At 55.0% G+C, this 57,671-nt stretch carries 52 protein-coding genes and 1 pseudogene (2 of these 53 cut by a window edge); 29 read left to right on the forward strand and 24 right to left on the reverse strand.

The annotated features are described in order from the left end of the window. The 6 genes from IDM49_RS00310 to IDM49_RS00335 all read left to right on the forward strand — a co-directional run. On the forward strand, positions 1 to 557 hold the 3' portion of the coding sequence (locus IDM49_RS00310) for a biotin synthase BioB (protein WP_190724610.1). It extends 118 nt beyond the left edge of the window; only the last 557 of its 675 coding nucleotides appear in the window; the start codon falls outside the window, past its left edge; the stop codon is at positions 555 to 557. A 62-nt stretch (positions 558 to 619) separates the two neighbouring features. Then, positions 620 to 1,090, forward strand: a complete 471-nt coding sequence (locus IDM49_RS00315) for a hypothetical protein (RefSeq protein ID WP_190724611.1) — start codon at positions 620 to 622, stop codon at positions 1,088 to 1,090. A 109-nt stretch (positions 1,091 to 1,199) separates the two neighbouring features. Further along, complete coding sequence (locus tag IDM49_RS00320; protein WP_190724612.1) at positions 1,200 to 2,087, forward strand: serine hydrolase; 888 nt, start codon at positions 1,200 to 1,202, stop codon at positions 2,085 to 2,087. Between the two features lie 52 nt (positions 2,088 to 2,139). Next, entirely contained in the window at positions 2,140 to 3,858 is a 1,719-nt protein-coding gene (locus tag IDM49_RS00325; RefSeq protein WP_190724613.1) for a cation:proton antiporter, read from the forward strand. 244 nt (positions 3,859 to 4,102) lie between these two features. Then, complete coding sequence (locus IDM49_RS00330) at positions 4,103 to 4,471, forward strand: hypothetical protein (RefSeq protein WP_190724614.1); 369 nt, start codon at positions 4,103 to 4,105, stop codon at positions 4,469 to 4,471. A 12-nt stretch (positions 4,472 to 4,483) separates the two neighbouring features. Continuing rightward, positions 4,484 to 4,804, forward strand: coding sequence for an ATPase (locus tag IDM49_RS00335; protein WP_190724615.1), 321 nt, complete (start codon positions 4,484 to 4,486; stop codon positions 4,802 to 4,804). 60 nt (positions 4,805 to 4,864) lie between these two features. Here IDM49_RS00335 and IDM49_RS00340 read toward each other — a convergent pair whose 3' ends face one another. From IDM49_RS00340 to IDM49_RS00350, 3 genes are all read right to left on the reverse strand, one after another. Then, positions 4,865 to 5,356: a MarR family winged helix-turn-helix transcriptional regulator gene (locus IDM49_RS00340; RefSeq protein ID WP_190724616.1), complete on the reverse strand. Its 492-nt coding sequence runs from the start codon at positions 5,354 to 5,356 to the stop codon at positions 4,865 to 4,867. A 136-nt stretch (positions 5,357 to 5,492) separates the two neighbouring features. After that, complete coding sequence (locus IDM49_RS00345) at positions 5,493 to 6,287, reverse strand: FMN reductase (RefSeq protein ID WP_190724617.1); 795 nt, start codon at positions 6,285 to 6,287, stop codon at positions 5,493 to 5,495. Between the two features lie 111 nt (positions 6,288 to 6,398). Continuing rightward, a complete protein-coding gene (locus tag IDM49_RS00350; RefSeq protein ID WP_190725362.1) occupies positions 6,399 to 7,550 on the reverse strand; it encodes an LLM class flavin-dependent oxidoreductase in 1,152 nt (383 codons plus the stop codon). 183 nt (positions 7,551 to 7,733) lie between these two features. On the opposite strand from IDM49_RS00350, the gene IDM49_RS00355 reads away from it, so the two are divergent. Beyond that, a complete protein-coding gene (locus IDM49_RS00355) occupies positions 7,734 to 8,159 on the forward strand; it encodes an organic hydroperoxide resistance protein (protein WP_190724618.1) in 426 nt (141 codons plus the stop codon). Positions 8,160 to 8,243: 84 nt separating this feature from the next. Here the strand turns inward: IDM49_RS00355 and IDM49_RS00360 are convergent, their stop codons facing one another. From IDM49_RS00360 to IDM49_RS00390, 7 genes are all read right to left on the reverse strand, one after another. Then, entirely contained in the window at positions 8,244 to 8,660 is a 417-nt protein-coding gene (locus IDM49_RS00360; RefSeq protein ID WP_210729647.1) for a hypothetical protein, read from the reverse strand. 3 nt (positions 8,661 to 8,663) lie between these two features. Next, positions 8,664 to 9,515, reverse strand: coding sequence for an HAD family hydrolase (locus IDM49_RS00365; RefSeq protein WP_190724619.1), 852 nt, complete (start codon positions 9,513 to 9,515; stop codon positions 8,664 to 8,666). Between the two features lie 228 nt (positions 9,516 to 9,743). After that, on the reverse strand, positions 9,744 to 10,655 hold the full coding sequence (gene manZ, locus IDM49_RS00370; RefSeq protein ID WP_190724620.1) for a PTS mannose transporter subunit IID: 912 nt from the start codon (positions 10,653 to 10,655) through the stop codon (positions 9,744 to 9,746). Between the two features lie 9 nt (positions 10,656 to 10,664). Continuing rightward, positions 10,665 to 11,468: a PTS mannose/fructose/sorbose transporter subunit IIC gene (locus IDM49_RS00375; RefSeq protein WP_190724621.1), complete on the reverse strand. Its 804-nt coding sequence runs from the start codon at positions 11,466 to 11,468 to the stop codon at positions 10,665 to 10,667. Further along, positions 11,469 to 12,488 (reverse strand): mannose/fructose/sorbose PTS transporter subunit IIA, encoded by a 1,020-nt coding sequence (locus tag IDM49_RS00380; RefSeq protein WP_190724622.1) that lies wholly within the window; start codon positions 12,486 to 12,488, stop codon positions 11,469 to 11,471. 197 nt (positions 12,489 to 12,685) lie between these two features. After that, positions 12,686 to 13,576, reverse strand: a complete 891-nt coding sequence (locus tag IDM49_RS00385; protein ID WP_190724623.1) for a PRD domain-containing protein — start codon at positions 13,574 to 13,576, stop codon at positions 12,686 to 12,688. A gap of 164 nt (positions 13,577 to 13,740) precedes the next feature. Next, positions 13,741 to 13,953 (reverse strand): metal ABC transporter permease, encoded by a 213-nt coding sequence (locus IDM49_RS00390; protein ID WP_228008116.1) that lies wholly within the window; start codon positions 13,951 to 13,953, stop codon positions 13,741 to 13,743. 886 nt (positions 13,954 to 14,839) lie between these two features. Between IDM49_RS00390 and IDM49_RS00395 the strand changes: the two genes are divergently transcribed. The 7 genes from IDM49_RS00395 (at position 14,840) to IDM49_RS00425 (ending at position 21,237) form a co-directional block, all read left to right on the forward strand. Continuing rightward, complete coding sequence (locus IDM49_RS00395; protein ID WP_168615209.1) at positions 14,840 to 15,583, forward strand: response regulator transcription factor; 744 nt, start codon at positions 14,840 to 14,842, stop codon at positions 15,581 to 15,583. Positions 15,584 to 15,589: 6 nt separating this feature from the next. Then, positions 15,590 to 17,080 (forward strand): sensor histidine kinase, encoded by a 1,491-nt coding sequence (locus IDM49_RS00400; protein WP_190724625.1) that lies wholly within the window; start codon positions 15,590 to 15,592, stop codon positions 17,078 to 17,080. A gap of 23 nt (positions 17,081 to 17,103) precedes the next feature. Next, a complete protein-coding gene (locus IDM49_RS00405; RefSeq protein ID WP_228008117.1) occupies positions 17,104 to 17,550 on the forward strand; it encodes a fluoride efflux transporter FluC in 447 nt (148 codons plus the stop codon). Then, positions 17,550 to 17,921 carry a fluoride efflux transporter FluC gene (locus IDM49_RS00410; RefSeq protein WP_168615212.1) on the forward strand — a complete coding sequence of 124 codons (372 nt, stop codon included), beginning with the start codon at positions 17,550 to 17,552 and terminating at the stop codon, positions 17,919 to 17,921. Before IDM49_RS00405 ends, IDM49_RS00410 begins: the two co-directional genes overlap by 1 nt. Positions 17,922 to 18,022: 101 nt before the next feature. Next, positions 18,023 to 19,702 (forward strand): acetolactate synthase AlsS, encoded by a 1,680-nt coding sequence (gene alsS / locus IDM49_RS00415; RefSeq protein ID WP_190724626.1) that lies wholly within the window; start codon positions 18,023 to 18,025, stop codon positions 19,700 to 19,702. Positions 19,703 to 19,856: 154 nt separating this feature from the next. Next, positions 19,857 to 20,588, forward strand: a complete 732-nt coding sequence (locus IDM49_RS00420) for a VanZ family protein (RefSeq protein ID WP_190724627.1) — start codon at positions 19,857 to 19,859, stop codon at positions 20,586 to 20,588. Positions 20,589 to 20,643: 55 nt separating this feature from the next. Further along, positions 20,644 to 21,237, forward strand: coding sequence for a VanZ family protein (locus IDM49_RS00425; RefSeq protein ID WP_190724628.1), 594 nt, complete (start codon positions 20,644 to 20,646; stop codon positions 21,235 to 21,237). A gap of 32 nt (positions 21,238 to 21,269) precedes the next feature. On the opposite strand, the gene IDM49_RS00430 is transcribed toward IDM49_RS00425, so the two are convergent. Beyond that, the gene (locus IDM49_RS00430; protein WP_190724629.1) at positions 21,270 to 21,869 is read right to left on the reverse strand and encodes a hypothetical protein; all 600 of its coding nucleotides are present in this window, start codon (positions 21,867 to 21,869) and stop codon (positions 21,270 to 21,272) included. Positions 21,870 to 22,141: 272 nt separating this feature from the next. Continuing rightward, complete coding sequence (locus IDM49_RS00435) at positions 22,142 to 23,101, reverse strand: MIP/aquaporin family protein (RefSeq protein ID WP_190724630.1); 960 nt, start codon at positions 23,099 to 23,101, stop codon at positions 22,142 to 22,144. A 360-nt stretch (positions 23,102 to 23,461) separates the two neighbouring features. Here IDM49_RS00435 and IDM49_RS00440 point away from each other — a divergent pair, with 360 nt between their 5' ends. Next, positions 23,462 to 24,943: an amino acid permease gene (locus IDM49_RS00440; RefSeq protein WP_190724631.1), complete on the forward strand. Its 1,482-nt coding sequence runs from the start codon at positions 23,462 to 23,464 to the stop codon at positions 24,941 to 24,943. 276 nt (positions 24,944 to 25,219) lie between these two features. Here the strand turns inward: IDM49_RS00440 and IDM49_RS00445 are convergent, their stop codons facing one another. The 3 genes from IDM49_RS00445 to IDM49_RS00455 all read right to left on the reverse strand — a co-directional run bounded on the left by IDM49_RS00445 (position 25,220) and on the right by IDM49_RS00455 (position 29,179). Beyond that, the gene (locus tag IDM49_RS00445) at positions 25,220 to 26,728 is read right to left on the reverse strand and encodes a glycoside hydrolase family 16 protein (protein ID WP_190724632.1); all 1,509 of its coding nucleotides are present in this window, start codon (positions 26,726 to 26,728) and stop codon (positions 25,220 to 25,222) included. A 598-nt stretch (positions 26,729 to 27,326) separates the two neighbouring features. Next, positions 27,327 to 28,538, reverse strand: a complete 1,212-nt coding sequence (gene argE, locus IDM49_RS00450) for an acetylornithine deacetylase (RefSeq protein ID WP_190724633.1) — start codon at positions 28,536 to 28,538, stop codon at positions 27,327 to 27,329. 107 nt (positions 28,539 to 28,645) lie between these two features. Then, positions 28,646 to 29,179 carry a flavin reductase family protein gene (locus IDM49_RS00455; protein WP_190724634.1) on the reverse strand — a complete coding sequence of 178 codons (534 nt, stop codon included), beginning with the start codon at positions 29,177 to 29,179 and terminating at the stop codon, positions 28,646 to 28,648. Positions 29,180 to 29,590: 411 nt separating this feature from the next. Between IDM49_RS00455 and IDM49_RS00460 the strand changes: the two genes are divergently transcribed. The 7 genes from IDM49_RS00460 to IDM49_RS00490 all read left to right on the forward strand — a co-directional run bounded on the left by IDM49_RS00460 (position 29,591) and on the right by IDM49_RS00490 (position 37,664). Then, complete coding sequence (locus IDM49_RS00460; RefSeq protein WP_190724635.1) at positions 29,591 to 30,136, forward strand: gluconokinase; 546 nt, start codon at positions 29,591 to 29,593, stop codon at positions 30,134 to 30,136. A 217-nt stretch (positions 30,137 to 30,353) separates the two neighbouring features. After that, the gene (locus IDM49_RS00465; RefSeq protein ID WP_190724636.1) at positions 30,354 to 31,757 is read left to right on the forward strand and encodes a GntP family permease; all 1,404 of its coding nucleotides are present in this window, start codon (positions 30,354 to 30,356) and stop codon (positions 31,755 to 31,757) included. Between the two features lie 220 nt (positions 31,758 to 31,977). Further along, entirely contained in the window at positions 31,978 to 34,005 is a 2,028-nt protein-coding gene (locus IDM49_RS00470; protein WP_190724637.1) for a DUF6541 family protein, read from the forward strand. Between the two features lie 149 nt (positions 34,006 to 34,154). Next, entirely contained in the window at positions 34,155 to 34,892 is a 738-nt protein-coding gene (locus IDM49_RS00475) for a glycosyltransferase family 2 protein (RefSeq protein ID WP_168615262.1), read from the forward strand. Next, the gene (locus IDM49_RS00480; RefSeq protein WP_190724638.1) at positions 34,892 to 35,296 is read left to right on the forward strand and encodes a DUF2304 domain-containing protein; all 405 of its coding nucleotides are present in this window, start codon (positions 34,892 to 34,894) and stop codon (positions 35,294 to 35,296) included. The genes IDM49_RS00475 and IDM49_RS00480 overlap by 1 nt, the downstream gene beginning before the upstream one ends. 33 nt (positions 35,297 to 35,329) lie before the next feature. Then, positions 35,330 to 36,205, forward strand: coding sequence for a glycosyltransferase family 2 protein (locus tag IDM49_RS00485; protein ID WP_168615226.1), 876 nt, complete (start codon positions 35,330 to 35,332; stop codon positions 36,203 to 36,205). 130 nt (positions 36,206 to 36,335) lie between these two features. Then, positions 36,336 to 37,664 carry a polysaccharide biosynthesis protein gene (locus tag IDM49_RS00490; RefSeq protein WP_190724639.1) on the forward strand — a complete coding sequence of 443 codons (1,329 nt, stop codon included), beginning with the start codon at positions 36,336 to 36,338 and terminating at the stop codon, positions 37,662 to 37,664. Positions 37,665 to 37,792: 128 nt separating this feature from the next. Here the strand turns inward: IDM49_RS00490 and IDM49_RS00495 are convergent, their stop codons facing one another. Further along, positions 37,793 to 38,782 (reverse strand): glycosyltransferase family 2 protein, encoded by a 990-nt coding sequence (locus IDM49_RS00495; protein WP_190724640.1) that lies wholly within the window; start codon positions 38,780 to 38,782, stop codon positions 37,793 to 37,795. 61 nt (positions 38,783 to 38,843) lie between these two features. Here IDM49_RS00495 and IDM49_RS00500 point away from each other — a divergent pair, with 61 nt between their 5' ends. Continuing rightward, the gene (locus tag IDM49_RS00500) at positions 38,844 to 39,845 is read left to right on the forward strand and encodes a glycosyltransferase family 2 protein (RefSeq protein WP_190724641.1); all 1,002 of its coding nucleotides are present in this window, start codon (positions 38,844 to 38,846) and stop codon (positions 39,843 to 39,845) included. Between the two features lie 176 nt (positions 39,846 to 40,021). After that, complete coding sequence (locus IDM49_RS00505; RefSeq protein ID WP_190724642.1) at positions 40,022 to 41,326, forward strand: MFS transporter; 1,305 nt, start codon at positions 40,022 to 40,024, stop codon at positions 41,324 to 41,326. 69 nt (positions 41,327 to 41,395) lie between these two features. Here the strand turns inward: IDM49_RS00505 and IDM49_RS00510 are convergent, their stop codons facing one another. Both IDM49_RS00510 and IDM49_RS00515 read right to left on the reverse strand, forming a co-directional pair. Further along, positions 41,396 to 41,779 (reverse strand): hypothetical protein, encoded by a 384-nt coding sequence (locus IDM49_RS00510; RefSeq protein WP_168615231.1) that lies wholly within the window; start codon positions 41,777 to 41,779, stop codon positions 41,396 to 41,398. A gap of 109 nt (positions 41,780 to 41,888) precedes the next feature. Then, on the reverse strand, positions 41,889 to 42,791 hold the full coding sequence (locus tag IDM49_RS00515; RefSeq protein WP_190724643.1) for a shikimate dehydrogenase: 903 nt from the start codon (positions 42,789 to 42,791) through the stop codon (positions 41,889 to 41,891). A gap of 223 nt (positions 42,792 to 43,014) precedes the next feature. On the opposite strand from IDM49_RS00515, the gene IDM49_RS00520 reads away from it, so the two are divergent. From IDM49_RS00520 to IDM49_RS00535, 4 genes are all read left to right on the forward strand, one after another. Continuing rightward, a complete protein-coding gene (locus IDM49_RS00520; RefSeq protein WP_228008118.1) occupies positions 43,015 to 47,913 on the forward strand; it encodes an NAD-glutamate dehydrogenase in 4,899 nt (1,632 codons plus the stop codon). Between the two features lie 225 nt (positions 47,914 to 48,138). Next, positions 48,139 to 49,365 (forward strand): Fic family protein, encoded by a 1,227-nt coding sequence (locus tag IDM49_RS00525; RefSeq protein ID WP_190724645.1) that lies wholly within the window; start codon positions 48,139 to 48,141, stop codon positions 49,363 to 49,365. A gap of 178 nt (positions 49,366 to 49,543) precedes the next feature. Further along, complete coding sequence (locus tag IDM49_RS00530; RefSeq protein WP_190724646.1) at positions 49,544 to 51,463, forward strand: penicillin-binding transpeptidase domain-containing protein; 1,920 nt, start codon at positions 49,544 to 49,546, stop codon at positions 51,461 to 51,463. A gap of 152 nt (positions 51,464 to 51,615) precedes the next feature. Continuing rightward, the gene (locus tag IDM49_RS00535; RefSeq protein ID WP_168615236.1) at positions 51,616 to 52,083 is read left to right on the forward strand and encodes a GyrI-like domain-containing protein; all 468 of its coding nucleotides are present in this window, start codon (positions 51,616 to 51,618) and stop codon (positions 52,081 to 52,083) included. Positions 52,084 to 52,266: 183 nt separating this feature from the next. On the opposite strand, the gene IDM49_RS12155 is transcribed toward IDM49_RS00535, so the two are convergent. The 6 genes and pseudogenes from IDM49_RS12155 to IDM49_RS00560 all read right to left on the reverse strand — a co-directional run bounded on the left by IDM49_RS12155 (position 52,267) and on the right by IDM49_RS00560 (position 56,506). Then, entirely contained in the window at positions 52,267 to 52,815 is a 549-nt protein-coding gene (locus IDM49_RS12155; protein WP_228008119.1) for an AMP-binding protein, read from the reverse strand. A gap of 47 nt (positions 52,816 to 52,862) precedes the next feature. Continuing rightward, a complete protein-coding gene (locus IDM49_RS12160; RefSeq protein ID WP_322745993.1) occupies positions 52,863 to 54,083 on the reverse strand; it encodes an AMP-binding protein in 1,221 nt (406 codons plus the stop codon). Next, positions 54,078 to 54,878 (reverse strand): annotated as a pseudogene (locus IDM49_RS00545) (DUF1295 domain-containing protein); the annotation flags it as partial. The gene IDM49_RS12160 and the pseudogene IDM49_RS00545, both read right to left, overlap by 6 nt. A gap of 115 nt (positions 54,879 to 54,993) precedes the next feature. Further along, entirely contained in the window at positions 54,994 to 55,341 is a 348-nt protein-coding gene (locus tag IDM49_RS00550; protein WP_228008121.1) for a MarR family winged helix-turn-helix transcriptional regulator, read from the reverse strand. Between the two features lie 312 nt (positions 55,342 to 55,653). Further along, positions 55,654 to 56,283 carry an arsenic metallochaperone ArsD family protein gene (locus IDM49_RS00555; protein ID WP_190724647.1) on the reverse strand — a complete coding sequence of 210 codons (630 nt, stop codon included), beginning with the start codon at positions 56,281 to 56,283 and terminating at the stop codon, positions 55,654 to 55,656. Positions 56,284 to 56,362: 79 nt separating this feature from the next. Beyond that, positions 56,363 to 56,506: a hypothetical protein gene (locus IDM49_RS00560; protein ID WP_168615238.1), complete on the reverse strand. Its 144-nt coding sequence runs from the start codon at positions 56,504 to 56,506 to the stop codon at positions 56,363 to 56,365. Positions 56,507 to 57,254: 748 nt separating this feature from the next. Between IDM49_RS00560 and IDM49_RS00565 the strand changes: the two genes are divergently transcribed. Further along, positions 57,255 to 57,671: the 5' portion of a DJ-1/PfpI family protein gene (locus tag IDM49_RS00565; protein ID WP_190724648.1), read on the forward strand. It continues 204 nt past the right edge of the window; the window shows 417 of its 621 coding nt (coding positions 1-417); its start codon is at positions 57,255 to 57,257; its stop codon lies beyond the right edge, outside the window.

Consider the following 57,671-nt stretch of genomic DNA (forward strand, 5'->3'; position numbering starts at 1 on the left):
CCTCACTGCGCTACCGCTTCTTTCAGAACACGGTGAAGCTGGGCAACCTCGACAGCAACGGTTCAGGCTTTGAGGGCAAGGTGCTAGAAATCGCGCCGGATCTCACCAACGAAGACATTGCTGCTGATATCGCGCAGATTGCCGGTACTAAAGACACCATTACCGTTGATTTCCTACAGCTTGAAGGGCACAATTCTTTGCCCGCCATGCGTGCCTTGCGCATCCTGGCGGCAACTCGCGTAGCGGCACCCCGGGCCACCCTCGTCGTGGGTGAGGGACGCGCCGACACCCTGCAATCCTTGCAACCGCTAGCTCTTCACATCGCTAACGCACTGGTTCTTGCCGACCGCGAGGCCGAAAACGGAACTCTCGTGCTGGCTGATCTGACCATGATCACCGACGGACGTTTTAAAGTTCTCGGCGCTGAAAACCGCGACCTTTTAGCAGAGCACAAGGAGTTCATGGACGCTCACGGCTTTGCCCTGCCCGAGGTTGCACCCACCAGCGGTGGATGCGGCGGCAACTGCGCCTGCGGCTCAGGCGGTTGTGGCGCCTAATGAGCGTGCGCGCGCCTCACCCTAATGACCAACCCAATCGGCGGGTACTTGTTTTTCAGCAAGTGCCCGTCTTTTCGCGCGTCCAGATGCGCCAGCAGGCTCGCGAGATTGAGCCCGAAAATGATATTCCCGCACCCGGTTTTAAAGCGTTCATGATGGTGCTGCTCACCGGGTTTGTCAGTGGATTTATCTTTGGCGCGCTCATCACTGTCTACACCGGTTTTTCGTGGGCGGTGAGTGGCGTGATTGGTTTGGTGGGTGCGCTCTCACTCGGCGTTGGGTACGCTTTCGCCGGGTTACTTGCAAAAACCTTTGAGGTCTTTGCTCCGAGTACGACGCGCGTCCTTCCGCTGGTTCCCCTGCAGCTTGTACTGTCGGTAGCCGGTGCTTTTCTTATCTCTTTGCTGGTGCTCAGTGGCCTGCCCTACGTCTATGTTTTCTCGGGCGCACTGTACTTTGCCCTGTGTTCACTAGGCATAACGATTTTGTGCCACCGTCGCTACTTCGAAACGCAAAAAAGCCCGCTCCTCTAAACGCATTTTTCACAGGGTGACTTTCTCTACCGCGCTTTAAGACGGTGCTCATTCACACAGCGAGATGCAAATACTTTCCGCGTGCACTATAGTGCCTTAGACTAAAATCATGACTTCTCGCGCACCCGATGTAAATGTTCCCATGTTCACTCGCCGCCACATGGTAGGCGGCTTCGCGCTGGGTGCCGGTCTCATGGCAGCAGGCGCATGGCGAGAGAAAAACGCAGCCGCAAACCAGCTCACTCCCGAGCAAGTGCTCTCCTCAAAACTCGATGAACTCGCGCAAACCTACGGCGCCGATGAACTCTCCGTTGCCGCTTTCAACCACGTCACCAACCAGGGCTTTCAATACCACCCTGAATACCGCGGCTATGAGGCAAGCATCGTAAAAGTCAGCATTGCGCTCGCCGTGATGCGTTTTCAGCATGAAAAAAATGATCAGCTCACCGATGAGCAAAACCAGGCGATGAAAGCCAGCATCGAGCAAAGCGACAACGACGCCACCTCACAGCTTTTTGGAATGCTGGGCACCACCAATACTGAGCGCGCGGACTTTCTTAATGGCACCTATCAGAAAATGGGCGTCACTAATACCTCATCCAGTGAAGGTTGGGGTAGTAACGAAACCAACCCCGTTGATCAGGTGCAAATAGCCCGTACGGTATATGACGGTGCGGAATGGGCCAACCCCAACGACGTCGACTACCTGCGCGAACTCATGCACGCAAAGGATGAATCGCAAAGCTGGGGCGTAGGCGCACTCAAAGAAAGCCGTCAGGACGATCAAGATGTTCTGTGCAAAAACGGTTGGCTGCCTGATACCGACAACCTGTGGAACCTCAACACCGTGGGTGTGGCAATTTTGGATGCGGGAGCATTTAGCCTGTGCGCTATGACCAAGGGCTTTGAAGACCAGACGCAGGGTGAAAAGCTGGTGTCGGACTCTATCGCTGCTGTTGTAGAAGCAATGGTAAATCATAACGATAAAATTCAATAAAGCTTTTTAGAATGCCGGCTTTTGTGCCGGAATGCGAGGGGAACACAGAACCGTGGAATATCTCATCATTCTTGTGGTGATTTTGTTGGCAACAGCTCTGATGGTGGGAGTGGGCGACCGCTTCAATTTGCCGTGGCCGGTTCTGCTTACATTATTGGCTACGTTGATTATCGTGGTTCCCGGTATGCCTAGCCTTGAGATTGAACCCGAAATTCTTCTTCCCATCTTTCTGCCGCCGCTTCTCTGGGCTATAGGTCACCGCACCTCGTGGGGTTCATTGCGTCGTGAGTGGCGAAGCATCCTGATGTACTCCATAGCCCTCACCGCTGTTTCGGCTTTTGTTGTTGCCGGTTTTACCTGGGCACTGATTCCCAGTATGGGCTTTGCTGTAGCGCTTGCCGTTGGTGCCGCCATCGCACCACCGGACCCCGTGGCTGTTGAAGCCGTGGCTGAACCCGTTGGCATTCCCCGCCGCATCGTCAGTAAATTGCAGACCGAAGGTATCTTCAACGACGCTGTCTCGCTCGTTCTTTTTCAGGCCGCAATTTTAGCGGTCGAAGGTGAGAGGGACCTTGCTGCCGGTGTTGTGATCTCCAGCTTTATTTTCAGTGCGGTAGTAGCTGTGCTTCTCGGTCTCGCTGTCGGCTGGATCGGTAGCAAGGTTCGTCGCATGATGCACGATACCGTTGCACGCAGTACCGTCACCCTCGTTATTCCCTTTGCCGTATATATTCTCGCTGAGGAGCTTCACGCATCCGGCGTTATTGCCGTGGTGATTGCCGCTATTCAGGTAGGTAGCTCCGTTGGTGATCTCACCGCCGAAGACCGCCTGACCGACAATGCTTTCTGGCGCGTCCTTGAACTTATGGTCACCGGACTGGCTTTCGGTCTGATTGGTCTGCAAGCCGGTGAAATTGTGTACCACACCGAAATTGATCTGTGGGCAACCGTTAGCGCCGGCGTTCTGATTTCGGTGGTGACTATTTTGACGCGCCTTATATGGATGAGCTTGATCTGGCTGATCGGGCGTTTTCGCAAAGACAAGCTGGCCACCCCGCACTCCTTTGCCGAGGTGCTGGTGATGACGTGGTCGGGTATGCGCGGACTGGTGACGCTGGTGCTCGCTCTCACCCTGCCGTTGTCGCTGGGCGAATTGCGAGCGGAGGCCATCATTATGGTGGTGACCGTTCTCTTCTTTACGATGGTGTTCCCCGGACTCACTCTGCCTACGCTGGTGAAAGTGCTCGGCGTAGGGGTGCAGGGCAATCACGCTGAGGCTGAAGAAAAAGAACTGCTCGCTATTGCGCAGAAAGCATCTTTGCTGGCGCTGAAGGAATCTGCAGCCTCAAGCGACCCTGAAGAGGTTGAGCGCGTACAGAAGCTCTTGGAACAAATTTCAACTCGCTACAAGAAAATGCAAGAAGCTGACACTCAGGCGATTGAGCTTCGTAATGAGAAGCTAGAGAAAATCAACCGTGTGCGTCGTCGTTCCCTGCTGGCAGCGCAAAGTGCAGTCATTGACCAGCGCAACTACTACGAGTACGAAACCGTGCATAAGGTGCTGAACCAGTTGGATATGATGATCCAGCTTGAAGAAGGACGCGACGCCGGCATGACCATGAACATGTCCCGAGTGGCTTTGGATGCCACCAAGTCGCAACCTACTTTGAAGGAAACCATGACCGAAGAGCAGAATTTGCTGACCAAACAGATGGATATTGTCACTGCGCAAAAGAGTTTGGACGGTGAATACAGCTCTTTGCGCGCATAAAAATTAATTGCCGCGGTGCGCAAAAAGGTTGTAGCCCGCATCGTTTATGACACGATGCGTCATTCAAAAACCCGCGAAAACTGTGGGCTTCTGCTCACTGCCTGAGGTATCAGGTAATAGTCAAGAAGTTCTCAGAAATATGCACTACACTAAAAATCTATTGCTCATCAGCACATTTTCAAACATGCTGCACTGGGCATATAAAGATTTTATGTAGACACATCGCGTGTGAAATAAAGGAACAATGGATTTCAAAGAACTCTCACCGGCATTTTTAACTTCCCTCGTTGCGATTTTCGTTGGCGCAATTATGATCGGTGCAAGCTCAACTTTCATCACAGTGCTGGGCTGGATTCTGCTACTCGCCGGACTAGCGCTCAACGTCTTTTCTGCCGTGGTTTCCATCCAGCAGGCAAAGGGCGCACCCCTGCCCTTCCTGCGTGAAGACCGCGAACCCAAGGCACTGTCGCAGAGTGAAGAGGTTTCATTTGATGAAGATCCTGAACCTGACACTGAAAGCCAGCCCATCGTGAGCATCGCAGAAGATGCCGATGAGCAGGATAATTCCATCTTCAAATCTCGTCAGAAAAAATCAGCTAGCGTACGCGCATAGGACCTCTCACCGATGAATACTAAATTTTTACTTTCACCGGCATACCTCGCATCCGTTGCGGCGATGCTGGTTGGGGCTTTACTCTCTGGCACCCACTACATGGTGATTGGCTGGATTGTTTTTGTGGTCGGCCTGGGACTCAACGCTATGTCGCTGGTGGTTCTCGCTAACCGCGAGAAGCTTCATCGCGTACAGGGCATCGGTAGCGTGCCTGTTCAGCACTGTGTAGAAAATTCTGACGCCACCGCATCCAGTGAGACCTCAGCGGCAGATACTCCGGCGGCTCGTCGCGGAACCATCACAGAAGACTCACGCATCTTCCCCCAAAAATAAATTTTTTTAAAGGTGGAGGCCGGTGCCCATAAGCACCGGCCTCCACTTGTTTAACTAGCTCTAGTTGTACGAGCGTTCGCGATAATGCGTGTCAATAGAATCAAAGATGCGTGAATAGATAGCTCCGAGGAACTCTACCTCGCTCTTTGATAAGTTGCCGCACACCAAATCGTGCAGGGTGGCCTTGTGAATAGACCGTGCGGTCTCAAAAATTTCGCGTCCGGCATCGGTGATGCTGACGCCAGCACCGCGACGGTCGGAATCAACGCTTACCTTTTCAACCCACCCTGATTTTGCGAGTGAATTAATCTGGTAGGTCAGACGCGAGGGGGAGAGCTTGAGCATCTGGGAAAGGTGGCCCATGCGAACCATTTGGCTTGTCTGAGCTTCGGGGGACTCAACGAGAATCTGGAGGACTTTGAAATCAACTAAGCGAATGCCTGCCTGCTGTTTTAAAGTCTTGTCGGTAACTAGCTGGAGGTAGTCGTTAACCTCTGTGTAGTTTTGCCAGAGAGAGGTTTGCGCGGTCGGCAGGGGGCGCTGATGATGCATCCATAGTTCCTCTAAAACCTCCGGGGTAATGTGTGAGCCTATGTGGTTGTAGCTAAATATAAACCATTTTTTATAGTTCTCGTAAATTAATATAAAAAATTCTCGGTTCCTAAAATAAAAACCGAGAATTTCATTTTTAATTACCTTTATTATTGTTCAACAATTGCGCAAAAGGAATTACTTTTAGCGGCTCCAACCCCGGGGCTTTACGTTCTTTAGCAATGCCAAAGAACGAGCCGGAATTAGCGCCGTCCGCATCATCAAATTCCGAGCCTGAGGGCGCGCCATCAGAGATTGCCGCCGCACGCTCGCTCTCGTCGATAGCTTCAGTCGCGGACGTAGGATAAACACCTGGTGACGCCTGTTGCGGTCGATCGTGGGTTGGCAAAACGCCTAACCAGCCAATAATTTGCGCGAATTCAGCAGTCGCTTTATCGATGCGCGATTGAAGATTAGCATCCGACCCAAAATCGTCAGTCGCCGCAAAAACACCGGACGGAGCAACCTGCGCCTTAAGGTACGTAAACAGCGGGCGCATGGCGGTATCAATCATCAGCGAATGACGCGACGTGCCGCCGGTTGCCGCCAGTAGAACAGCCTTGCCCTGCAGAGAACCGTCCTCCACCAGATCCCAAAAAGACTTGAAAAGCCCGGTATAAGACGCTTTGAAAGTTGGTGACACAACAATCAGAGCATCCGATGCGTAGACGCTATCAAGTGCCTCAGGAAGCTTTCCGGCGGGAAAACCCGTCAAAAAATGGTTGGTGATATCGGTGGCAATAGACCTCACATTAATAGTTTCAACCTCAGGCTGGACGCCCATTTTTCCTAGCGCCTGCACCGTTGCGTCCGCCAGCTGCTCACCTAAAAGAGCGGTGGAAGACGGCTCTGACAGCCCTGCCGTCACCACGGTAATACGTGGAGTTTTCATGATTTTCTCCTGTTAAAACAGCGCTTTTTCGGTGCGCAATGCGCTACCCAGAAGCACCATTTTCAAAAAAATTTTCTTAACCGTTCGGATTAGTAAGTCCGACGCGTCTAGTTAACTCTGATTTTGAGCCTGACGCGCCTGCTCTGCCAGCTCAGCGGCACGAATACCACCGGGTACAGGCTCCTTACCAGCTTTCTTGCGTTCAACCAAGGACGCGTGCGTCGGCGCATCCGGCACATGAGCCGGCTTGAGCTTAGCGAACTCCTCACGCAGCACGGGCACAACCTCTTCGCCCAACAAGTCGAGCTGTTCAAGAACAGTCTTCAACGGCAGACCAGCATGATCCATCAAGAAGAGCTGACGCTGGTAATCACCTGCGTAGTCGCGGAACGACAGGGTTTTCTCGATAACCTCCTGCGGCGAACCCACCGTCAGCGGAGTCTGCGAGGTGAAATCCTCCAATGAAGGGCCACCGCCGTAGACCGGCGCATTGTCAAAGTAGGGGCGGAACTCACGCACCGCGTCCTGCGAATTCTTGCGCATAAGCACCTGGCCACCCAAGCCCACGATTGCCTGATCAGCAGCACCGTGACCGTAGTACTCATAGCGCTCACGGTAGAGGTCAATCATCTGACCGGTGTGTTCTTTGTTCCAGAAGATGTTGTTGTGGAAGAAGCCGTCGCCGTAATACGCTGCCTGCTCCGCGATCTCGGGAGTGCGAATCGAGCCGTGCCATACGAAGGGTGCGACCTCATCCAACGGCTGCGGGGTGACGGTGAAGCCGTTGAGCGGGGTGCGGAAATTGCCCTGCCAGTTCACGCGCTCCTCGTGCCACAGGCGCCAGAGTAGGTTGTAGTTCTCGATAGCGAGATTGACACCCTGGCGAATATCCTTACCGAACCAGGGGTAGACGGGGCCGGTGTTGCCGCGTCCGAGCATGAGGTCCATGCGCCCGTCGGTAAGATGCTGCAACGTGCCGTAATCTTCAGCGATGCGCACCGGGTCGGTGGTGGTGATGAGCGTGGTTGAGGTGCTCAGCTGAATTTTCTTGGTCTGCGCTGCGATGTAGGCGAGCGTGGTGGTGGGTGAGGATGCGATAAAGGGCGGGTTGTGATGCTGTCCGACTGCAAAGACGTCCAGACCAACTTCTTCTGCCTTCTTTGCAATTTCGACGATTGCTTTTTGGCGCTCGTACTCCGTGGGGGTCTTACCGGTAGTGGGGTCGCGGGTGATATCGGTGACTGTAAAAATGCCGAATTCCATGATTTTTAGCCTTTCGTGTGAGCTTTTCTTATGGCTCATACTCTACACCCTAAAAACTTTCTTTGTAAAGTATTTTGTGGGTGGGGTGTCGCGTCATTCAACGACATAAACCGCGAAGTTCACCATATTTTCAGCTGGCTTCTTTAGGCTGAAAAGAAAGAAGTGTAGATGAAAGGACTGAAGATGAAACCCCTGTACACCACCGAAGCTATCTCAACCGGCGATGCCCGCAGTGGACGTGCTCATCTAGCCGACGGGTCCTTGGATTTTGACCTCGCCATGCCCCGCGAAATGGGCGGTAAGGGCGGTGACGGTGCCAACCCCGAGCAGTTCTTCGCACTCGGCTACGCCGCCTGTTTTCACTCCGCGTTGAAGCTGGTCGCATCCGAGGAGCGCGTGGATGTCTCGGATTCTTCGGTGAGCGCGCGCGTCACCATTGGCAACGATGATGAGGGTGGCTTTGAGTTGAAGGTCGCACTTGAGGTTTCGGTACCGCACCTGCTGATGGTGGATGCGCGCAAGCTCGCACAAAAAGCGCACTCTATCTGCCCGTACTCAAAGGCAACCCGCGGCAACATTGAGGTCACCGTGGACGTGGTTGAGGTTTAGGTTGCGCAGTAACCCCTGGCGTTTCGCTCACCGCAAGGTGTTAAAGTGCCAGCGGATGAGCGCAACGCCAGGGGTTGGTGGACGCTACGCGCCGCGCTTGCGCTCCACGTAGTCCAGCAGGCGTCCTATCTCAGCCTTAGCACTGGACGTCAGCGCCTTATTATCGCGCAGCATCTGCTCGCCGCGGAGCTTGATGAACTCAAGGTACTTGTCCTTGCCGGTTGCCTTAAAACCCTGCACTGACATGCGCATATCCGCAAAGTCTTTGGACGCCTGACGCTGCAGAACCCAGCGTCCCCACAGCACTACCAGTGCGCACACCAGGGCAATGAGCGTGCCCCAACCGTGCGTAATGACGTACAGCAGAGCCGCAATCACCATCAGAGCAGTCACAATGGGCGCCACAGAAACGATGTACACGCCTTCGTCCTGACGACCCTTATCAAGGGTGCGCTGACCAACCGCCACGAAGGTTTCTTTGAAAGAAGGACGCTCGCTCATGCCCTACGCGTCCTTCGCGCCGGACTCGCCCAGCGCCGAGTTAATGTACTCCCAGGAGTGCTCCACGACGGTCTCGGTGGCGTCCTTGACGTCCTGCGGTGAGTAGTTGAAGGACGCGGAATGTTGTGCCCACGCGTGCATGGGAAGGTCGTTCCACGAATCCCCAATGCTGTAGGTTTCAATCTGCTCACCGGCAAATACGTTTTCATCGAGCCAGCGCAGGCCGGTGGACTTGTCGCAGTTTGCGGGCACAATATCGATGAAGTCCTGGTTGAGATGAGCATCTAACTGGCCGGCGTATTCCTCGGTCAACCAGCGGTGAATGTCGGCGCGCAGGGCGTCATCAGCCACCTGAATCGGGATGCCGATGATGTCGCGCTCAGCCAATTCCTCAACCTTCAGCGGTACAAAGTTCAGCAGCATATGGGAGCTTTGCGCCAGCGGGTTATGCAGCTCGTAATCGCTGTCGATATCGGTGGCGAACACCGAAATATTGTCATACTGCACTAGGCGCTCAACAACCTCAGCCACCACGTCCTTGGGCAGCGACTTCTCAAAGAGAACCTCTTCATCGCCACGAGTCACCACCGCGCCCGTGAACAATACAAAATAGTCGAACTCAATGCCGCTACCCTCAAAGGTCTTCTTCGCCGCGAACAGGCTCTTGCCCGTGGAGCACACCGCGAGATTGCCGGCATCCTGCCAACGCTTGATAGCCTGCGCGTTCTCACGCGAGATCTCCCCGTTCACAAACAGGGTGCCGTCAACGTCAAATGCCATGAGCTTTTTCATGGTGAAAACCTTCCAAAAATCGGTGGTGATAAAGCGGACGCCGGTGCCCGGTGAAGTGGGCACCGGCGTCCTTGGTCTCAACAACACACTAGGTGCCGTAAAGGTGCGGGGCAAGAGAAGCCCCGGCAGGTTACGGGGCGGTGGGCCATTGCCAGCAGACACACAGTCGTCAGCAGTCCCTCTCGCATGGTTCGCTGGCGCTCACGATGCGATTCACGCCAGTCCCGATGCCAGTTGACGACGTAGTGTGCCTGCTGGCGGCGGCATCTCTATCAGGCGGAACAACTCTGCTTACGGCGCGAGGATTCCTGCCCAGTAGCCCAGGATGCCGATGATGAACATGCCGAAGATGATCCAGATGGCGTTGACCTTCTTGCGAAGGAGCCACATGCACAGGAAGGTCAGCAGCAGCGCGAGCATGCCCGGCAGCAACGAGTCGAGGACTGACTGGACGGTGGTCACGACTTCTTTGCCGGTTTGGTCGGTGTAGCGTGAGAGCTCCATGGGCACGTTGATGGATGTCCATTTAGACACCAGCGAGCCCATGACGAACAAACCAACGATGGACGCCATCTGAGTGAGACGACGCAGAGTATTGCCGCCAACTTCAGACACGATTTCGACACCCTTTTGGTAGCCGATCTTGAAGCCGTACCAGCGGGTGGCAAAGCGCAGAATGCCCAGACCAAAGAAGAACAGCAACGGGCCGAGGATACTGCCGCTGAGTGCTAGGGATGCGCCGAGTGCGGCGAGAACCGGGCGTGCGGTACCCCAGAAAATGGGGTCGCCAACGCCTGCCATGGGGCCCATCAGACCAACTTTGACGTTGGTGATGGCGGCGTCGTCAATGTCTTCACCGGCTGCCTTTTGGCGTTCCATTGCGGCGGTAACACCGGCAATGGGGGATGCGATCCAGGGCTGGGTGTTGAAGAATTCCAGGTGACGCGAGAGCGCGGCTGCCTGGTCTTCTTTGGTGGTGTAGAAACGCTTGATCGCGGGGATCATGGTGACGGCAAAGCCGATTGCCTGCATGCGTTCGAAGTTGAAGGAGCCGAGCAGGAAGGTGGAGCGGAAGTACGTTGAGAGGTAGTCGCGCTGGGTGAGATCCTGGGCGGGTGCCTTGTGGTTGGCCTCGGCGTGAGCATCGTTGTCGGATGCTGCGTATGATGCCACCTGGTCTGATGAAACGTTGTGGGTAGTCATGGGAGCCTCCTACTCAAGCTCGTTGTCGAGGTCGTTGCCTGCGCCAGCGGTGACGGGCGCGGGTGCCTGAATGGAATCGTGGAATGCGGGGTTGAGCTGTACGTAAACCACTGCCAGGCAGGCACCGATGATGCCGAGGCCCACGAGGTTGAGATCGGGGATGAACGCTGCCAGTACGAAGCCTAGGAAGAAGAAGGGCATGAGTGCTTTTGCTTTCATCATGTTGATGACCATTGCGTAACCGACAACCACGATGAAGCCGCCCGCTACCTGCAGGCCTGAGGTGATGACTTCAGGGATAGCGTCCAGCCAGGTCTGAACAATGTGCGTACCTGCAACTGCAGCAACTGCGGCGGTGGGAATAGCAACGCGCAGACCCTGCAGGAGCAGACCCAGGATGTGCATTGCTTCGACGCCTCTAAAGTTGGCGTTGCGCGCGAACCTGTCAGCCTGGTGCTGGAAGAAGACCGTAATGGTGCGAACAAAAATGGTGAGAACCTGACCAGCCGCAGCCAGCGGAACAGCCAACGCGATGCCTTCACCAATGGACTGGTGACCTTCGATCACAACGATGGTTGCGATGGTGGATGCGAGTGCCGCATCCGGTGCCATTGCTGCGCCGACGTTCATCCAGCCCAGCGCAATGAGTTCGAGGCTACCGCCCAAAATAATGCCGGTCTGCAGATCGCCCAAAACCAGACCCATGAGGGTGCAGGCAATAATGGGGCGGTGGAACTGGCGCTCATCGAGCACCGATGCCATGCCGCATACCAAGGCAACGAGAATTACCAGGGTAAATTCGAGGGGATTCACTTAGATCAGACCCTTCTCTTTAAGCTTTTTCATCATGTCTTCGCGGCCGGTGTTGGGCAGCTGCTGGATGGTCATTTTTACGCCGCGTGCGTCGAGCTCTTTGTAGGCTTCGATGTCTTCGGGTGAGGCGTAGACAGCCTCAGAAAGTTGCGCGTAACCGTCGCGGTAGGTGACACCGCCAACGTTGACCTCTTTGACCTCAACGCCTTCGTCCATGAGACGAAGGACGTCCTGCGGGCCTTCGACAACGAACATGGTTTTCATGCCGGTGTACTTGGGGTTCTTGAAGACCCTGCCAGTTTTCGCGATATCAAGCACGTTGGTCTTGATGTGTGAGGGCGCAACCTGCAGCAGAAGGGTCTTGCGAATCTTGTCTTTAGCTGCTGAATCGGACGCTGCAATGAGGGTCTGCGGGCCAATGTAGTTGGCCCAGTTGCCCGCTACCTGGCCGTGAATCAGGCGGGAGTCGATGCGGGTGAACACGTTGGTCATGGTGCCGTTGCCGGTAGCCGCCGCGTTCTGTGCAGTTGAGCTCTGCGCCGTTGAACCCTGCGCGGTGGTTGCCGCGCTCGCCGCTGCCGACTGTGCTGCGGAGGTGCTCGCATCCTGCGCGGGCGGGTTCATGATTTCCTGGAAAGAACGAACGCCCTTAGTGCCTGCGGTCGTAGCTTTTTTGACCAAGGACGCCAGAGTCGCGTTCTTTCGGGATGCGGCGCTGATGGTTTCAATCAGCATGGGAACGTTGACGCCAGAAACAACATCAACCGATGAATCTTCAGCGGCTACGCGAGCTGCTGCGTTGTAGGGGCTACCGCCAAAGAGATCAACCAAGATGAGGGTCTCGGTGGAATCGCCGGCAGAAGACATGATGGCCCGGTACTTCTCGATGAGATCTTCGGGGCCCTCACCGGGTGCAAAAGTCACCGGGTGAACATTCTCAGTGTTGCCAAGAATCATGCGTGCTGTGGCGAGAAGCGCGGGTGCGGATTCTCCATGGGCAGCCACGATAATCGTGACCATAATGGTCCTCTCAAATTCAATGAATGTGCGAGACTGCCCGCGAAAAGCGCGGGCTACTAGCTTTCATTGTAGGAAGGTGCAGCACATAAAATCGCACGTGAAAAGCGGAAAACGTGCCAAGTTTGGAACTTTCACCTACCGATACGGTGGGTTGAAAAGTGAGGATTTCTCTGCCCTCATCCGCAATGTTTTACGCGTCAAATAGATTGCGGGGAAATTACTGTGGAATCGTCGTCCCACAGCTCTCGCGCCAAGCGCGCAATGTGAATAGCGAGGTAGGTGAGCTCATCATCGGTGAGCTCCTGATCAAGATGCATCTCAAGTAATAAAAGTACTTTTTGCGCGCACGAAAAAGCCTTGGGATAACCGGTTTGAATTGCCTCTGTCACCATGGGCATGGACGGGCCATCACCGTGACGCTTTTCGTGACTCTTCTGGTCGGCACGCACAAACAGGTAGCGCAGGTGCGTTACAAACCGCACCACGCTCATCGCGCTTTGATCAACGTCGTGACCGTACACTGTCGAGATAATCTCAAAAATCTGCGAGAACACCTCCGTCATGCGGTAAGTGCGGCTCATGTCTTCATAGGCAAACTGCGAGTTGACCAGGTGCAACGCCATGGGGATAGCCTCTTTATCAGCTAACTGCACACCCAAGCGCTCGCGCACGAGCTCTACCGCGTGGCGTCCAAACTCAACCTCTTTAGGGTAGAGCTGCGAAACCTCAAGCGTCAGCGGATAATCCACCTCAATACCCTCACGCTGGCGCACAATCGCATAGTTAATGTGATCAGCCAGCGGAATAATGAACGAGTGAGAAATCTTGATGCCGTGATTGTTAATGAGTTCTTGCTCAAGCTCAGTGGCGAGCGAAAGAATCTCAGAAGGAATCTGCTCCAGCGACCAGGTCAGACGCTCATTCGTGGTGCTACTGTCAGGCACAAAAGTCTGCTCCACCTTGGTGGGATCAACCATATCGCCCTTGCGTTTGCCGAAGGCAAGACCGCGTCCGATGACAACCACTTCTTCGCCCTTGAAATTGCTCGTGAGAGCGACATTGTTGTTATAGATGCGTGAGATGCGCACGGGGTCGCTCCTTTCACGCGCAGAAGTATCAAATAATGTCTCTCTATTTTACGAGAAACCCCAACCATAAGATAGTGACCACAAAACTCTCAAAATTCACCGTAAAAACGGCTATTTTTGAGAGTTTTGTGGTCACTCAGTGAGGGCGCGGGTAACGCCGCCGCCTACGCTGTAACGGCGGATCTAACGCCCATGGTGGCGGCGATCATCATGAACCCGGCGATCATGGTGAGCACAATGGTGCCACCCACCGGCAGGTTGAACGCCCACGAAAAATACAGGCCTGCAACCGAGCACACGCATCCGAAAGAGGGGGAGAAAAACATCATGGTGCTCAACTTTTTGCAGACCAGACGCGCCGCCGCAACTAACCTCACGGGTTTTCGGTGGGTAACTGAGTGCGTTATCTACAATCACAAAAGCGTCCAAAACAGTGTCTCACCGGCCTGTTTTTGGCGCTTTTGTCAGTCTGGGGCGGTAACAGCTGTTTGGGGTAGCGGACGCGTCTTGTTCCGTAGCTGACACCGCGACAGGAGATAAAGGGAGATTAAACGAGAAGAGGCCCGCGCCGGGGGGAACCACAACCACCGACGCGAGCCCGTCTTGAGTGAACCGCGAGTGATTTTTCTAGGAAATCATCTCTAGCGATTCATGTCTCGCACACACCCTTGCGGGTGCAAATTTAGTTGACAATGAAATAACTATAACCCCAAAAGTTTTAAGCACGCAAGTTAAAAGCTGCATTTTTTGAAAAATTTTTAACCCGTTTCGGGGTGGGTGGTTAACGACGGCTTAATATAACGCTAAGTAGGCGTATGATGCAATTCGGTTAATGTTACCGGCTGGTATGCAAAACGCCTAGTGAGATGCGGTATTAGAGTAAAACCCGTATGAAATAAGGGCTCTGGCGGTGTGACTGAGGTAAAACAGTGCCTCAACTCGGTTAAAAAGATAAACTAATCACATTAAAGGGTAAACACTGAAATGTTGCCATTATCTCGTATTCTTATCGTTCCGTGTGAATATTCACCGCCTGGTAATTTATTCAACACGCAGTGTGCTGAGCAATTTTAAGGCCGTGAAAATCAGCTCCCCAACCGAACGGGGAAGGGCGTCCTGTGGGGGGACCCTAAAGAGCGCCAATCTTACTCTTACACTTCAACCTATGAATCCGCTGTGTGCTGCTGTAGCCTCAGCTATGCATTCTTCAAAATGTCCGCGCAATCACCGCTAACATGACGCTCCACAGTTACGCTTATACCTATGAGCAGTAAAGCAACAGACATCGCCAAAAACCTTCCCAAACTCGAACACCTCGACGGCAGTCCCATTCGCGCCCTCGTGGTGGATGATGAAGCAATGCTCGAAGAGCTCATTAGCGTTGGTCTTCGCATGACGGGATGGGACGTAAAGTCTGCAGGCAGTGGCCCTGCCGGTTTGGCGATCGCCCGTGACTGGCGTCCAGACGTACTGGTGCTGGATATCATGATGCCCGGTTTTGACGGCGTTGAGCTGCTTTCTCGCGTGCGCAAACTATACCCCGACGTTCCCTGCCTTTTCCTGACTGCTAAGGATTCAGTGGATGACCGCATCGTTGGCCTTGCTGCGGGCGCTGACGATTACGTGACCAAGCCCTTCTCTATGGAAGAAGTCATGATTCGCTTGCACCGCCTGGTGCAACGCTCCGGTGTTACCGCGGCGACCGACGCCGAGCTTGTGGTGGGTGACCTCATTCTCAACACCGACACCCGCGAGGTCAGCCGCGGCGGCGAAGACATTCAGCTCACCGCCACCCAGTTTGATTTGCTGCGCTACCTCATGGAAAACGCAAAGCGCGTAGTCTCAAAATCCCAGATTCTCGATAACGTCTGGAACTACGACTTCGGCGGTCAGGCAAACATTGTGGAGCTCTACATCTCATACCTGCGCAAGAAAATTGATGCAGGACGCGAGCCCATGATTCACACCGTGCGCGGTGCAGGCTACGTCATTAAGCCGGTTCAGTAGCGTTTCGTGAAACCGTTGCAGCCTACGTCTTACGCGCCCGTATTGCGCCTGCGCACCAGATTAACCGCGATTTTGGTGGTCATGCTGGGCATCGTTTGCCTCATTATTGGTGTCTCAAGCTACGTCACCCTCAAGCAGTCTCTCTATAACCAGGTGCAGGGCAGGCTCGATGAGGCTTCTCACCGAGCTATCAATCCGCCGTTTGACAACGACTTTCCGTTGCAGAGCGGAAATCGAGAGCCCGCTGAATGTAGCCAGCTCAATGGCAAAGGCCTGCTGGATGCGCCCGGTCAAGCATCCGGAACCCTCAGCTTGTGCGCGGCAGATGGCAAGGTCACTGCAGACGGTGTTCTCAACACCTCGGGTGGTCAAGATCAATTATCAGAGGCTGACAAGCAGAAACTGCTAAGCCTGCCCGATGACGGCAACTCCGTAAAAGTTGAGTTGGATGCCGGCCACTACCTGGTGAACTCGCACTCAACGGGGGCAAACAGCATTATCGTCACCGGCGTTCCGCTGGATGACACCCGTAAAACTCTTGCCGTTTTGGTGAGCGTTATTGGCGCCGGATCGCTGGCTGCCATGGTCTTTGCCGGCTGGTTTGGCTCATCCATTATTCGCCGCACCATGCAACCGCTAGAACGCGTCTCATCGGTGGCAACCGACATCGCTGAACTCGATTTGGCGACCACCCGCGTCCCCGAGAACCTGCGCGTTGAACGACGCGACACCAACCCTGCAACAGAGGTCGGCTCGGTGGGGCACGCGCTGAACCAGTTGATCAATAACGTAGACTCGGCTCTCGTCGCCCGCCAACGCACCGAAGACCAGATGCGCGTCTTCGTGGCGGACGCATCCCACGAACTGCGCACCCCGCTAGCGGCTATCAAAGGCTATTCCGATTTGATGCGCTGGACGGAAAACCTCAGTAGCGAGGGCGAAAAATCCCTAGGCCGCATTGACTCGCAGACCTCCCGCATGTCTCACTTAGTCGAAGATCTGCTGCTACTTGCCCGCCTTGATGAAGGACGCGAACTCAAACTTTCTGACGTTGACCTCACCGAACTTTTGGTAGAGAACGTGCTCGATCTGCAGGTTGCTGCACCCGACCATGAGTGGCATATTAACGTTCCCGACGAACCCATTGAGGTGCGCGGCGACCAAAACCAGTTACAGCAGGTGGTTCTTAACCTGCTCTCCAACGCACGTAAGCACACGGACGCTGGGACTGTGGTGACCGCGTCCTTGAGCCTGAGTGACGACGGAAAATATGCCCTCATCAGCATTGAGGACAACGGCCAGGGTATTGACCCCGAGTTCCAGCCCAAGATTTTTGACCGTTTCTCGCGTGCCGACAAAGCGCGTTCCGGGTCTGATGGAACATCCGGCTTGGGCCTGCCCATTGTGAAGGCGATTGTGGAGGCGCACCGCGGGCAGATTTCGGTGGACTCGCATCCCGGTGCCACGAAGTTCACGGTGATGCTACCGCGGGATTAGGAATTATTGCGTAGAGTAAAAACGTGAAATTACAAAAAATTCCGGATGGGCTATGGGTCTTTGCTGGCGGTGGCGCTGGCGCTCTCATGCGTGCTGTACTGACTGAAATTTTTCCGCAAACCTTTCTTCACCTGCCGGTGGCAGTGCTGTGCATCAACGTGCTTGGTGCGTTTCTGCTCGGTTGCTTGCTACGCTTCTTAGCTGTGAGTGGGCAGGATGCGGGCTGGCGCAAAGCGACCCGCCTCGGCGTAGGCACCGGCGTCATGGGCGGCTTTACCACCTACTCTTCATTTGCTGTTGGCGCTGTTTCGATCGCAACATCGGGATCTGTTGCCGCCGCGTTCATGTATGTCTCCGCAAGCATTATCTTGGGTTTTCTTGCCTGCTTTTTAGGGCAGATCATCGGCGAAAAATTAGGTTTCACCAGTAAAAATAGTCGAAACGGCATAAAAATTAGAGGGGTGCGCTAATGCTCTGGTGTCTGATTTTTCTTGCCGGTGGCGCCGGGGCATGGTGCCGTTTCTCTCTAGATTCAGCCCTCAAAAAACGCTGGACGCATCCCGTCCCTATTGGCACGGTGACCATCAACTTTCTGGGATCTTTCGCCCTCGGATTACTCACCGGCTACGCCCTTACCCACCCCGAACACCAGATTCTCACCACCGTTATCGGCGTTGGCTTCTTGGGCGGTTTCACCACCTTCTCAACCGCCATGGTTGAGGCAGTCAATGCCGCGCGCAGTGGGCAGGCACTCGCATCCTTCTGGCTGGCTCTTGGGCAAATAATCGGTGCGCTAATTCTTGCGTTCGCCGGGCTCACCCTCGGCACGGCTGTCTTCTAGCTCACCCCACCGGGTGCGGGGTATCTCAAGAAAATCTCCCGCACTCCCACGCCCACTCGGGTATAGGCTGAAAAGACAAGCCCTCAAACGGAAGAACCCCAATGTCTAAATCAGTAGAACCCATCCGTAGTGCCCAGCGCGTTGTCGATACCCTTCGCAACCAGGGCGTGAAATATGTTTTCGGTATTCCCGGTGCGAAAATTGACGGCGTCTACGATGCCCTGGTTGATGCTGATGACATTGAGCTGGTGGTCTGCCGCCACGAACAGAACGCTGTCTTCCTCGCGCAGGGCTGGGCACGCGTCACCGGCGAGCCCGGCGTCGTCCTTGTCACCTCAGGCCCCGGCACCACCAACATCGCAACCGGCCTGCTCACCGCAAACACCGAGCAGGATCCCGTGGTCGCTATCGCCGGCACGGTTGGTCTGCCCGACCGCCTCAAGCGCACTCACCAGTCCATGAACGCCGTTAACTTCTTGGCGCCCGTCACTAAGAGCTCCGTTGAATCAACGGCTGCCAGCGATGTCACCGAGGCGGTTGCTAACGCCTTCCGCACCTCAATGACCGAACCCAAGGGTGCTGCCGCAGTGATGCTACCCGCATCCGTACAGTCAACGCAGAGCGTGCGACCCGCCATGAAAAAGCTACTCGTGCCCAAGCTTGGCCACGCAGACATGGAATCCATCGAGCAGGCTGCGCAGATGATCAAGGACGCTGAATGCCCGGTTATTCTGCTGGGCCTGCGCGGCGCAAATGTTGAAAGCACCGCCGCCGTGCGTCGTCTGCTGGAAAGCACCGAGCTGCCCGTAGTTGAAACTTTCCAGGCGGCGGGTGCAGTGTCACGCGACCTTGAAGACCGCTTCTTAGGACGCGTGGGGCTCTTCCGCAACCAGCCTGGCGACATCATGCTCAACAAGGCTGACCTGGTACTCACCGTGGGTTACGACACCGTTGAATATGACCCCTTTATCTGGAATGACAAGCACGAACGCGACATCATCAGCCTAGATACCCTGCCCGCTCTGCTCGATAACCACTACGAACCTACCCTTGAATTGCGCGGCAAAATCTCCACCAGCCTGGACATTCTCGAAGAGAAACTTCGCGGTTACACGCTCTCCGATAAGGCGCGCGAGATGGTGGGTGAACAGCGTCGTGCACTTGCCGTAATGGACGAGCAGGCTCTGGCGCAGCAGGACACCGCAAAGGGTGTAAACCCCGCGCGATTGACCTTAGCGATGCGCGAATTTATTGATGATCAGACCGTCGTTGCAGCCGATATTGGGTCGCACTCCATCTACCTCGCACGTTACTTCCGTTCCTACCAACCTCGACACTTGCTGTTCTCCAACGGTCAGCAGACCCTAGGCGTGGCACTTCCCTGGGCGATGGCAGCGGCACTGGCAAACCCAGAGCAGGTAGCGGTCTCGGTGTCAGGTGACGGCGGCTTCTTGTTCTCGGGCGTCGAGCTTGAAACCGCAACCCGACTGGGCCTCAATCTCGTGCACGTGATCATGCGCGATAATACCTACGATATGGTCGCCTTCCAGCAGCAGATGAAATACGGACGCGACTCAGGCGTGGAGCTCGGCGACTACGACTCCGTGAAGTTCGCTGAATCCTTCGGCGCTAAAGGACACCGCGTCCACACGCTTGAGGATTTCAGAAAAGCCTTCGCGCAGGCTCTGCAAGAGGACGGCGTCTCGGTGATTGACGTAACCGTTGACTACACCGACAACGTAGATCTCGCCGCTCACCTGGACGAAAGCGCGCTTTCCTAAAAAACTCCAGACAGCGCGCCAGCGGGGCTACACGGTTATTACCGTGTAGCCCCTTCGTTTAACCTAACGCTCAGCTGGTACACAGCTTGTACTGAGTGGGCATATACGTACGTTTGTCATCGTTGAACGAAGGCAGATAGATGAGAGGATGCGCGTGAGTAACTGGGTGTATATGGGGTACTCGGGTTTGACCTGGGGTCTGGTGCTGTGTGGGGTGGCGCTCCCCGTGTTGGCGGTTGCTCAGTGGAAGCTCAGGACGCGGTTGCGCGCCTACTGGCTGATGGTGACGGGTGCTCTGATTATCTACAGCTGCGGCGTGTTCGCGCTGACGCTCTTACCGCTCCCGCAGTATGCACAGGTGGTCTGCAGTAGCAACCCTGTGCGACTGGTTCCCTTCCATTCATTTGCCACCGTGGCACAGGCGGCGGATCGCTACGGGGTGCTGCGAACGGTGCGGTCGCAAGACTTCTGGCAAATTGTTTTGAACGTGGTATTAATGGTTCCACTAGGCTTTATAGCCCGCGCAGTATTCAAGCGCGGGGTAGTGCCGTCGACAGGATGCGCCTTTGCGGCATCCGCCTTCATCGAGTGCTCACAACTTACCGGCCTATGGGGCTTGTACGACTGCGCCTACCGCATCTTTGATGTCGACGACCTGATGACCAATACGTTCGGCGGCCTCATTGGTGCGATATGCGCCGTGGTGTGGATTGCCGCCCGCAAGCGTCCTAAAGCCCCATTTATTCCGCCGTGGGCATCTACACAACGGGACGAAGCACCCTCTACCACTTCGGTTGATGAAGTGTTCGCCCGCCTGACCGAAGGCTGCGATGATGTGCGCGACAAGGCAACGCGAGATCAAGAGCTGGTGCTTTCAGGTAGGTAAAATAGTAAGGCTTGTTCAAAAGCTCCGGATGCGTTGATTGATTGAAAGGTAGTTCGTGGATTTTTCTCTGCTTCTTCACCACGCGCTGACCTTGCTCATCGGGGCTTTTATCATCTGCGCTCTCGTTGTGGTGGTTGCGCGCCTCCGGTGGGGGTGGCATCCCTCGGCTCTTCGGCTGACCGCACTACCAATTCTTGCGGTGTATGCCGTATTTGTTATAGCCGTGACCTTACTGCCCTTGCCCGACAAAACCACGTTTACCTGCGGTAGCCCGTACTTCTACCCCAGATTTTTTGTGGGGTGGAGCGTCCACTTCGCCCTGCAACACAATACGTCGTTGGTGGGGGCTTTCCTCTCTAAATACACGGCTCAGGTTCTACTGAACATCGCCCTGTTTATTCCTCTTGGCGCATTTTTAAACTGGCTGTTTCGCCTCAACTTCAGGGCCGCGCTCCTGATCGGTTTTGCCTGCACTTTGGGCATCGAACTGACGCAGCTCACCGGGCTCTGGGGCTACTACGACTGCGCCTATCGAACCTTCGACGCCGAAGACTTGCTCGGCAACACCTGTGGCGCTGTGCTCGGCTGGATTGCCGTGGAATGGACGCGCCGCCGCGTCCGCAGAATCAAGGGTCTACCTAACCTGTAACAAGCCCTCTGATGCTCAGGAAAGTATCGAGGTTACAAAAGTACCGGTCCGCGAGTAAAGGTGTAGGGGGTGCCGTTCACGCTGACTCGTCGAGTGGAATAAATATTGATGCCTGCAGAACAGGTCGCGTACGAGATTTTTGAGGTAAATTTCGGTGGCACATCAGCGATATAAGTTCTATCGGTGGCGTTGTAGGCCCAGCCGCCGCTGTATCGAATGGTGTAGGCGTTGTATCCACTTCTTACCGGCGCTGTGGAATCAAGCGTTGGTGTTGTCCACACCGGAACATAGGTAGGATCCGCTGCCAATCGAGTGTTTACCCATGTCAGAGTACCTAGAGAAGTAGGAAAGTAGATGGTCATGCTTGCGTTGGTTACCCTATCGGTGCGTGAGACACCACCCACCCATAGACCGCCGGTAGGGTAGGTTTCTTTGGTGCCGTCAATGTAGAGCGTAGAAGTGCCAGCACCCGCAGTTCTACATGATTTTCCAGCCAGCAATTTACCCTGCAAACTTTTAGCGGTTTCTCGTGAAGCCGCGTACGCGGGCACGGCAGAGGTTGCGAGGACGACGGGGGTAGCCCAAGCGAGTCCTTTAACAAGGGTTCGTCTGTTGGTGGATTGTTCTGGCATGAATACTTCTATCTGAAGGGGTCTAGGGGAAAGACAGTAAGCTGAGCACTGTGGGCTATGTGATTACTATAACACGACTGACGAGGTGGGCGGGCTTTTGTTTCTAACCCACCACTAAGTGACCACAAAAGCGTCAAAATACCCGTGGAAAACAGTGTATTTTGACGCTTTCGTGGTCACTGTGAAGTTTTTGTGGTCACCTTACGACGCGGCGGGGTGGTGCGGGTGAGGAGACAGGGCTGCGGTGGTGCAGTACAGCGCGCTACGAGTGCCTACTCGAAGAAGCTTCGCTTGATCACCGGAATCTCGCCGGTGGGAGTGTAGGTGGCAGCAGCGCTTGCCGCGGTAGCCCGTGTATCTTCGAAGGCGGGAATAATCTCTGCTGACTTAGAGCGGTACATGTGCTTATTCGCCCAAAGACCGAATGCAAGCACAGCTCCCGCAACCGCAATCGAGATAAAGAGGAGGATAGACGCGCGCCCTTCGTAGTAGAGCGTGAAGAATGAACCGCCCATAAAACCACCGGCAATCGGTGCGCAGATAGGAACCCAGGCATAGAACCAGCGTGAGCGTCCCTTGCCGTGAATCGGCAGGATGGCGTGCATGAGGCGCGGGCCGAAGTCGCGGGCGGGATTGAGGGCAAAGCCTGTTTGACCACCCAAGCCAATAACGAGCACAGTGACCATAAATCCGAAAGCGATAGGTTTGAGCACGTCATTGAGGTTCAGCGTCAGCTCGGAGCCGGTAAGTGTCGGGGTGAAGTTGACGCCCACGTAGAGTGCGGAGAACACCAGTAGGAAGGTGCCGATCATTTCGGACAATGCGTTGGTGAAGTAGTTATGAATGGCGGGTACGGTGGCGAAAACTCCGAGTTTAATTTTCTTGTCGCCGGTTGCTTTCCAGTGGGGGAGGTAGTTGAGGTATACCATTCCAGCACCTGCCATAGCGCCAAGAACCTGCGCAATGATGTAGCCGGGAACCTTTGACCATGGGAATTCGCCGTACGCTGCTAGACCGATGGATACCGCCGGGTTGAGGTGGCCGCCGGAGTAGTGGTGTGATGCGTAGACGCCGAATGCCACCGCAAAGCCCCAGCCGAAGGCGATGGTGAAGAAGTTGTCGCCGTGGCCTTTAGAGCGGCGAAGTTCGACGGTTGCGATGACGCCGCAGCCGAGGGTCACCATGATCATGGTGCCTAGAAATTCCGCTAGGTAGGGGCTGATGGTGTGCATAGGAGCTCCTGTAAAGGATGCGTGGTTTTGGTTTTCTTGGTTTTATCAAACGCTGATTTGTTCGGTGGTGCAACGGTTAGGTGTAAAGGTGCTTTAAGTACTTAAGCGGGTTTGCGTGGGTTTGTGTGGCTTTATGTGTTGAATATTACGGTTGTTTATGCACCGCGGGTTGTAGTTAGACTTTGAGCGCCCGGCGTCCTTTAGTTGCACAGTTGGGTTCAAGTTATCCTGTGCCTTCTGAGATTCATTACGATTCAAATTTTTTCGACGCCGGTTAGACCGAATGCATAAATATAAGGTAGGGTGAATCTTATTCATTTTGAGGTGCCCCGTGCATGTGTTGGTTAAGAAGGAACGCCTATGTCCGCTGTAAAGTCGTCGGCTCAGCAGAGCAATAACCCTGCTGACGCGTACGCGCACGAGCAAGAAGGCTTTGAGCAGGGTCTTAAACCCCGCCAAATTCAGATGATTGCCATGGGTGGCTCCATTGGCACCGGCCTGTTTTTGGGTGCCGGCGGGCGACTGGCAGAAGCTGGTCCCTCACTCTTTATCCTGTACGCGGTCGCCGGTTTCTTTGGCTACCTCATCTTGCGTCAGCTGGGTGAGCTGGTTGCTTACCGTCCTTCGTCTGGCTCCTTTGTCTCATACACTCGCGAGTTCTACGGTGAAAAGTCCGCCTACTTTGTGGGGTGGATGTACTGGCTGTCATGGGCTACCACCGCGATCGTGGATGCCACGGCTATTGCTATTTACTTCCGCTGGTTTGGTCAGTACGTGCAGTTCATTAACGACATTCCGCAGTGGGTTGTTGCCCTCGTTGTTGTGGTCGTCGTGGTTGGCATGAACCTGGTGTCGGTCAAACTCTTTGGAGAACTCGAATTCTGGTTCGCGCTCGTTAAAGTCGGTTCGCTGGTGATTTTCATGCTGGTGGGTATTTTCTTCATCATCTTTGGAACCCCCAACGGTAGTGAAACCGGTATCTCGCTCATTACAGACCACGGTGGTCTTCTGCCGAACGGTCTGATGCCTGCGCTCGTTGTCTCTCAGGGCGTTATCTTCGCTTATTCAGGTATTGAGCTGGTGGGCACCGCATCCGGCGAAACCAAGGACGCGCGTAAAACCATTCCGCGTGCGGTCAACACTGTGGTGTGGCGTATTGCGATTTTCTACGTTGGCTCGATTTTGCTGCTGACCATGCTGTTGCCCTATACCGCGTACTCCGCCGATGAGTCACCGTTTGTGACCTTCTTTGAATCTATTGGTGTTTGGTATGCTGCACCGATTATGCAGTTGGTGGTTATTACCGCGGCGGCATCATCGCTCAACGCTGGTTTGTACTCGACCGGCCGCATCATGAACTCCATGTCGCGTAACGGCTCAGCCCCCGAGTTTGCTGGCAAGCTCTCCGCTAAGGGTGTGCCTTACGGTGGTATTTTGATGACCGGTTTTGTGGCGATGCTCGGCGTCGCGCTGAACTGGTGGGTACCCGAGGATGCGTTCGAGATCGTTCTGAACATTTCAGCGATTGCGATTGTTATCGGCTGGGCTGCGATTACTATGCCGCACATGAGGTTTGTGGCGCTGGCTCGCAAGGGCAAGTACACCCGCCCGGATTACCGCTCACCGTTGGCGCCCTTTACCAACTGGATCACCATGATCTTCTTGGCGGGTGTGATGGTGCTGATCCTCTTTGATTACCCGGTGGGCACCTACACGATGGCGTCCATGGGTGTGGTCATTCCTCTGCTGGTGGTTGGCTGGTTCTTCGTGCGTCATCGCGTGCACGAACTTGCTGAACAACGAGAAGAAGAGGGCACGCACTCCTCCATTACTCTGCCGTAAGCATCCTTAAAAACAAGGGCCGCGTTTCTACTGTAAATAGTAGAAACGCGGCCCTTTTGGTTTTTGGGTTCACCCGGAGGCAAGTGTACCGGCGGCAAACTGGCTGGGCTGAGTCTAAAGATTCCGAGTGAGCGAGGAAGTAAATCTTTGGGCTCAGAACCAATGCATAAATCGCCGTGTGAGCGAAGTGAACCCGCGCGAGAAGGATTGTTTGCCGCCGCTGTACTTGCGTAGGGTACTTAAGCCCTTATAAATAAACCTCTTTATATACGGGGTCTATAAGTTTTTAGCCCTTGTATTCCCAGACGCGCACGTAGTCAACCTCGATTGCGCTATCTGAAGTGCTGGATGACAGGCCACCCAGTATTCGTTACCTGCCTGCATGCTCAAGCGGATGTTGAACTTTGCGCCACCGGGCAGTGATGACTGGTAGCGGGGGTCGCTGGATGAAACGAACAGGTATTCAATGTCATCGAAGAAGAAGCGGATGCCTGCGGGGGTCTTCTCAACAGCCCAGGTGTGGAACTCGTCGGCAAGAACCTGACCAAGAACAGGAATCATCTTGTTCTGCTTAGCCTTGTTGCCCTGCTCCTGACCGTAGTGAACGGTGCCTTCTGAGCGGTTTGAGGGGTCGGTCTTCTGCTTACCTGAGGTGTAACCGTATGACTCTGAGATGTCGATTTCGCCGAGCAGGTTGGTGTCGTCAGGACGCATCCAGACACCGCCCCATGCACCGATGTGAGCCGGACGCGATACGGGCTGCTTTGCGCGGTATTCCAGGCGGAAGTTCTCGGCGGAGAACTTGCCGATGGTGTCAATGTAGCCGGTTGCCCAGTTGCGAACTTTGCCGTCGTTGTAGACGCGTTCTTGACCCGTGGGTAGCTTCTTGAGCCAGATTTTGGCTACTGAATCTTCAACAGTCACAGCATCTGAAAGAATAACTCCCTGGTCGAAACCAACATAGTCGTTGTTACGTACGCGCCACTTTGCGCCGTTGATGGCGGGTGCATCGAAGTCGTCTTCGAAGATCATCTTGCCCCACTGGGAGTTAGCGGGCTGGGTCAAGGCGCCACGGAACTGACCCCATGCACCTGCGGTTGCGTTGTTCGCATCCAGCGGTGTTGCCGCGGGGGCGTCCTTGCTGACGTAGCCGCTGAAGCCGGTGCCGGTACCTGCGGGGGTTGCAGATAGGGGAACAGCGGTGTCGTCGATGCTGATGCGCATTGCTTCGCGGCCGGTGAGAACAAACTGAGCTTCGATGTGGCGAAGGCGCGCGCTGATTGCCAGGTCGAAGGTGATGTTCTCGTTGACAAGGGGACGGGGGATGGTGAGGTCCTGTTTCTTGATGACCTCGGTCTTGCCGTTCATGATGCGTTCGATGGCAAGGGTGTACTTCTGGTAGGCGCGCACGGTTAGTGATGCTGCGTAGAAGTTCTTTCCGTCGGCAGTGCGGCGAAGAATGACGCGGGGTACTACGCTGCCGCGTGCGGGGGCAACGGTGGTGAACTGCGCAGATACCAGCGCGTCTGAGGGGGACTTTTCGGGGGCGGGGATAAAGCGGGCACCGGTTGCGGGGGTTGCAGTGAATGCCTGCGCGTAGGGGTTAACGTACTTTACTTCGTTCAGGGGAGTGAATCGCAGGTTGCCACCGGGCAGGGTTTCGTTGTTGAGGGCAACGGGTGCTGCCTGCGCTACGGGGGTGAGCGCGAAGGTTGCAAGGCCGGCGATTGATGAGGTCAGTACGGTGCGTCGTGAAAATGAGCGCATGATGATGTAATTCTCCATGGTGGGGGACTTGGGGGATGGGGGGATTCGTCTTTTCGACGACAATGGCTGAATGATTGGGGGTTATTCAGCTAAGGGATTTTGTCCGCCGAAAAAGCGATGAGTAAAAACCTACCAACAAAAAATCAGACCGCCAAGTGTGCAGGATTGGGATCGGTGCGAAAAAAAGATAATTGGGCTGATAGTTTTCGAGGAAACAATAGGTTATCTAGGTCAAACACTTTTGGGGACAAAATTTTAGTGATTTGGCATACATTTTTATTTAAGGCATAGTTGTGTGACCTATTCGTGGTTCTAGATATAATAATTATGCTTAGCAGCCTATAAAAATTTAGTTACTGACCGGTTGTTGTGGTTCCTAAATCCGCGTCATTGCAGCGTTTAAAGGTGTTTCGGTAGGCTACTAAATAATTTAAATGACCTTAATTAAATTATTATTTTTAAGCGTGAGGAATGTGGTTCTTAATTCGTCACTCAAAAATTTACCATGCAAAATGCTGGTAGTGGGTAAATTTTCTGTCCCCCCAAGAACCCATAAAAAATCTCGTAGGGGGACAAGAAAATTCACTCACAGAGGTTCAGAAAGTGGTTCTTTCGCTCAGCTTCGAGCCCAGCATAACAGGTTTTCCATGAACTGTTCGCATTGTTCAATTTGGTTAAGCTCGATCCACTCATTGGGCGTATGCGCCTGAGCAATATCGCCGGGGCCGCACACAATAGTTGCCACTCCAGCCTCCTGAAACTGGCCACCTTCAGTGCCGTAGGTAACCTTCGCGCCGTTACCCACACCGCCAAAGCTCTTGCCCAGTTCAATGACATCGTGACCATCGGGGGTGCCCAAAGCCGGTACGCGTGCCAGCAACTCGTGCTCAATGCTGACCTGCGACTGCAGGCTTCCCTCTTCTGCTTCGGCAAGCTCTTCTGCAACGCGTGCACGTTCAACGAGTTCCTTGCCCAGTTCCTCCACCTTGCGTTCAATGCGCTGCAGCACCGCATCCGCATCAATCGAAGGCAGAGAACGGAAGTCATACTCAACCACGCAGTCCTGCGCCACAATGTTGTACTGAACGCCGCCGCGCGCCACGTTCGCAGCAGCAGTAGAGAACGGTGCAACAAAATCCGAATCGAACGGTCCATCGGTAAGCCACTCGCTGGCGAGATCATCAATAAAGGTAATGAACTTGCCGCCCACTGCCACGGCGTTCACACCGTGAGGGGCTAAGGACGCGTGCTTGGCAACACCGCGAATAGTGACGCGTCCGCGGTGGGCACCCTTGTGCGCTGAAATTACCTGCATCATGGACGGCTCACCCACGATGCAATACTCAGGCTTGACCCCGCGGGCTACAAGGTCATCGATCATGCGCGGTGCGCCCACGCAACCGATTTCCTCGTCGTATGAAAACGCAAAGTGAATAGGTTTAGTGAGATTAGCTTTCACCATCTCGGGGAGTAGCTGCATGGCGGTAGCGATGTAGGACTTCATGTCTGCCACGCCGCGTCCGTACAACTTATCGCCCTTAACAACGGGGGTGAACGGGTCGGTGTCCCAGTCCTGACCTTCAACCGGCACAACGTCTGTGTGACCAGAAATGACGATGCCACCGGTTGTTGTTCCGTCCGCTGCCGGAATGGTGACAAACATGTTGGCGCGGGTTTCATCATCGCTGTAGGTGTAGTGCGGGGTGAGGTCGTACTTCTCAAACTCGTCTGCCAATACCTTCAGAAGGCCGGCGTTGGGGGTCTCGCTGACGGTCTGAAAACCGACTAGCTTCTCAATCCACGGGTATGACTTAGGTAGGGTGCTCATGAGTACTCCTTAGAAAAATAGGCTTTAAACAAATTGTGCAGTTTTTCGCGCCTCCTGTGGGTGAGGAGAGGCAAAAAATTGCACAATTTCTATGACGTTAAGCGGGGTTAGCGAACTTCGCTGTGCTCACCCAGTGCGTGGAACTTACGTGAGTGATAAACCAGCGGGGTGCCGCTCAAGTCGTGACGCACAAAGTTCTCAACCTGCGCGGTGATAACGATTGCCGGGCCAGCTTCTGCCTTAGAAATCGGGGTGACACGCAGGACGCGACGCACACCGTGAAGCAGGGGTTCGCCGGTGGTGAGGGTCTCCCAGGTGGTGGGGTCTTCAAAGCGGGGGCATCCGCTGGTCGCAAAGTTCTTAGCAAGCTGCACGTTTTCAGCATCCAGCAGGTGCACGAGCAGGGTCTGCGCGCCGAGAATAGTCGCTGCAGAACCGGTGTTGCCCTTGAGTGAGAAACCAATGATTGCAGGATCTGCCGAAATTGAGCTGACCGAGGACGCGGTAAGACCGGCGGGATTGCCCTGCGCATCAACCGCGGTAATAATCGCGACGCCCGCGGGGTGAGCGCCAAAGGCTTGCTTGAAAAGCTCGGTGTTGGTGGACAATTCGATTCCTGAAACGTGGGGAGCCAGTGTCATGGTGAGCACTCTTTCTCTGCGGCTGCAACGGGCTTATATTCAAAAAGACTAAAACTCCGGTAGATAAAAAATCTATGAGATGAAGTAATGAGTCAACGGTGTAACTTTGTGACGCGCGCGGGTGTCTTGCTCGTCTTATTATGGTGATTTCGCGCCATAAAAACGTGCGGACGTATGGTTATGGCCTGGGGTGGCGACACATTGCACGGTTTTTGGCTAAGCGGTGTAACAAATGAGCGGATGTTGCGTTGTTGGACGCCACCCTTGCCCTCGTCGCAGGCTACGACTTTACCGAATGGAGCTCGAGAGTTACCGTATGTTCCACAATCTGGCTGATTATTCACCGCTGTTTGCCCTAGAGAGAGCGAAAATTCGTCAATTTCTCACGAGGCCCTGGGTTACTGTTGAAAGATGAACGCTTCAACGAAGAACACTCACCTAGTTGTCATGGGGGTCAGCGGCACCGGAAAAACCACGGTTGCCCAGGCACTTGCCCGCGAGTTCAATCTGGAATTCGCGGAGGGTGACGATCTGCATCCGCAAGCAAATGTCGACAAGATGAGCGCCGGCATCCCGCTGAACGATCACGACCGCGAACCCTGGCTACACACCATTGCGCAGTGGATGACATCCGAGGCGCAACAGGGGCAGAACACCGTGGTCTCGTGTTCCGCACTGAAAAAGCAGTACCGCGATATTTTGCGGTCAGCTGCCGGACGCGTGGTTTTTGTTCACCTCGCCGGTGAGAAAGAAATTATCGCTGAGCGCATGAAGCACCGACAGGGGCACTTTATGCCCGTCTCTTTGCTGGACTCACAGTACGAAACCCTTGAAGCTCTCACCGATGATGAGCTCGGTTTCGTGGTTGATATTGCCGGCACTAAAAACCAAGTAATTGCCGACGCGGTGACCGGTGCGCGCACCTACCTGACCGCTGAATCCGGCGTCGCGTCCTAAATTTTTTGTAATTACACACCGTAAAAGGTTTGTTCACGGGTATCCACCGACAGGAACAGCAAAAAGCGAGCTGGTATCGGGACTGGCGTGAATCGTCATATGAGCGAAGCGAATCGGTCGAGAGGGACTGCTCGCTGAAAGTTGTTCCTGGCGGGTCAGTAAGCAACTGCTGGATGCACCAATAGACATTCCACATTCACTCTAGAAAGACACCCCTATGGAAATTGAAGGCTGGTCACAAACACTGACCGCAGGCCCCCTGCTCGCCATCGCCGCAGGCGCCATTGCGCTTCTACTTTTGCTAATTATCAAGCTCAAACTCCACGCATTCCCCTCGCTGATTCTCATCAGCCTGATCACCGCGATCGCCACCGGCATTCCCGTACTACAGGTAGTGCCCGTACTACTGGACGGTTTTGGCGGCACACTCGCATCCGTCGCCCTGCTCGTGGGCCTAGGCTCGATGCTCGGCATCCTTATTCAAACCTCCGGTGGTGCACATGTGCTAGCTATGAAACTCATCGACGTCTTCGGTGAAAAACGCGCGCCCATCGCCCTCGGCGTCGCATCCATGCTCTTCGGCTTTCCCATATTCTTCGACGCCGGCCTTGTGGTGATGCTACCGATCATGTTCTCCGTGGCACGCTGGGTTGGCGGCTCCATGTTGCTCTACGGACTGCCCGTCGCTGGCGCGTTCTCTGTCATGCACGTCTTCGTACCGCCGCACCCCGGTCCGGTCTCAGCTGCAGCATTCTTCAACGCCAACGTCGGCGTCCTACTGCTCGTTGCCCTGATTATCGCAATCCCCACCTGGTATGTTGCCGTCTACCTCTTCAGTAAAGTTGCCGGCAAGCGCTACAATGTGCCCGTACCCGCCATCCTCGGCCAAGAAGAACCGCAAGACGACCCCCAGAACCCGCCCGCATTCGGCACCGTCCTCATGGTTCTTCTGCTACCCATGATCCTCATCTTCATGAACACCGGCCTGAATACCCTGGCAACCTCAACCCTGCTCGACGGCTCCGTGCGCGACCAAACCTGGTTCCAAGCCCTGCGTATGCTCGGTGAAACCCCCGTCGCACTACTGATTACCACCCTCGTCGCCATGTACGTGCTCGGCACCAAACGCGGACTGCACAAAATCCACATGCAACACACCATGGAAAGTGCACTACCCGCCGTCTGCTCCGTCATCCTGATTACCGGCGCCGGCGGTATGTTCGGCGGCGTCCTGCGCACCTCAGGCATCGGCGCAGCACTCACCGACGTGCTCGGCGATATCGGTGTACCGCTGATTCTCGCAGGTTTCCTCATCTCAGGAATCTTGCGCGTGGCACAGGGCTCAGCAACCGTCGCACTCACCACCACCGCAGGCCTTATCGCACCCGGCGTAGAAGCTGCCGGTTACAACAGCGTGCAACTGGCAGCCCTCGTCGTAGCAGTGGCAGCAGGATCAGTCATCCTCTCACACTTCAACGACTCCGGCTTCTGGCTCATCAGCCGCTTCTTCAACCTGGACGAGAAAACCACCCTCAAAACCTGGACGGTCCTCGAAACCCTCATCGGCATCTGCGGCTTCGCGCTCGCCGCTGCGGTGTTCGGCGTCGCGTCCTTGATGTAGGGGGTAACCACCTCATCTCCCCGCCGATATCCTGGTTTATCGACGAAATCCTGATTTAAAACAGAATTTCGTCGATAAACCAGGATCTCGGCGTTTAAAAGAGGGGTTGAATTATGACTAGATTCTCAGGAACTCCACCGCGAAAACCCCGGCTTAGGCTATAGAATTTTTAGGTTATGCAAGGAAAGCTGATGGGCTTACACCCATCCGAAGGAGCGCTATGAGCTGGCTGGCTATTCTCGTCCCCTTTCTCATGGGACTGTTGTTGCTGTTCGTGCCCGGTCTTTTAGTCACCACCGCTGTGCGCCTGCGCGGTTTTGATGCGGTTGCTATTGCTCCTCCGGTTTCTGTTGCTGTGCTTGCTATCAGCGCGATTATTGCCCCGATGGTGGGTGTTGGCTGGTCGCTGTGGGTTCCGCTGGTGTTTGCTTTCATTGTGGCGGCGCTCGGTTTTGTGGTGACTTTCGGTCTGAATAAGCTGGGGTTGCTGGATGCGCCGTATAAGCGTCAGCTGGGTAGCACCATTGTGCGCACCCCCATGACGTGGAATATCAAGCAGCAGGCGTGGTTGTATGCCTCGGTGGCTATTGGCTCCTTGCTGACGCTGCGAAATACTGCGCGCGGTATCGGTGCGCCTGACTGGATTTCGCAGACTTGGGATAACAATTTTCACCTGAACGCGGTGCGTTACATCGTGGATCATAACAATGGGTCAGCGCTGTTTGTTGCGAACATGACCTCGGGTGGTGGGCCTGCAACTTTCTATCCCTTGGCGTGGCATGACTTTGTTTCACTAGTATTTATGCATTCTGGTGCATCTATTCCGGTGGCGACTAACGCGTTCGCTATGGCGGTTGCCGGTGTAGTTTGGCCGCTGTCTGTCATGTACATGGTGCGCAGTATTTTTCGTGCCAACCCGGTTGCGCTTATGCTCACCGGTATCGCTGCGGCGAGCATGTCGTCCTTCCCGTTCTCGCTAATTTACTTCGGCGTTCTCTACCCCAACTTGCTGGGGTACGCGCTGTTGCCGGTAGGTATTGGCATGATGGCGCAGCTCTTCCGCGTGGGTCTGGTTCGTTACCTGGCGACTACCCAGTCGCTGTTCCTTGGTCTGTTTGTGGCTCTTGGCATTGCGCTGGCGCACCCCAACGCGGTGATGTCCATGCTCGTGCTGATTATGCCCATCTTTATTGCGCGCGTCGTTCTGCAGATTATTGCCGCTGTAAAGAAGGAAACCCCGTGGTGGGTTGTGGCGTTACAGACCGTGGTTATTGCCGGTATCTTCTACCTCATTAGCTACCTGTGGGAGATCGTTCGTCCCGCTAAAGAAGCTGGTGAGATGTGGCATCCGCAGTCTTCTCAGGGTGAAGCTCTGGGTGGGATGCTCACTAACGAAGCCCTCACCTCTAAGCCGCTGTGGGCTGTTACTATCCTGTCGTTGATTGGTATTTTCTTCCTGATTAAATGCCGCAACCGCCTGTACTGGGTGCTGGGTATGTGGGGCGTACTCGCGTACTACTATGTGGCTGTTCGCTCACTGGCGTGGGAAGACGGACGCTACGAGGTGGTGGGCGTGTGGTACCACGACTCCTTCCGCCTAGCTGCTCTTGTGCCCATTGTGACGCTTGCGTTTGTGGCTTACGGTGTACATCAGCTGAGTACTTTGCTCGCTGACAAACTGGTAGGCGCAGATTTGTCCCGCTTTAAAGGACGCCTGCGTGAGCACGGCCTGGTGGCGACGGTTCTTGGTGCCTTGGCAGTGATTATTCTCGGTACCGTGATGCAAACTGCTGCACCGCTCAATAACTACTTGCACGCATCACGCGCTTTATATGAACCCACCCTCGAGTCGCCACTACTGACCCCCGACGAGTACAACGTCTTGGAGAATATAGACAAATATGTGCCTGAAGATAGCGAGATTGTAGTATCAGCGTTCAATGGCGGTGCCCTTGCATATGCGATGGCTGACCGAAAAGTTACTGTGTATCACACACTCTCATCTATGACTAGCGATGATTGGTATATGTACCACAATCTTGATAAGGCAAAAACTGACCCCAAGGTTTGTAAAATTCTTGAGCGGGACAATATCGATTACTTCCTCTGGTTTGGTTGGAAAGAAGTTAATGGCATGAATCACCAGGGGTGGTACACCAGCTTCGACAAGTTTGTCGACAGTGATCTTGTGGAGCCGGTCTATCATTCCGGTGGCGCTACCCTATACAAAATTACTGCCTGTGAATAAACCGTCAGTGTAACTTATCTTTCGTCGCTACTGGAGAGGCTCTCTGAGGTTTTACTCAGCGATTACTCGGTATGAACTGCTAAACTAGCAACGATTCGTTGTGCCACGGTGCACAGTGAGATGTGTTAGATATTTTGGGAGCTTCACCGATGCTACAGCCTGCTCGCCAGGGTCGCCCGCGCGTCCTGGTCATCATGCCTGCGTGGAATGAAGAAGAATCATTGCCTAGCAGCATCGCTGACCTGCGCGCAAAGACGCCGTGGGTGGACCTTGTAGTTATCAATGACGGTTCTACAGATAACACCTCCGCTGTTGCGAGAGAGTGCGGGGCGTTTGTTATTGACCTGCCGTACAACATGGGTGTTGGCGCGGCGATGCGCACCGGTTATAAGTACGCGCGTCGTATGGGCTACGACGTTGCGATGCAGATGGACGCGGACGGTCAGCATCCGCCGGAATATATTGATGTTCTGATTGCTGGTTTGGATCATGCCGATATTGTGATTGGCTCGCGTTTTGCGGAGTCCACTAATTACAAGGTGAAAGGTCCGCGTAAGTGGGCGATGGGTCTACTTTCTTTCTTGTTCACTAGGATTTCTGGTGAGAAATTTACGGATGTCACCAGTGGTTTTAGGGCTGTGAACCGCAAGGGTATTCAGCAGTATTGCGACTTCTTTCCGGCGGAGTATTTGGGTGACACCATTGACTCGACCGTGATGGCTATCCGCTCCGGATGCAAGGTCATTCAGGTGCCCGTTGAGATGCGCGAACGTCAGGCGGGTACGCCGTCGTCTGGTCCGCTTAAATCCGCTATTTACCTGGTGCGTTCTTTCTTTGCCTTCGCCATTTCAATGACCCGTAAAAAGACATCGGATGAGGTGCAGTAATGCCGTCGAACATATTCTTTCTGATTCTTTCACTCGTCATTTTTGTGATGGTGCTGGTGCAGGTTCGCAACCAGAAAATGAAAGAAAAGTACGCCGCGCTGTGGCTGATTGTCTCTGCCGTCATTATTGTTTTGGCCGTCTTCCCCGTGCTTCTGTGGGGGCTGGCTGATTTTACCGGCGTTGTTATGCCCGTGAATCTGCTGTTCTTGCTGGCAATCGTCATGCTCATTGGTGTGTGCATGCACTTAACCTTAGAGGTCTCAAAAATTTCGGACGAAACCCGCACGCTCGCTGAGGAAATCGCGATTCTACGAGCGTCCCAGGAGCAGGGTTCACCGGCTGAAATGAAGAAATCAGCCAGCGTCAAAGCTGACTCTGATGCCCCTCAGTCACCTAAACTTTAAAACAAACGTTCTTATCTAATATCAGGAGATCTCTTGACCGTCGATATTCTTTTCCCGTACTACGGCGACGTTGACTTCATGAAGCAGGCAGTTCACTCTGTGCTGGGCCAGACCAACCCGGACTGGCGTCTGATTGTTGTGGACGACGGCTACCCTGATGACTCCATTCCCGGCTGGTTTGAGTCCCTGAACGATGAGCGCATCACCTACATGCGCAATGAGAAGAACCTGGGCGCTAACGGTAACTACACCAAGGCTCTGACCTTTGTTGAGAACGAGCTTGTGACCGTGATGGGCGCGGATGACGTCATGCTCCCTAACTACGTTGAGTGGTTTGTGCAGGCGGCAGAAGCTCACCCGCAGGCTAAGATTTTCCAGCCCGGTTGCGTTGTCATCGACGAAAACAACGCGCTCTCCAACACCCTGGTGGAGAAGACCAAGGCGTACTACCGCCCCAACGGCACCACCGAGCTTTCCGGTGAGGACCTCGCTGTTTCAATTCTGCGCGGCGACTGGCTATACTTCCCCTCACTGGGCTGGCGAGCAGAAACCATCGTTGGTCTGGGCTTCCGTGAAGGCCTGAACGTTGTTCAGGATATGGCTCTGGTGCTGGACGTTGCAGCACACGGTGGCTCACTATACTACGATGAAGCCGTCGCTTTCATGTACCGCCGCCACAAGGCATCCGACTCATCATGGCGAGCTCTTGAAGGCACCCGCTTTGATGAGGAACGCACCTACTTTGAAACCATCGCGCGCGAAATGGAAGCACGCGGTTGGAACAAGGCAGCTAAGGTAGCTCGCCTGCACTTCTCATCACGCATGCACGCAGCAACCCTGCTGCCCAAGGCAGCAATGGCGAAGAAGTGGAACGGTGTCAAGAACCTCGCAAACCACATCGTCAAATAAATTTTGATGCAGCAAAGCGGCTGAGCGGCTTGCCCAACGCGGGCAGGGCGGTCAGCCGCTTTTATGTAGGACGAATACTGCACCTGCAGTACGTAAAGGCTCAATAAGGGCGCAGAAATGGTAGGAACCTGTGGCTGATACCCAGAAAAACCCGGTGGTTGATGATTCCCCCACCATCACAAAAGTGCAGTCGATGGCGATCTTGCTGAGCTCAATCATCGCGGCAGCATCTGTTTTCATTACTACCTTTATTGCGAATAGAGTACTGGGTGGCGAAGAACTCAATGAGTTCCTGATGTTCTGGTCTGCTCTATTTTTGATTTACGGCATCATCGGTAGCTTGCAACAGGAAGTAACTCGTGCAGTAGGCAATGCGCGACTAAATAGGATTACTAACGGTGCTCGTGTAGCTGTAGTGTCGGTCGGTTTTGGTCTTTTAGTGGCTATAATTGCGGCGGTCTCATCACCTCTGTGGGCACCTGACAAGATGAAAACAGCTCCAATGATCGGTGTTTTTCTCATTGCTGTGAGCGTTATTTTTTATGCTGTTCAACCATCAATGACAGGCAGTGCTGCAGCGCAAAAATCTTGGTATCTCTTCGCCGGTATTTCTGGTGGCGAGGCTGTGTGGCGTCTGGTCGCCATGGCAGCTGTTGCCCTGATTTCAGGAAGTCTCATCGGCCTTGAAGCTGCTGCTGTTAGCCCTATCTTTGTGTGGGTTGTTTGCTCACTACTTTTCAAGGACGCGCGTCGAGCGTTGGGCGCTCGTGCGGATGTAGGAGCGAAGAAGCTTAGCCGCAATATTCTCTTAGCGATGGGGTCTTCCATCGCATATTCCGTTCTGGTGGTGGGCTTTCCTCTATTTTTGGAGTCCAGTACTCGTGGCGAGAGCTCAGAGTACTCTAAAACTTTGGTTGCGGTTCTAGTGCTGATGATTTCTATCTGTCGTTCGCCTATCATGATGCCTCTTCAGGCATTTCAAGGCGTTGCGATTGCAGCTTTCTTAAAACAGCAGCATCGGCCGATTGCAGCACTCGTTAAGCCTTCCGCTTTGTTCTTAGCGGTGGGTGCTGTGGGTGGCTTATTGGCGGCACTCATTGGCCCTTGGCTGTTTACGCTTATTTATGCGCCTAACTCTGACCTCAAACAGGTTGTTTATCAGGATATTGTGCACGGGTGGTTGCTGGGTCTGCTGACTTTTGCGTCTGCTATCTTGGCGCTCATTGTTTTGACGGGTACTGCTTCTCTCGCGCTAAATGCTCACCGTGTATATGTTTTGGGTTGGGCAGTGGCTGCGGTAGTTTCTATCGTTCTTCTGTTTATCCTGCCCTTTGACGTCATTACGCGGGCGTTGATTTCTTTGTACGCCGGGCCTCTCATTGGCTTTATGGTGCACCTTGCGGGCATCAAATCCGTTGTGCGTTCGCGCCATAGTGCGCCTGTTGAGGTTTACTCATAGGAGCGCCCCGCTGCGTTTGGGTAGGGCTTCTAGGCGTTTGTAAATAAATCTTATTGCTGAGGAGGCATATAAAAATCGTGGGGGGCTTTCACAGCAGAAAGCACCCCACGATTGTGTTGAGGGAATATTTATAGCCCGTACGTCCGCTTGATGTAGAGACCATAGACCTTGCGGTAGAGCCACGGTGAGATCTTCAGTAGGGACGCTGCCACGAAGAACATGGTGTTGACGTCGCGGATGTTGAACACCTGCTTCCAAGTGATGAGTTTGCGGTTGCGCGCCAAGGTTTGTTTGCCGTCGGCGGTGCTGTTGAACAGTGCCTGCTGGGAGCTGTTGAGGAAGGTGATGATCCACGAGGTGTCGAAGGCTTTTTTGCCGCGCTCGGTACTAATGCGCTCACCCAGCAGATTCTTCTGCGCGTTCATCAGGCGCATGGACTCGTCAATGGAGGTCACGCGTCCCCAGGTGAGCCCGCCGGTGTCCATGAGATACTCGTACTGAACTTCGGGTGCTGCCACGAGCTTGTCCGCGCGCAGACACAGCGCGAGGGTGGTCAGAGCGTCCTCCCCGCGGTGAATGTCAGCGGGAAAACGCACTCCTTCAAAGAGGGGTGCGCGCACAATCTTGTCGCAGACGTAGGGGGTGACGCCCTTGCCCATGAGCAGGCGGTAGGCGGCGTCTTCACCGTCCATGGCCTCAAGCGGTGAGGCAGGGCGGTCGTTGACCGAACCGTCCGGCTTTACGATTGATAGGACGCTGGTGACAATGTCCGCGCCGTGTTCGGACGCGTGGCGGTGCAGGTTTTCGAGAAAGTGCGGGCGGAAGGCGTCGTCGGAATCGAGGAAGGCAATCCACTGCCCGCGGGCTTCGTCCAGCCCCTGGTTGCGTGCAGCAGAGACGCCACGGTTGGTTTCGTTGTTGAAGAAGCGGATGCGCGCATCCGGGTTCTGCGTCAGGTAGTCGTTGATAACTGTCGCGGAGTCATCGGGGGAGCCGTCGTTGAGCACGAGGAGCTCAAAGTCAGGGTCGGTCTGCGCTAGTACACTTTCAATAGCGTGAATGACCCGGTCTCGTGTTTTATAGACGGGCATGATGATCGAAGTTCGTGGCGAAGTCACAGTTTCGGTATTCCTTCTGACGGTTATGATTGCCTTGATACTACCTGCTAAGTGAGGTTATATGAGCACCCCGCGTACATCAATTATTATGCCGGTTTACAACACAGGCACCCGCGTTGTGGCGTCGATTGAGTCGGTGCTGGCGCAGATTGACACCGATTTTGAGCTGTTAGTGATGATTGACGCTTCGCCCGATGATGCGTCCGCGCGCATCGCTGATTTTCTGGCGGCGCACCCCGATGAGCGTGTGCGCGTGTTTGATAACCCCGTGAATAAGGGGGTGTCTGCGGTGCGTAATCAGGGGCTCGATAATATGCGCGGGCAGTGGGTTGCCTTCCTCGACTCGGACGATGCGTTTGCCCCGGATTTTCTGGCAACCATGCACGCGGCAGCAGGTGCTGACAGCGGTGCAGAAAATATTGACGTGGTGGCGTGCGCGCACATCCTGATTGAGGCCGGTGGTAAAAACCGTGAGCGTCGCCGCGGTGAGCCCGGCATCTATAGCGGCGATGAAGCGCTGACTACCCTGCTCAAAGACAAGTTCACCCCGTATGTGTGGGACAAGATCTTCCGCGCGTCCCTCTTTAAAAACCTGCGTTTTCCCGAGGATATTCACCGCGCTGAAGACCAGGTAGTTGTCGCCGGTGCCTACGCGCAGGCGCGCAGTGTAAAGCTCATCAAGGACGCCCTGTACAACTACACCGTGGATGCTGGCGGTCTGACCTGGGGCAAGATCACCCCGGTTGCTGAAAGTCGCGCGCTCATGGCTCACATGAAGGACGCTGCCGGGGCGGTCGTGCAAACCGCTGAAGGTAAACGAGCCTACGACGTTTCGTGGGTGCTCACTTTCTTGAACACGGCGCAGCAGGCACTGGTTGCTGGCACTGAGGAAAGCAACCGCGTCATTAAGCAGTGCCGCCGTGAAATATCGTGGGCTCAAATCCTCAACGTCTTCCGTGCACCTTCCGTTGTTTTTGGTGCCGCGGCGGTCCTCCTCAAAGTCTCGCCGGTACTCTATAAAAAGCTCTACGGTGCCTACATCAAAAAGATGTACGGGATCTAGTTCTCACCCTGCACCCGGTTTTTCAGGCAAGAAAACCCGTTTATGTCAGCGAATCGGTCACATAATGACTATTTCTTGTTCATATTTTGACTAGCCCCGCGCGGGTTTTTAGACTGACTCAATAACTTTTGCCGCCGCATCCCCTTCACAGTGGTGCAACAGAAGAGGAACAGGGTATGTCTCAGACGCTTTCAGCCCCCGCTAAACATCCACGCCGTGCTGCGTGGGCGAGCTGGATTGGGTCTGCCCTCGAATATTATGACTTTGCCGTGTACGGCACGGCGGCGGCTGTGGTTCTCAACCACATTTTCTTCCCGGGCGATTCACCCGCGGCAGCGACCCTCAAGTCCATGGTGGCGGTGGGCGTTGCATACGTGGTGCGTCCGCTGGGTGCAATAATTATGGGGCCTCTCGGCGATAGATTCGGACGTAAGTTCGTGCTCATGCTGACGCTGTTCATGATGGGTTTTGCGACCTTCGCTATCGGATGCCTGCCCACCTACGACACCGCCGGAATCTGGGCGCCTATCTTGCTGGTGGCGTGCCGCGTCCTTCAGGGCCTGTCAGCCTCGGGGGAGCAGGCGTCCGCGATTTCAATGTCGCTAGAACACGCCAACGATAAATCCCGCGCTTTCACCACCAGCTGGACGCTGCAGGGCACGCAGTTTGGCTCCTTGCTTGCGACCGCTGTGTTTATTCCTTTCGCGGCACTGCCTGAGGATCAGCTTTTCAGCTGGGGCTGGCGCGTGCCTTTCTGGCTTTCGGCGGTTGTGGTGGTTGCGGCATGGTTGATTCGTCGACGTCTTGAAGAGCCGCCCGCTTTCACCCAGGCAATGCAGCAGGTTCAGGTTAAAAAGACCACCCCGCTGCGCGACGTTTTTTCAGCGCACAAGACCGCTGTTCTCACCGTTGCGCTGTGCGCCATGGTCAACACCGTCAACATGGTGTTCACAACCTTCGCGCTTTCCTACGCGACCAACGGCATCGGGCTTGATCGCGGCATGATGCTGTGGGTGCCCGTCGCATCCAACGGTTTAGGGCTGCTCGCCATTCCGCTGTTTGCGCGTCTGTCAGACAGGGTAGGACGCAAGCCGGTCTTCATCGGCGGCGCGTTGCTGGCGTCCTTCATGATGGTGCCCTACCTGTGGTCCATTCACTCCGGTAGCGTGCTGGGAATCTTCCTGTGCGGCGTACTCATGCACGGTGGTTTCTACTCGATGGCGAACGGTATTTGGCCCTCTTTCTACGCCGAAATGTTCCCCACTCGCGTGCGCGTCACGGGTTTGGCGCTGGGCACCCAGATTGGTTTTGCGGTCTCAGGTGGCGTGGCTCCGGCTGCTGCTACCGCGCTGTCCGGCGAAAACCTGACCGGATGGGTGGGGCCGGCGTCCTTCGTGGCAGTGGTTGGTCTGCTAGTTGCCTTAGTGGCTTCGCGCGTGCGTGAGACCGCGCATCTGCCGCTGGCTGAGATTGACCGGTAACACCTAACCCCTAGAGTTGCGCTCATCCGCTGGGACTTTAAGTACTTGCGGTGAGCGAATCGCCAGGGGTTAGCCAACCTTCTTCATCAGTGCCGTCAGCGCATCCTCGGCTGCGCTCACCATCTTTCCGGGCGATGTGAAGCCGTGACGTTCTGCAATCATCTCGCCCTCGCTGGATGCGGGCACGAACACCTGCGTGCCAAAAGCTGACGGGGTGCTGGTGGCAGGCTGATCGGGCTCTTCCATGAGCATGAAGCCGTAGGCGGTGGTGTCTGCGAAGCTGAGGTTCAGCACGTAGCGGCGTTGGACGCCTTGCACGGTGTAGGTGCGTGAGAGGTCAGCGTCATCCACAAACTCGCCGTCGAGCTCTAACCCGCCGTTATACTCCAGTTCCCAGCCGTAGGTGCGTGCCAACAGGTAGGCGTTTTCTTTGATGCCGGTATCTTGAGCCATGTGCGGGTGCCTTTCGTGCGGGAATTCGTAGGGTGCGAGGTGAATTGTTTTAGTTTACTACCCGCGCCGAGACTGCACTTTAACCCACCTGCTGTGGGTAAAAACCGGGTTAAAGTGCAGTTTTGTCGCGGTTGGCGATCAGGGATTCAAAGTGCGCTCGCATGCGTGCCGCGTCCGGCTCTATTCCGGCGAAAAGTCGTAGCGCATCCACTGCTTGCCCCACTGCCATGTAGCCGCCGGGGAGGACGTCGCATCCGACTTTTCGGGCGTGCGCAATGAGCGGGGTTTCTTGTGGCAGGTAGATGACATCGGCAACCCACAGCCCCGCGTGCACGAGAGATAAATCTAGCGGTGCACCGGGGTGGATGTGCATTCCAACGGGGGATGCGTTGACCAGCCCGGTGGCTTGCGGCAACAGCCCGGCGACGTCCATAACGCCGGCGGCTTGTACGAATGCGTTGGGAAAGAGAGCTTGAAGGTCTGCAGCTTTGTCGCGTGCCCGGTGAACATCGGGGTCAACTAGGTGCAGGACGCGGGTACCTGCTTTAAGCAGTGCGTAGGCGGTTGCTGAGCCTGCTCCGCCGGTTCCCAACTGAATTACGGTGTCGAGGCGTCCTGAGTTTGCGGTGATATGCGGCAGTCCCCACGCCATGCCCGTCAAGAACCCGGAGTAGTCGGTGTTATCTCCAAAGCGCGTGCCGTCTTCCCGCAGCACTACGGAATTGACCGCACCGAGGGCGGCGGCTTCGGGTGAGACCTTGTCGAGGTGTTCCATGACGGTCTGTTTGCAGGGGTGAGTGATGTTGAAAGCGTTAAAACCAAGTAGCTCGGCGGAGTCTAAAAGAGCGGGCAGGGACGCGGCGTCCAGCTCTAGCGCAGTGAGGTCGATGGGGCGGTAGAGGTAGCGCAGACCGTGGTGGGTAGCTTCTTTCTCGTGCATGGGAGGGGTGAGGGATGCGGTGATGCCTTCGCCAATGAGGCCCACCAAAAATGACTCGTGTTTTAAGCTCATGATTGTATCTATTGTACGAGTGCCTAAAACGTAGCGCTTGCGCTGTTCATAGCGCGGACTTCTGTGCGGTCTGCAGTTGTTTATGAGCTGCTGATTAACTGTACAGTCAGCTACCTTTTTAGCTGGTGGTTTACGATGCAGTCGCGTTAGACTTATACAGAACGCGCCCGCACGGCGCACTTACAGCTCACAAAGGCGTGAGAACCAGTTGAAAGGCATGACGTTGCACGATAACAATGGCGTAATCACTGAGTGGTCAGGCGAACAGGACTGGATTAACCAGTATGTTTTGCACTGCTCGGCAGATGAAATTTCTGATCTTTCGAGGGAGGACATCACTGCTCTTGCAACTGCGCACCGCGAGTTAGCTCAGGTTCGCGGACAGGGGCAGGCTCTTGTTGATGTTGTGGAGAGTGCGGGTGCCACTACTCTTTTAATTGCTACCGATGATATGAGCTTTTTGGTCAGTTCTGTGACCGCTCAGATTGCCGCTAATTACAGTGGTATTGCAACGCTGATTCACCCGACGTTTATTGTGCAGCGCGATGCGTCCGGTGCGTTGACGGGTTTGAAGGGGACCGGTTTGGCGCAGCCTGTAGCGTCGGGCGATACCGTGGCTTTGCCGAGTTTGAAGATTGTGGATGCCGCCGGTGACGGTACTGCGCGCATCGAGTCATGGATTGCTGTGCGCTTGAGCTCTGTTCTTGATGCGGATGCGCAGGAGCAGCTAAAGCGTGAGATTACCGAGATTCTTGAGGACGTTCGTGTGGCGTCCGATGACCGTGTTGAGATGGCTGAGCGCGTGAGCGAGCTTGCTGAGCACATGAATTCTTTGCAGGACATCACCCTTGGCGGGTCTGAGCTCTACTCGGGGGTGTATAACTCTGAGATTGATCCGGCGGCGCGTGTGGCGTCCGTTCAGGAGTTTTTGCGCTGGTTGACGCGCGGTAACTTCCTCTTTATGGGCGTGAAGGCTCGTGATTTGACGCGCAACACCGACTCGATGCTTCTGGTGGATCGTCCCGGTTCTGGCCTGGGTATTTTGCGTGCGGGTGAGGACTCTGCCGAGAGTAACGGTGTGGAGCTGACCGGTTTGGCACGCGATAATGCGCGCGACCCCAAGCCCATGTACATGACCAAGGCGAATTCCCGCTCAACTGTTCACCGTCACGACTACCTGGATTACATCGGTATTCGTGATTTTGATGAGCAGGGCAATATCGTCGGTGAGTACGTTATCCTCGGCCTTTTCTCCTTGCAGGCTTACGCGCTACCTGCGTCCGAAACCCCGTTGGTGCGTGAGCGCGTGGCTATTGTGCGCCGCCGCTTGGGCTTCCACCCCGGTTCGCACTCCGACAAGACGCTGGCGGGCATCATTGAGGACTACCCGCGCCTTGAACTGTTGCACTCCGATGTTGATAGCCTGACCGAGATTTTCCGCGGCATCATGGGCCTTGAAGAGCGTCGCACTACCCGCCTTTTCTTGCGTCCGGACGATTTTGGCCGCTTTGTCTCAGCCGTCGTCTTCTTGCCGCGCGATCGCTACAACACTCAGGTGCGTCAGCGTCTTGAGCGGGTGTTCCGCGAAGAAATTGACCTGCAGAACATTGATTTTGAGGTGCGCCTGTCGACCTCGTCGCTGGCTCGTCTCTTCTTCCGTATTCGTCTGACGAACCCCAACGTTATTCCGCCTATGGACGCTGCCAAGATTGAAAAGCGTCTGCAGCAGGCGGTGCGCTCGTGGGGTGAGGCAACCGGCGTCGCGCTGGAGAACACCGATGGTGGACGCCCGCTGTCATCGAACTGGGCTGAGGCGGCGCCGATGATCTACCGCGCTGACTACGAGGTAACAGATGCTGTTGAAGACGTTGCAATTTTTGAGTCGCTCAGCGAGGAGTCCGGCAAGCCCGCCGCGATTCGCATCGTTGAAAAAGACGGCGTCACCCGCCTGAAGACTTACCTCTCGCAGCAGCGCACACTGACTGAGCTTCTGCCTGTCATGCAGAACATGGGCCTGACGGTCATCGACCAGAAGCCCTACGAGATTACCCCTGCAGACGGCCGCAGCTTCTTGCTCTATGACTTCGGTGCGCAGCTACCCGAGGGTGTAGACGCCGAAGCTGTTGAGCGTATCTATGAGGATTCCCTGAACGCATTTTTGACGGGCGTTCGCGAATCTGACTCGCTGGACCGTCTGATTCTCAGCGCTCAGCTGTCATGGCAGTCGGTGGCAATTTTGCGCGCTTACACCCACTACCTGGTGCAGCTTGGCCGCGGTTTCACGCCGGAGTTTATGTCTGACACCCTGCTAGCATTCCCGCAGGTCACCGGTATTCTGACTCGACTCTTCGAAATTTCCTTTAATCCGGAATTATCGTTGAGCGATGCTGAACGAGAAGAAGGACGCGAGACCCTCTGGGCTGATTTTGAGGCAACCCTGAGCGAGGTTCCCACCCTGGACGCTGACCGTTTCTTGCGCTCAATGGGCACCGTTATTTGGGCAACTCTGCGCACGAACGCATACCTCGGCAAGTACTCACTGGCGCTCAAAGTTGATCCTGAATCTATTGATTTCGCGCCGTTGCCGCGTCCTAAATTCGAGATTTTCGTTTATTCCCCACGTGTGGAAGGCGTGCACTTGCGCTTCGGTTCTGTTGCGCGCGGTGGCTTGCGCTGGTCTGACCGCCGCGAGGACTTCCGCACCGAAGTTCTGGGTCTGGTCAAGGCTCAGATGGTCAAGAACTCGGTCATTATTCCCACCGGCGCCAAGGGTGGTTTTTACCCCAAGCACCTGCCTAACCCGGCGCTTGACCGCGACGCGTGGATGACTGAAGGCCGCGAGTCCTACAAGATTTTCATCTCATCACTTCTGGATGTCACCGACAATCTCTCTATTGAGGCTGACGGTGCTGAAACCGTGGTACATAACCCGCGTGTGGTTGCCCGCGATGGCGATGACTACTACCTGGTGGTTGCGGCTGATAAGGGCACCGCGTCCTTCTCTGATACCGCTAATTCCATTAGTGAGGAATATGGCTTCTGGCTGGGTGATGCTTTCGCATCTGGCGGCTCGGTGGGCTATGACCATAAGGCAATGGGTATTACCGCCCGTGGCGCTTGGGAGTCCATCAAGCGCCATTTCTCCGAGTTGGGAATTGACTGCCAGAGCGAAGAATTCACCACAGTAGGAATTGGCGATATGAGCGGCGACGTCTTCGGTAACGGCATGATGCGCTCGCGCACCACCCGACTGGTTGCCGCCTTTGATCACCGCGATATTTTCATCGACCCCAACCCGGATGCGTCTACCTCCTTCGACGAGCGCGTGCGCCTGTATGAGACCCCGCGTTCATCGTGGCAGGACTACAACCGTGAGCTGATTTCAACTGGCGGTGGCGTCTACTCCCGCGGTGCTAAGTTCATTGACATCACCCCCGAGGCTCGTGAGGCACTCGGTATTGATGAGGGTGTTACCCGTCTGGCTCCAGCCGAGCTGATTTCGGCGATTCTGCGCGCACCTGTTGACCTTGTCTACAACGGCGGCGTGGGCACCTATGTGAAGGCTGCGGTAGAAACCAACGCTGAGGTAGGCGATAAGGCAAACGATGGCCTGCGCATTAATGGCGGCGAAATCCGCGCCAAGATTGTGGGCGAGGGTGGCAACCTCGGTTTCACTCAGCTGGGCCGCATTGAAGCCGCTGAAGCTGGCGTGCTGATTAACACCGACGCTATCGATAATTCCGCAGGTGTGGAAACTTCTGACCGTGAAGTTAACATCAAGATCCTCGTAGACCGCCTGGTAGCTGCCGGACGCCTGTCTGCCGACGAACGCGCGTCCTTCATCGAATCGCATCGCGAGGACGTCGGTGTTCAGGTGCTACGCACCAACGTTGAGCAGAACGTGCTGTTGCAGGCTGAGCGCCTGGGTGTAGTGCCCGGTGTTGAGGCCTACATTCGCCTCATCCACGACCTCGAAGAAAACGCTGGCCTCAACCGCGACGTTGAGTTCATTCCCGGCGACGAGGCAATCCGCGACCGCTACGCGTCCACCGGCGTCACGCTCACCAGCCCCGAGCTGTCCGTGCTGGCGGCGTACGTGAAGATCCACCTCACGCACGAGCTTGAGAAGACCACCTTTGCCGATGACCCCTGGCTCGGCGGAGTGCTCCGCGAGTACTTCCCGCCGGCACTGGTTGAGCGTTTTGGTGACGCCCTTGAAACCCACCCGTTGCGCCGTGAAATCATCTGCACTCAGGTCGCAAACGAAATCGTGAACCTGGGCGGTATCACCCATGTCTTCCGCGTCATTGAAGAAACCGGGGCGTCGGTGGATGCCATCGCCCGCGCGTTCATTGTTTCACGTGAAACATTCGATATCTCGCTCGAAGCGCAGCTGCACCGCGACCTTCCCGCGTCTACCCCGCTGGATGCATGGCAGCCAGTTATCCGTGACTGGCAGCGCGTGCTTGACCGCCTGGTGCGCTGGTTCATTTCTGAGCGTTCCGTCGTGGTGGGTAAACCCATCGAAGGCATGATTGAGCGCTTTGCGCCCATCAAGTCTTTGCGCGCCAACCTGCCGCAGTACCTCTCAGAAGACACCCGCACCCGCGTGCGCGCCCTGCGCGACCGTGCAGAAGAGTGGGGCCTGCCCGAGGAGTTGCTGGTTATCTGGATTCGCTCTTTCGAATCCTTCGCGCTCATGGACGTCCTGCGCATCTCAGAGGTGCACGGACTCAACGCCGACCAGGTGGCGCACCTCTACTTCGCGGTCTACGACCGCTTCCGCATCGACGCGCTACTCACCATCACCTCGCGTCTGCCACGCACCGACCGCTGGGAAACCCTGGCGCGTTCGGCACTGCGCGACGACCTCTACGAGATTGCGGCTGCGCTCGCGCTCAAGGTGGTTCGCGAGCAGGGGCTGGACGCGTCCATGGACACCCCCGAAGAGGCTCGCGACCTGTTGGATGCTTGGGTGGCCAAGAACCCCGTACGCACCGGCCGCGTGGATGCCATGTACGAGCAGGTGCAGAAGATGGAGGCCCTCGGCGATGGGCAGCCCCCGCGCCTGGCAGTACTGTCGGTGACCGTGCGTACACTGCGTGAGGCTGTCACGAGCTAAAGCTTTAGCTTTTTACCCGCCGAGATCCTGATTAATCGACGAAATCCTGATTTAAAACAGGAACTCGTCGATTAATCAGGATCTCGGCAGTTTGCTTTAAGGCGCATCGCCATTTGGTGGGCAGGGTAGTTAAAACACAAAAATGGGTATTTTTGTGAGAAAGAGTGCGTAGAATGAGCTCTTAACCCACAAAACAGTCGGTTTTTGGTAGATAGGGGTAGCAATATGAGGAAATATAAGACCCTTAAAGCAGTTTTTCATCAATTTGATGCTCAGGTCGCCGAGGCTGAGGAACGACGACGTCGAGAGGTCGGGTTTGAAACTAGCTTTACGGTGGGGGACTACCGCTTGTTTTATGTAGCGACGCCGCAACTGTTAAACATCCAAGAGCAGGTGCTTTTAAACGAGCGTGCTCTAGAATTACTGGCTTTCGATATTCCTGTGGCTGCACAGCGTAGCTATCTTTTTGACCTCATTACTCAAGAAATTAGTGCTACCAACGAAATCGAAGGGGTTCGCTCCACTCGCCGAGAAATTGTGGAGGCTCTACAGGCAGAACCGTCCGAAAATAAGCGATTCAGAGAAATTGCCCGGCTTTATCTTGAGCTATCGAAGGGGGCTATAGAAGCTCCTGAGAGTGCCCAACAGGTACGTTATATTTATAATCAGCTTCTAGGTGATGAGATAGAGCCTGATGATGTTCCTGACGGAAAGCTGTTTAGGGCTGGACCAGTGTGGGTTCGTGATGGGGCGGGCAAAAACATTCACGCTGGTGCTAAAGATGAAGAGAAAATCGATGGCCAGCTTAAGGCGATGTTTGATCATTTATCGGCTGATGACGTGCCGTTCATTGTGTCAAGGTTAGTTTCTCATTTTATGTTTGAGGCAACGCACCCCTTCTACGACGGTAACGGTCGCTTTGGAAGGTTCCTGCTCAGCGTGCAGCTACAAGCAGTTTTTTCTTCCTATACGGTGTTGACACTATCTCACATCATTAATACTCAAAAAGATAAATATTATAAGGCTTTCGTGGAGGTTGAGAATGATCTTAACCGTGGGGATGCGACGCTTTTTGCTCAGGTGATGCTGGAGTTGTTGAGAGACGCACAGTTGCATTTGATTCAGGACTTCAACGCTAAAAAAGAGCTCATGGAGGTTCTCAGTCAGCGGGTGAATACTCTTATGGATGAGGCAGAGGACCTGTCTAAAGGTGCAATAGATTCTCTCTTTGTTTTTGGGCAAGCATTTTTGTTTGGTGGTTCTGTGGGGCTTGATTGGGATACTCTGGCAGGAGTGCTCGCGAAGTCAAAGAATACAGCGCGAAAGTACATCGATGAGCTTGAGAGCGCTGGGTTGTTGCAACGCGCATCTTCGCGTCCTTTACGGTTGACATTGAGCAAGGATGGGGTGGCTTTTCTTTCCCTAGAACGGGTTCCCTCTGATGCGTCCTAATTCTTTCCCCGCCGAGATCCTGATTAATCGACGAAATCCTGTTTTAAATCAGGAACTCGTCGATTAATCAGGATCTCGGCGGTTTGCTTTAACGCGTATTGGCCCTGAGGTAAGGTAACCTAAATGTAATCGGGAGCATGTCCTGCTCCACAGTTCTGAACCGCGAAAGTAGCCCCCCATGAACCCTGTCTTTACCCGCCGCACCCTTATGCTGGGTGCCGGCATCTCCGCTCTTTTGCCGCTGTCAGCCTGCGGCTCCAACTCCGGTGCCAAGGACGCGGCGCAGGGCCTCGCATCCGCCCTCACCAACCTGGACGTGAACGGACAGAGATTCGTCGATACCCTGGCTTCCGACGCGCAAGCATCTTTGCAGAACATCGTGCGGAATATGGCGGGTGCGTCCGTAGAAGTGACAGCCGGTGATGTTGCCAAGGGCGATAACAAGGACGCGCGCACCGTACCCCTGCACTGGGCGTGGACGGTCGACAGCTCGCAACAAAAGTGGGAGTACGACACCACAGCCACGCTGAACAAGATCGAGGACGCCTGGCAAACTGTCTGGGAGCAAACCCTCGTGCACAGCGACCTCACGCATACCAGCGGTCTTCAGCTCGTCACCGATGCGCCGACGCGCGGCGAAATTCTCGGTGCTCACGACTCGAAAATCGTCGCCCTGCGCCCCGTAGTACGCGTGGGTCTCGACAAGACTCAGCTGAGCGATGAAGAGCAACAGAGTAAATCGGCTCGAGCGCTCGCAGAACTTGTAGACGTCGATGCTGACGCCTACGAAAATACCGTGAAAAATGCAGGCGACCAGCAGTTCGTTGAGGCAATCGTGCTGCGCGAAGAAGCCTTTAAAGAACTTGATCGGGCGAAACTTGATGCTATTGACGGTGTGCATACCGCTGAAGATTCCCTGCCGCTTGCCCCGTCCGCAGGTTTCGCTCCCGACATTCTCGGTAGCGTGGGCGATGCCAGCGAAGAAGACGTCAAAAACTCCGACGGCACAATTTCTGCCGGTCAGCAGGTAGGACGCGGCGGCCTGCAGGGGCGCTTTCAAGATCAGCTGGGTGGCACGTACGGTTACGCGGTGAACATTGTGAACCTTGAAACCGATGGCAGTCCCGGGTATAAACTTTCAACCCCGCAGGAGGTTAAGGCTGTCGACGGTAAGCCCATGACAATCACCCTGGACGCTGACCTTCAGCAAAAAGCGGTTGACCTTCTTGCCAGTCAGACCTCACCCAGCGCCATCGTTGCCCTGCGCGTTTCGACCGGTGAAATCATCACCGCCGCTAACGGTGAAGCATCCGAGGGGTTCTCCACCGCGCTTCTTGCGCAGTACGCCCCCGGTTCCACCTTCAAGGTGCCCACCTCGCTGGCGTTGCTCCGCAAAAACTTCACCCCCGAATCAACCGTGAACTGCAGCGAATCCGTGACGGTGGATGGGCAGACCTTCAAAAACGCATCCACCTACCCGGCGGACGCCCTCGGTGAGCAGCCCCTATCTGTTGCCGTGGCGCAGTCCTGCAACACCGCCTTCATCAATGAGCGTGACACTGTTTCGCAGGAGGATCTGCAAAATGCTGCCAAGTCCCTCGGTGTTGAAATGAGCATTGACCTGGGCATCGATGCTTTCATGGGTACTGTACCTGCCACCGATTCTGAGGTTACGCACGCCGCGTCCCTGATTGGGCAGGGCGATGTTTTAGTATCTCCGCTGGCAATGGCGGTGGTGGCTGCATCCGCGGCAAAGGGCGAGATCGTCAAGCCGGTGCTGGTCAAGGATGCGGGCCTTGAGGAGGCAAAGCCCGCCGGTGATTCCGTCACCGCCGATGAGGCTAAGCAACTGCAAAAGCTCATGCGCGGCGTCGTTGAGGACGGCGGTTTGAAGCCACTGCAGGAGCTGAGCCCGAATGTTGCCTACGGCAAAACCGGCACTGCAGAATACGGTAACGACAATCCGCCGAAGACCCACTCATGGGTAATCGCTGTGCACCAGGATATTGCGATGGCGCTCGTCGTTGAGGACGGTGACTTCGGTTCAATCACCGGCGCACCCATCGCGCTGGAATACCTGAAGGCCGCGTCCGCATAGTTTTTACCCGCCGAGATCCTGATTCATCGACGAAATCCTGATTTAAAACAGGATCTCGTCGATGAATCAGGATCTCGGCGCAAGGGGGGAGGGGCGCGTCCGCGTCCACTAGACTTAAAGCCAGTAAAAAGTTTTCTACCGAAAGGACGCCCATGATTGGCGCACACGTTGAACACAAGGATGAGTTTGTGCTGGCTGGCTTTCGCGAGCTCGTTACGCAGGGCCCGAACGCTGGTATGGGCGCACTGTGGGACAAGCTGACCAAGCACGCGGCGCAGCGCGGCGTCCCGCTAGAGAATGTGCACATGTTTGGTCTAATTCTGGGCATGAACCAGAATAACCAGTTCGATTACATGGCGGGCATTCTGGTGGAGAACAAGGACGTCGCCGCGCAACTCGGGCTGAACGCGATTGTTATTCCTGCCGGTGAGTTTGCGGTGACTAATGTTCAGGGTGCGATTCCGATGAGCATCATGGCCGGTGTTGACCAGCTGATGGGGCAGTACCTGCCGACTTCTGGTTTTGTTCCCAACGGCCCTGTGTTTGAGGCGTACGCGCCGGGCGATCCGACCTCCGACGACTATCAGATGCAGGTGTGGGTGCCGGTTAAGGCTGCGTAGTTTTCCCGTACCATGACCGCCGAGATCCTGATTTAAAACAGGATTTCATCGATGAATCAGGATCTCGGCGCAAGAGGAAGAACCTCTTACACGTAAAGTTGCTCTATTTCCCGCGCCCAACGCTGCGTAAAAATCGCGCGCTTGAGTTTTTGCGTGGGGGTTACCAGCGTGGGGTCGGACAGATCAGCGCGCCACCGCGAATTTTTTGACCTGTTCATTGCGTGTCACGAGGGCGTTGGCGTCGCGCACACTTTTTTCGATGCTTGCGTAGACCTCGTTGTTACTGAGTGTTGAGGATGCGAGTTCCTCCTCATTAGGCACGATGAGCGCGGTGAGGTAGTTGCGTCCTTCGCCGACCACTACGGCGTGTGCTACTAGTGGGTTGCGGGTGACTTCGTTTTCCCAGGTGTAGGGCGAGATTGACTTGCCGCCAGAGGTGAGGATGTCGTCTTTGACTCTGCCGTTGAGTGTTAGAAAGCCGTCGTTGATAGATCCGGTGTCGCCGGTTTTGAAGAAGTCGCCGTCGAAGGCATCTGCGGTGGCGGGTGCGCTGGTGTAGCCGCTGAAGACGCCGATTCCTTGTACTAGGATTTCGCCGGAGTCGGCCACGCGGATGGTTACCCCGGGCAGTGGGGCGCCTACGGTTCCTGAGCGGATGCTGTGCGGCAGGTTGCCCGCGATGGGGGCTGTGGTTTCGGTGAGTCCGTAACCTTCAATGACGGGTATGCCCATGCCTCTAAAGAGTAGTGAGAGGTCGCGGTTGAGTGGTGCGCCGCCGGCTAGCGTCTATTCCATGTTGCCGCCGAGCAGCTTGCGCACGCGCGAGTAGAACAGCTTGTTGAAGAAGGCGTGTTGTGCCCGGTGACGCGTGGGAATGTGCGCGGGTGCAACTTTGTCTTCGAGATATGTGCCTCGTTGGATGGCGACGGCACGCGCTTTTTGCCATGCGGATGCGAGCCTCTTATTTTCGGCTTGTGCCGCGATGTTTCTTGAATTTTTTCGAGGACGCGGGGTACCAGCACCAGGAAGCTTGGCTGGATGGTGGGCAGCTGGCCGATGAGTTCTTTGGGGTCTGAGAGGTGTGAGACGCGCATGCCGCCGGCGAGGCAGGCGAATTGCAGGCCGCGTGCGAGCACGTGAGCGAGGGGTAGGAAGATGACGGTGGAGCCCTGTTCGTGCACTACTTCGCTGTAGGCGGCTGCTATGTTGAGTACCTGTCCTACAAGGTTGCGATGGGTAATTTTGGCGCCTTTGGGGTCCGATGTGGTGCCGGAGGTGTAGACAATTGTTGCTACGTCGTCGAGGGCGGCGCGGGTTCGTCGTTCTTCAAGGGTTTCGTCGCTGATGTGGGCGCCGGCGTCCACCAGCGTGTTGATGCACCATTCGTCTTCGAGGCAGAATACCTTGTTGCTGATGTTGTGCTGGGCGTAGGCTTTTTCAAAGTGTTGGCGCTGTTGACTGGTTTCGGTGAAGACTACGCGCACTTTGGCATCCCGCAAGATTGCGGTGATTTGTGCGGGTGAGCTTGTTTCGTAGACGGGTACGACGACGCCGCCAGCGTACATGATGGCAAGGTCTGCTACTGCCCATTCGTAGCGGGTGGGGGCAAAGATTGCCACGCGGTCGCCGGGTTGTACGTTTTTGCCGATGAGTCCTTTGGCGAAGGCTTTGACGTCGCGGGCAAAGGCTTCGGTGGTGATGGGTTTCCAGCGGGTGATGGTGCCGGATGCGTCGCGCACAGGGGTCTCAAAGGCGATGTGGCGGGGGGATTGCTGGAGCCTGTGTTCGAGGACGTCTGTTGTGTTCTGGTGTGTGGTGCTGGGGTCTACCAGCAGGGGGCTTGAAATTTCTTGCACAGTTTTACCTTGCGCGCAGTCGGGGGATGAGTACGGGTGTGTTGTTTTTGTAATCGCGGTAGTCGGGGGTGTTGCCCCATTTTTGGTCGGCTTTTTCTCGAGCAGGGGTATGCCGCTGACGCGTGTGAGGAGGAGAATCACCATGAGTGGCGAGATGATTCCTGCCCACTGCCATCCGGTAAGCGCCGGCGCTGATATTAAGAAAATACCTAGCCAGAGGAGTATTTCACCAAAATAGTTGGGGTGACGCGAGTGCGCCCACAACCCCGTTGAGATGAACTTTCCGCGGTTGGCGGGGTTGGATTTAAAGATAGCCTTTTGGATATCTGCGGTGACTTCACAGGTCATACCGAGTGCCCAAAGAACTAGCCCTACCCAACTGAGAACACCAAATTCATGGCGATGCGTCGATGACATGGCAATCCATGCCGCCAAAGAAGTTGCTGAAATCCATAGGGCCTGCAAGGTTCACGTGAGCAAAAAGCGCAGCTTGTTGGGCTTGATGTCGTCAAATCGGTCATCGCCGCCAAAGCGGTGAACGCGCCAAAAGAGAAAGCCCGCTAGGCGTAGTGCCCACAGGGTTATTAAGGATGCGAGTACCCAGGTGCGCGCGTCCTTGTGCTCGGTTGCGAAGAAGATGAAAAGGGTGCCGATGATAAATCCCATGCCGCCGAGAAGGTCGTAGAACTTCTCGGTTTGTGCGAGGTAGGCGGGGATGTAAGCGATCCATTGAATGCCAAAGGTCAGTGCCACGGCGCTTGCAAAGAGAGGAAGACCCGCGATGTCTTCGCCTCTGAAACTGCCGGCTGTTGCCAGTAGGGCGGCAACAATGAGCACGATTCTCAACGCTCCAGCTAGTTTGGGGTGTACTGAAGGGTGGAGCGTTTCTGAGCTGTCTGCTCTGACGATCATTGCCTGATGGTTTTGGTTGCCCTGCATTCTTTCCCCTCATTTCATACTGATAGTTATCCTAACTAACAATTTGAGAATAAAAAAAGAGAAAAAATTTATTTTTCAAGGCAAGTATTCATTTTTTCGAACTATGTGAACTTGACTAGTGGTTTTTCACCGTTTCGATCATCGCAATCAAAAATTTCTTGACCGCTAAGACCTCACGGTCATCAAGCTGTCTTACCACATCGAACATCTGCTGGTGCATCTCGTTCAACGTGCTTCGGACTTCCTCATTAGTCTTCACCGTTGGAACCAAGACCGTTGCTCGACCATCTTTAGGGTGAGGATTTCTCTCGATATAACCGTCTCGCTCTAATCGCTGGGCAAGAGCACTAGCAGAAGCTCCCGTAATCCCTAATTCCCGAGCGATATCACGCTGTAGAACCGGCGTATTCAGATTTGTTTGTTTGAGAAGATAACGCAGAGCCAGCAATTCTGTCTCATTCATTCGCATATCGTCTCGAGTATGAGATCTCATCTTGCGTTCGGCCTCTCGATAATCTCGCAAGAGATTGAGAACCTCAACATGATGGTCGGAGAGAGATTCGTACCAATACCCTGGTTGGGCAGAGGTATCGGACTCTCTTGGTGGTGGGGGCACATTGACCACGGATGTTACCTAACCTTCCACTAAGAATTTTTATAGTTTACTGTTAAGTCTCCCTGGCCTCAACGCAAAAGTGATGAATGGCAGCTACCTTTTTAATGTTTTGTTCATGTATCTGCCGCCCATTTGCACGAAATACCGGTCTGCAGCGGGTTAGGAACAGCCGCAGTTGCCGCATCCGCAACCTCCGCCGTTTGAGGACGCCGGCTGCATCATTGCCTGAGTAATTGAAGTTACTGACTTGATAGCGACCGACCCTTCGGTCGGAATGCCGTCGCCAAAATCGCCGCCCATCAAATTGATGCGGTTGCCAATCTCTGGGCCGCCAGCGGGTTTTTCGGTAACACCTGCCAGGGTTGCCGCGAAACCAGCCGGTTCTAGGGCAGGTGCGGTGCTGACCTCGTCCGCACCACCGGTACCGCACGCAGCCGCCGCGGCAGAAACCTTCTTCGGCTTAACTTCGTTAGCGTGAGAGAAGCGACGCATCTGCTCAGCGGTGGGGTACATGAACGAAACCTTCACCACACCATCCACCAGCATCAGGGGCAGGCAGTCGCGTCCTGACACCTCAATCATCTCGGCAACCGGTACGCACTGCTCAAAAGCACTCGGGTAAGAATCCGTTGAATACACGGCAATATCGGCGCCCTCATCTAACAATGCCTGCGCTTGTTCCAAAAACTCGGTGCGCAACTCGTCTTGAGGGTCCTGCTCATTCTCGCCTTCGCCCCAAATGAAAACTTCGAGCGGGGTGGTGCCCACGGTATCTTTACGTGCCATCATCTACCTTTCACATGTGTTCAGTACGCACAACGCTAAGAGGCTGTCAAAACTTCCCGATTGCTGCGGTGACTGTGAAGATTTAGTTGAACCAGCGCTTGAGAGCCTCGACAAAACCGCCTTCATCATTGCGGTTGCCGCGTCGCTGATCAACAGCGCCCGCTGCAGTTGCAACAGCAAAAAATTTACGACGATCCACCGGCGTAGCGGTGAGGGGAGTAGTCATGGGGAGCTTCTTATCAAGGGATTAACTGATGTCATCAGAAATGACGGGGAAAGCTCATTTCTGAAGTTCACCATACTAAGGCAGACGCGGCAGGCAGGTCACGGGCATTTTTCAATGTTGAGAGAGTATTTTCCCACATCAGAGGTTGTTTATCGCCTGTCCTGAAAGGTAGGTGGCAAGGGGCAGATGCGACAAAAATGTGCCCGCACCTTCCCCAAGGCGCGGGCACATGTGCGGTGCAGATGAACTTCCCCAAGCGCATCGGCACCCATATTAAGTTTTAGGCTCACACAGTGTGTTGTGAGAACGAAACCAGCAAACCCTCCCCAGGATCTACGGGTTTCGGACGACGCCAGGCTGAGCTGAAGTTCCCCAACTTCGCGCAGCCACACCGCATCACTTGCCCGGAACTCCCCAGCACCGTGCAAGCACACCGTCTCACTAAAATTTCTGATGTTCCCTTTTCAGCACGAAAGAGAACACCCCGTTGGTCTATCTAGCCCAGAGCTCCCAGGAAGAGGACTCTCGACAACTATCTACCAGCGTTTCCCTAAAGAAAACTTCAGTTTCAACGGTGGCGGTTTTTACGCCGTCACCCTTAAAGAGCAGGTTTCACCGATTTCATGACGCAAAAACAAAAAACTTTTTTAAAAAAGTTAAAAATCTCGCCGAGACTGCACTTTAACCCTGTTTTTGGGCGAAAATCCGGGTTAAAGTGCAGGCTCGGCGCCGGGCATAGACTAGAAGAATGACAACTCCCACCAGCCCCGCGGGCACCCGCCGGATCTCAGTGATTCTCTTTGACGGCTTTGAACTGCTGGACGTCTTCGGCCCAGTTGAACTCCTCAACCTGGTGGCCGCGTACACCGTAGAGTTCGCATCCCCCAAAAGCGGTGCTGTTGCCAGTTCTCAAGGCGTGCAGGTGATTGCCGAGAAAAGCTACGCAGACCTTGCCAAGGATTGCGACATCATCCTCATCCCCGGCGGCGCAGGTACGCGTCCTCTCGCGGAAAATCAGGAGTTCTTGGCCTGGCTCAAAGGTGTTGCTGACAGGGCCCAACTCGTTCTCTCTGTCTGTACAGGTTCCGCTTTGTTAGCAGCTGCCGGTGCTCTTGAAGGTTACGCTACCACCAGCAACAAACGGGCTTTCGCGTGGGCATCGTCA

Source organism: Rothia terrae (assembly GCF_014705925.2).
GTDB lineage: Bacteria > Actinomycetota > Actinomycetes > Actinomycetales > Micrococcaceae > Rothia > Rothia terrae.

Bases quoted from the DNA above. Each gene is read 5' to 3' on its own strand.
- IDM49_RS00320 (WP_190724612.1), top strand. From the start codon at position 1,200: ATGACTTCTCGCGCACCCGATGTAAATGTTCCCATGTTCACTCGCCGC.
- IDM49_RS00330 (WP_190724614.1), top strand. From the start codon at position 4,103: ATGGATTTCAAAGAACTCTCACCGGCATTTTTAACTTCCCTCGTTGCG.
- IDM49_RS00335 (WP_190724615.1), top strand. From the start codon at position 4,484: ATGAATACTAAATTTTTACTTTCACCGGCATACCTCGCATCCGTTGCG.
- IDM49_RS00340 (WP_190724616.1), bottom strand. From the start codon at position 5,356: ATGCATCATCAGCGCCCCCTGCCGACCGCGCAAACCTCTCTCTGGCAA.
- IDM49_RS00345 (WP_190724617.1), bottom strand. From the start codon at position 6,287: ATGAAAACTCCACGTATTACCGTGGTGACGGCAGGGCTGTCAGAGCCG.
- IDM49_RS00350 (WP_190725362.1), bottom strand. From the start codon at position 7,550: ATGGAATTCGGCATTTTTACAGTCACCGATATCACCCGCGACCCCACT.
- IDM49_RS00355 (WP_190724618.1), top strand. From the start codon at position 7,734: ATGAAACCCCTGTACACCACCGAAGCTATCTCAACCGGCGATGCCCGC.
- IDM49_RS00360 (WP_210729647.1), bottom strand. From the start codon at position 8,660: ATGAGCGAGCGTCCTTCTTTCAAAGAAACCTTCGTGGCGGTTGGTCAG.
- manZ (WP_190724620.1), bottom strand. From the start codon at position 10,655: ATGACTACCCACAACGTTTCATCAGACCAGGTGGCATCATACGCAGCA.
- IDM49_RS00380 (WP_190724622.1), bottom strand. From the start codon at position 12,488: ATGGTCACGATTATCGTGGCTGCCCATGGAGAATCCGCACCCGCGCTT.
- IDM49_RS00395 (WP_168615209.1), top strand. From the start codon at position 14,840: ATGAGCAGTAAAGCAACAGACATCGCCAAAAACCTTCCCAAACTCGAA.
- IDM49_RS00410 (WP_168615212.1), top strand. From the start codon at position 17,550: ATGCTCTGGTGTCTGATTTTTCTTGCCGGTGGCGCCGGGGCATGGTGC.
- alsS (WP_190724626.1), top strand. From the start codon at position 18,023: ATGTCTAAATCAGTAGAACCCATCCGTAGTGCCCAGCGCGTTGTCGAT.
- IDM49_RS00430 (WP_190724629.1), bottom strand. From the start codon at position 21,869: ATGCCAGAACAATCCACCAACAGACGAACCCTTGTTAAAGGACTCGCT.
- IDM49_RS00435 (WP_190724630.1), bottom strand. From the start codon at position 23,101: ATGCACACCATCAGCCCCTACCTAGCGGAATTTCTAGGCACCATGATC.
- IDM49_RS00440 (WP_190724631.1), top strand. From the start codon at position 23,462: ATGTCCGCTGTAAAGTCGTCGGCTCAGCAGAGCAATAACCCTGCTGAC.
- IDM49_RS00445 (WP_190724632.1), bottom strand. From the start codon at position 26,728: ATGGAGAATTACATCATCATGCGCTCATTTTCACGACGCACCGTACTG.
- argE (WP_190724633.1), bottom strand. From the start codon at position 28,538: ATGAGCACCCTACCTAAGTCATACCCGTGGATTGAGAAGCTAGTCGGT.
- IDM49_RS00455 (WP_190724634.1), bottom strand. From the start codon at position 29,179: ATGACACTGGCTCCCCACGTTTCAGGAATCGAATTGTCCACCAACACC.
- IDM49_RS00460 (WP_190724635.1), top strand. From the start codon at position 29,591: ATGAACGCTTCAACGAAGAACACTCACCTAGTTGTCATGGGGGTCAGC.
- IDM49_RS00465 (WP_190724636.1), top strand. From the start codon at position 30,354: ATGGAAATTGAAGGCTGGTCACAAACACTGACCGCAGGCCCCCTGCTC.
- IDM49_RS00470 (WP_190724637.1), top strand. From the start codon at position 31,978: ATGAGCTGGCTGGCTATTCTCGTCCCCTTTCTCATGGGACTGTTGTTG.
- IDM49_RS00475 (WP_168615262.1), top strand. From the start codon at position 34,155: ATGCTACAGCCTGCTCGCCAGGGTCGCCCGCGCGTCCTGGTCATCATG.
- IDM49_RS00480 (WP_190724638.1), top strand. From the start codon at position 34,892: ATGCCGTCGAACATATTCTTTCTGATTCTTTCACTCGTCATTTTTGTG.
- IDM49_RS00500 (WP_190724641.1), top strand. From the start codon at position 38,844: ATGAGCACCCCGCGTACATCAATTATTATGCCGGTTTACAACACAGGC.
- IDM49_RS00505 (WP_190724642.1), top strand. From the start codon at position 40,022: ATGTCTCAGACGCTTTCAGCCCCCGCTAAACATCCACGCCGTGCTGCG.
- IDM49_RS00510 (WP_168615231.1), bottom strand. From the start codon at position 41,779: ATGGCTCAAGATACCGGCATCAAAGAAAACGCCTACCTGTTGGCACGC.
- IDM49_RS00515 (WP_190724643.1), bottom strand. From the start codon at position 42,791: ATGAGCTTAAAACACGAGTCATTTTTGGTGGGCCTCATTGGCGAAGGC.
- IDM49_RS00525 (WP_190724645.1), top strand. From the start codon at position 48,139: ATGAGGAAATATAAGACCCTTAAAGCAGTTTTTCATCAATTTGATGCT.
- IDM49_RS00530 (WP_190724646.1), top strand. From the start codon at position 49,544: ATGAACCCTGTCTTTACCCGCCGCACCCTTATGCTGGGTGCCGGCATC.
- IDM49_RS00535 (WP_168615236.1), top strand. From the start codon at position 51,616: ATGATTGGCGCACACGTTGAACACAAGGATGAGTTTGTGCTGGCTGGC.
- IDM49_RS12155 (WP_228008119.1), bottom strand. From the start codon at position 52,815: ATGGGCATACCCGTCATTGAAGGTTACGGACTCACCGAAACCACAGCC.
- IDM49_RS12160 (WP_322745993.1), bottom strand. From the start codon at position 54,083: ATGGTGATTCTCCTCCTCACACGCGTCAGCGGCATACCCCTGCTCGAG.
- IDM49_RS00550 (WP_228008121.1), bottom strand. From the start codon at position 55,341: ATGAATGAGACAGAATTGCTGGCTCTGCGTTATCTTCTCAAACAAACA.
- IDM49_RS00555 (WP_190724647.1), bottom strand. From the start codon at position 56,283: ATGATGGCACGTAAAGATACCGTGGGCACCACCCCGCTCGAAGTTTTC.
- IDM49_RS00560 (WP_168615238.1), bottom strand. From the start codon at position 56,506: ATGACTACTCCCCTCACCGCTACGCCGGTGGATCGTCGTAAATTTTTT.